The organism is Brevibacillus borstelensis, assembly GCF_003710865.1.
Taxonomy (GTDB): Bacteria; Bacillota; Bacilli; order Brevibacillales; family Brevibacillaceae; genus Brevibacillus; species Brevibacillus borstelensis.
In genome coordinates this window covers 1-44,474 of the sequence record NZ_RHHO01000064.1, presented here as the reverse complement: position 1 = coordinate 44,474, position 44,474 = coordinate 1, and the positions used below count along the sequence as shown (strand labels likewise).

General features: G+C 49.7%; 53 protein-coding genes and 22 tRNA genes. 17 read left to right on the top strand and 58 right to left on the bottom strand.

Features of this window, described 5'->3' with window-relative positions:
* Positions 1 to 297 precede the first annotated feature (297 nt).
* The 22 genes from EDM54_RS24755 to EDM54_RS24650 all read right to left on the bottom strand — a co-directional run bounded on the left by EDM54_RS24755 (position 298) and on the right by EDM54_RS24650 (position 3,581).
* Positions 298 to 382 (bottom strand) — tRNA-Leu (locus tag EDM54_RS24755).
* A gap of 9 nt (positions 383 to 391) precedes the next feature.
* Positions 392 to 466 (bottom strand) — tRNA-Arg (locus EDM54_RS24750).
* 7 nt (positions 467 to 473) lie between these two features.
* Positions 474 to 549: transfer RNA gene (locus tag EDM54_RS24745), tRNA-His, on the bottom strand.
* A gap of 24 nt (positions 550 to 573) precedes the next feature.
* A tRNA-Trp gene (locus EDM54_RS24740) sits at positions 574 to 647 on the bottom strand.
* A 1-nt stretch (position 648) separates the two neighbouring features.
* Positions 649 to 725, bottom strand: a tRNA-Met gene (locus EDM54_RS24735).
* Positions 726 to 750: 25 nt separating this feature from the next.
* Positions 751 to 839, bottom strand: a tRNA-Ser gene (locus tag EDM54_RS24730).
* Positions 840 to 848: 9 nt separating this feature from the next.
* Positions 849 to 922: transfer RNA gene (locus EDM54_RS24725), tRNA-Gly, on the bottom strand.
* 7 nt (positions 923 to 929) lie between these two features.
* A tRNA-Leu gene (locus EDM54_RS24720) sits at positions 930 to 1,012 on the bottom strand.
* 15 nt (positions 1,013 to 1,027) lie between these two features.
* Positions 1,028 to 1,104, bottom strand: a tRNA-Pro gene (locus EDM54_RS24715).
* 24 nt (positions 1,105 to 1,128) lie between these two features.
* Positions 1,129 to 1,205, bottom strand: a tRNA-Arg gene (locus EDM54_RS24710).
* A 153-nt stretch (positions 1,206 to 1,358) separates the two neighbouring features.
* Positions 1,359 to 1,434 (bottom strand) — tRNA-Gly (locus tag EDM54_RS24705).
* A 3-nt stretch (positions 1,435 to 1,437) separates the two neighbouring features.
* Positions 1,438 to 1,524 (bottom strand) — tRNA-Leu (locus EDM54_RS24700).
* Between the two features lie 17 nt (positions 1,525 to 1,541).
* Positions 1,542 to 1,617, bottom strand: a tRNA-Lys gene (locus EDM54_RS24695).
* 9 nt (positions 1,618 to 1,626) lie between these two features.
* Positions 1,627 to 1,711, bottom strand: a tRNA-Tyr gene (locus EDM54_RS24690).
* Positions 1,712 to 1,718: 7 nt separating this feature from the next.
* Positions 1,719 to 1,794 (bottom strand) — tRNA-Thr (locus EDM54_RS24685).
* Between the two features lie 19 nt (positions 1,795 to 1,813).
* Positions 1,814 to 1,889, bottom strand: a tRNA-Phe gene (locus EDM54_RS24680).
* Between the two features lie 40 nt (positions 1,890 to 1,929).
* Positions 1,930 to 2,006 (bottom strand) — tRNA-Asp (locus EDM54_RS24675).
* 5 nt (positions 2,007 to 2,011) lie between these two features.
* A tRNA-Met gene (locus EDM54_RS24670) sits at positions 2,012 to 2,088 on the bottom strand.
* Positions 2,089 to 2,113: 25 nt separating this feature from the next.
* A tRNA-Val gene (locus tag EDM54_RS24665) sits at positions 2,114 to 2,189 on the bottom strand.
* A gap of 6 nt (positions 2,190 to 2,195) precedes the next feature.
* Positions 2,196 to 2,272, bottom strand: a tRNA-Glu gene (locus EDM54_RS24660).
* A 4-nt stretch (positions 2,273 to 2,276) separates the two neighbouring features.
* Positions 2,277 to 2,369 (bottom strand) — tRNA-Ser (locus tag EDM54_RS24655).
* 252 nt (positions 2,370 to 2,621) lie between these two features.
* Positions 2,622 to 3,581 (bottom strand): helix-turn-helix transcriptional regulator, encoded by a 960-nt coding sequence (locus EDM54_RS24650; protein WP_024985344.1) that lies wholly within the window; start codon positions 3,579 to 3,581, stop codon positions 2,622 to 2,624.
* Between the two features lie 136 nt (positions 3,582 to 3,717).
* On the opposite strand from EDM54_RS24650, the gene EDM54_RS24645 reads away from it, so the two are divergent.
* The gene (locus EDM54_RS24645) at positions 3,718 to 4,203 is read left to right on the top strand and encodes a DinB family protein (RefSeq protein ID WP_003393390.1); all 486 of its coding nucleotides are present in this window, start codon (positions 3,718 to 3,720) and stop codon (positions 4,201 to 4,203) included.
* A 194-nt stretch (positions 4,204 to 4,397) separates the two neighbouring features.
* Here the strand turns inward: EDM54_RS24645 and EDM54_RS24640 are convergent, their stop codons facing one another.
* The 3 genes from EDM54_RS24640 to EDM54_RS24635 form a co-directional block, all read right to left on the bottom strand.
* Positions 4,398 to 4,643 carry an S-layer homology domain-containing protein gene (locus EDM54_RS24640; protein ID WP_122959014.1) on the bottom strand — a complete coding sequence of 82 codons (246 nt, stop codon included), beginning with the start codon at positions 4,641 to 4,643 and terminating at the stop codon, positions 4,398 to 4,400.
* A gap of 32 nt (positions 4,644 to 4,675) precedes the next feature.
* The gene (locus EDM54_RS26275) at positions 4,676 to 4,858 is read right to left on the bottom strand and encodes a hypothetical protein (RefSeq protein WP_141334249.1); all 183 of its coding nucleotides are present in this window, start codon (positions 4,856 to 4,858) and stop codon (positions 4,676 to 4,678) included.
* Positions 4,859 to 4,984: 126 nt separating this feature from the next.
* Positions 4,985 to 5,073, bottom strand: a tRNA-Ser gene (locus EDM54_RS24635).
* Between the two features lie 142 nt (positions 5,074 to 5,215).
* Here EDM54_RS24635 and EDM54_RS24630 point away from each other — a divergent pair.
* A complete protein-coding gene (locus EDM54_RS24630; protein WP_003392735.1) occupies positions 5,216 to 5,956 on the top strand; it encodes a pseudouridine synthase in 741 nt (246 codons plus the stop codon).
* On the opposite strand, the gene tadA is transcribed toward EDM54_RS24630, so the two are convergent.
* Positions 5,947 to 6,444 (bottom strand): tRNA adenosine(34) deaminase TadA, encoded by a 498-nt coding sequence (gene tadA, locus EDM54_RS24625; RefSeq protein ID WP_003392733.1) that lies wholly within the window; start codon positions 6,442 to 6,444, stop codon positions 5,947 to 5,949. The two genes, EDM54_RS24630 and tadA, sit on opposite strands and share 10 nt — an antisense overlap.
* Entirely contained in the window at positions 6,441 to 7,040 is a 600-nt protein-coding gene (locus EDM54_RS24620; RefSeq protein ID WP_024985347.1) for a nitroreductase family protein, read from the bottom strand. Before EDM54_RS24620 ends, tadA begins: the two co-directional genes overlap by 4 nt.
* Positions 7,041 to 7,177: 137 nt before the next feature.
* Here EDM54_RS24620 and EDM54_RS24615 point away from each other — a divergent pair, with 137 nt between their 5' ends.
* From EDM54_RS24615 to EDM54_RS24585, 7 genes are all read left to right on the top strand, one after another.
* Positions 7,178 to 7,678 (top strand): ribonuclease H-like YkuK family protein, encoded by a 501-nt coding sequence (locus EDM54_RS24615; protein WP_003392728.1) that lies wholly within the window; start codon positions 7,178 to 7,180, stop codon positions 7,676 to 7,678.
* 300 nt (positions 7,679 to 7,978) lie between these two features.
* Positions 7,979 to 8,842 carry a glucose PTS transporter transcription antiterminator GlcT gene (gene glcT / locus EDM54_RS24610; protein ID WP_031933561.1) on the top strand — a complete coding sequence of 288 codons (864 nt, stop codon included), beginning with the start codon at positions 7,979 to 7,981 and terminating at the stop codon, positions 8,840 to 8,842.
* 155 nt (positions 8,843 to 8,997) lie between these two features.
* Positions 8,998 to 9,507 carry a PTS sugar transporter subunit IIA gene (locus EDM54_RS24605; RefSeq protein WP_003392724.1) on the top strand — a complete coding sequence of 170 codons (510 nt, stop codon included), beginning with the start codon at positions 8,998 to 9,000 and terminating at the stop codon, positions 9,505 to 9,507.
* On the top strand, positions 9,504 to 9,767 hold the full coding sequence (locus EDM54_RS24600; protein ID WP_031933562.1) for an HPr family phosphocarrier protein: 264 nt from the start codon (positions 9,504 to 9,506) through the stop codon (positions 9,765 to 9,767). The genes EDM54_RS24605 and EDM54_RS24600 overlap by 4 nt, the downstream gene beginning before the upstream one ends.
* Positions 9,768 to 9,793: 26 nt before the next feature.
* Positions 9,794 to 11,512, top strand: coding sequence for a phosphoenolpyruvate--protein phosphotransferase (gene ptsP, locus EDM54_RS24595; RefSeq protein WP_122959013.1), 1,719 nt, complete (start codon positions 9,794 to 9,796; stop codon positions 11,510 to 11,512).
* 178 nt (positions 11,513 to 11,690) lie between these two features.
* Entirely contained in the window at positions 11,691 to 13,130 is a 1,440-nt protein-coding gene (gene nagE / locus EDM54_RS24590; protein ID WP_003392719.1) for an N-acetylglucosamine-specific PTS transporter subunit IIBC, read from the top strand.
* Positions 13,131 to 13,157: 27 nt separating this feature from the next.
* Positions 13,158 to 14,075 carry a DUF7916 family protein gene (locus EDM54_RS24585; RefSeq protein WP_003392717.1) on the top strand — a complete coding sequence of 306 codons (918 nt, stop codon included), beginning with the start codon at positions 13,158 to 13,160 and terminating at the stop codon, positions 14,073 to 14,075.
* A gap of 150 nt (positions 14,076 to 14,225) precedes the next feature.
* Here EDM54_RS24585 and EDM54_RS24580 read toward each other — a convergent pair whose 3' ends face one another.
* Together EDM54_RS24580 and EDM54_RS24575 are read right to left on the bottom strand one after the other, a co-directional pair.
* The gene (locus tag EDM54_RS24580) at positions 14,226 to 14,426 is read right to left on the bottom strand and encodes a hypothetical protein (RefSeq protein ID WP_003392715.1); all 201 of its coding nucleotides are present in this window, start codon (positions 14,424 to 14,426) and stop codon (positions 14,226 to 14,228) included.
* A 62-nt stretch (positions 14,427 to 14,488) separates the two neighbouring features.
* Positions 14,489 to 14,707 carry a helix-turn-helix domain-containing protein gene (locus EDM54_RS24575; protein ID WP_003392713.1) on the bottom strand — a complete coding sequence of 73 codons (219 nt, stop codon included), beginning with the start codon at positions 14,705 to 14,707 and terminating at the stop codon, positions 14,489 to 14,491.
* 165 nt (positions 14,708 to 14,872) lie between these two features.
* Here EDM54_RS24575 and EDM54_RS24570 point away from each other — a divergent pair, with 165 nt between their 5' ends.
* Together EDM54_RS24570 and EDM54_RS24560 are read left to right on the top strand one after the other, a co-directional pair.
* Positions 14,873 to 15,238 (top strand): helix-turn-helix domain-containing protein, encoded by a 366-nt coding sequence (locus EDM54_RS24570; protein WP_003392711.1) that lies wholly within the window; start codon positions 14,873 to 14,875, stop codon positions 15,236 to 15,238.
* A 178-nt stretch (positions 15,239 to 15,416) separates the two neighbouring features.
* Complete coding sequence (locus EDM54_RS24560) at positions 15,417 to 15,944, top strand: ImmA/IrrE family metallo-endopeptidase (protein WP_003392709.1); 528 nt, start codon at positions 15,417 to 15,419, stop codon at positions 15,942 to 15,944.
* A gap of 59 nt (positions 15,945 to 16,003) precedes the next feature.
* Here the strand turns inward: EDM54_RS24560 and EDM54_RS24555 are convergent, their stop codons facing one another.
* Positions 16,004 to 16,321, bottom strand: a complete 318-nt coding sequence (locus EDM54_RS24555; RefSeq protein ID WP_003392707.1) for a winged helix-turn-helix transcriptional regulator — start codon at positions 16,319 to 16,321, stop codon at positions 16,004 to 16,006.
* Positions 16,322 to 16,460: 139 nt separating this feature from the next.
* Between EDM54_RS24555 and EDM54_RS24550 the strand changes: the two genes are divergently transcribed.
* From EDM54_RS24550 to EDM54_RS24535, 5 genes are all read left to right on the top strand, one after another.
* The gene (locus tag EDM54_RS24550; RefSeq protein WP_024985353.1) at positions 16,461 to 16,883 is read left to right on the top strand and encodes a DoxX family protein; all 423 of its coding nucleotides are present in this window, start codon (positions 16,461 to 16,463) and stop codon (positions 16,881 to 16,883) included.
* Between the two features lie 159 nt (positions 16,884 to 17,042).
* Positions 17,043 to 17,195, top strand: a complete 153-nt coding sequence (locus EDM54_RS26695; protein ID WP_155808055.1) for a hypothetical protein — start codon at positions 17,043 to 17,045, stop codon at positions 17,193 to 17,195.
* A 95-nt stretch (positions 17,196 to 17,290) separates the two neighbouring features.
* Complete coding sequence (gene pdaA, locus EDM54_RS24545; protein WP_227278274.1) at positions 17,291 to 18,070, top strand: delta-lactam-biosynthetic de-N-acetylase; 780 nt, start codon at positions 17,291 to 17,293, stop codon at positions 18,068 to 18,070.
* Positions 18,071 to 18,250: 180 nt separating this feature from the next.
* On the top strand, positions 18,251 to 18,613 hold the full coding sequence (locus EDM54_RS24540; RefSeq protein ID WP_024985354.1) for a L,D-transpeptidase: 363 nt from the start codon (positions 18,251 to 18,253) through the stop codon (positions 18,611 to 18,613).
* A 168-nt stretch (positions 18,614 to 18,781) separates the two neighbouring features.
* Entirely contained in the window at positions 18,782 to 19,318 is a 537-nt protein-coding gene (locus EDM54_RS24535) for a hypothetical protein (protein WP_031933565.1), read from the top strand.
* Positions 19,319 to 19,455: 137 nt separating this feature from the next.
* On the opposite strand, the gene EDM54_RS24530 is transcribed toward EDM54_RS24535, so the two are convergent.
* A complete protein-coding gene (locus EDM54_RS24530) occupies positions 19,456 to 19,806 on the bottom strand; it encodes a hypothetical protein (RefSeq protein ID WP_024985356.1) in 351 nt (116 codons plus the stop codon).
* A 141-nt stretch (positions 19,807 to 19,947) separates the two neighbouring features.
* Here EDM54_RS24530 and EDM54_RS24525 point away from each other — a divergent pair, with 141 nt between their 5' ends.
* Positions 19,948 to 20,481 carry a cysteine hydrolase family protein gene (locus EDM54_RS24525; RefSeq protein WP_039071279.1) on the top strand — a complete coding sequence of 178 codons (534 nt, stop codon included), beginning with the start codon at positions 19,948 to 19,950 and terminating at the stop codon, positions 20,479 to 20,481.
* Positions 20,482 to 20,577: 96 nt separating this feature from the next.
* Here the strand turns inward: EDM54_RS24525 and EDM54_RS24520 are convergent, their stop codons facing one another.
* From EDM54_RS24520 to EDM54_RS24395, 27 genes are all read right to left on the bottom strand, one after another.
* The gene (locus EDM54_RS24520; protein ID WP_003392693.1) at positions 20,578 to 21,390 is read right to left on the bottom strand and encodes an alpha/beta fold hydrolase; all 813 of its coding nucleotides are present in this window, start codon (positions 21,388 to 21,390) and stop codon (positions 20,578 to 20,580) included.
* 375 nt (positions 21,391 to 21,765) lie between these two features.
* A complete protein-coding gene (locus EDM54_RS24515; protein WP_003392691.1) occupies positions 21,766 to 22,617 on the bottom strand; it encodes a hypothetical protein in 852 nt (283 codons plus the stop codon).
* Complete coding sequence (locus EDM54_RS24510) at positions 22,610 to 23,191, bottom strand: sigma-70 family RNA polymerase sigma factor (RefSeq protein ID WP_003392689.1); 582 nt, start codon at positions 23,189 to 23,191, stop codon at positions 22,610 to 22,612. Before EDM54_RS24510 ends, EDM54_RS24515 begins: the two co-directional genes overlap by 8 nt.
* A gap of 248 nt (positions 23,192 to 23,439) precedes the next feature.
* On the bottom strand, positions 23,440 to 24,312 hold the full coding sequence (locus tag EDM54_RS24505) for an N-acetylmuramoyl-L-alanine amidase (protein WP_024985164.1): 873 nt from the start codon (positions 24,310 to 24,312) through the stop codon (positions 23,440 to 23,442).
* Positions 24,309 to 24,683 carry a phage holin family protein gene (locus EDM54_RS24500; protein WP_003392684.1) on the bottom strand — a complete coding sequence of 125 codons (375 nt, stop codon included), beginning with the start codon at positions 24,681 to 24,683 and terminating at the stop codon, positions 24,309 to 24,311. Before EDM54_RS24500 ends, EDM54_RS24505 begins: the two co-directional genes overlap by 4 nt.
* 183 nt (positions 24,684 to 24,866) lie before the next feature.
* Positions 24,867 to 24,998, bottom strand: coding sequence for a CD1375 family protein (locus EDM54_RS27160; protein ID WP_255320353.1), 132 nt, complete (start codon positions 24,996 to 24,998; stop codon positions 24,867 to 24,869).
* 2 nt (positions 24,999 to 25,000) lie between these two features.
* Positions 25,001 to 25,183 carry a hypothetical protein gene (locus EDM54_RS24495; protein ID WP_122959012.1) on the bottom strand — a complete coding sequence of 61 codons (183 nt, stop codon included), beginning with the start codon at positions 25,181 to 25,183 and terminating at the stop codon, positions 25,001 to 25,003.
* Between the two features lie 11 nt (positions 25,184 to 25,194).
* Positions 25,195 to 29,061 carry a glycoside hydrolase family 78 protein gene (locus EDM54_RS24490; RefSeq protein WP_122959011.1) on the bottom strand — a complete coding sequence of 1,289 codons (3,867 nt, stop codon included), beginning with the start codon at positions 29,059 to 29,061 and terminating at the stop codon, positions 25,195 to 25,197.
* 22 nt (positions 29,062 to 29,083) lie between these two features.
* Complete coding sequence (locus tag EDM54_RS24485) at positions 29,084 to 29,407, bottom strand: hypothetical protein (RefSeq protein WP_122959010.1); 324 nt, start codon at positions 29,405 to 29,407, stop codon at positions 29,084 to 29,086.
* Positions 29,408 to 29,420: 13 nt separating this feature from the next.
* Positions 29,421 to 30,542, bottom strand: coding sequence for a choice-of-anchor R domain-containing protein (locus tag EDM54_RS24480; RefSeq protein ID WP_122959009.1), 1,122 nt, complete (start codon positions 30,540 to 30,542; stop codon positions 29,421 to 29,423).
* A gap of 3 nt (positions 30,543 to 30,545) precedes the next feature.
* Positions 30,546 to 32,615: a DUF4815 domain-containing protein gene (locus EDM54_RS24475; RefSeq protein ID WP_255320354.1), complete on the bottom strand. Its 2,070-nt coding sequence runs from the start codon at positions 32,613 to 32,615 to the stop codon at positions 30,546 to 30,548.
* Between the two features lie 12 nt (positions 32,616 to 32,627).
* Entirely contained in the window at positions 32,628 to 33,119 is a 492-nt protein-coding gene (locus EDM54_RS24470) for a BW3TFN family phage tail fiber component (protein ID WP_122959007.1), read from the bottom strand.
* Between the two features lie 42 nt (positions 33,120 to 33,161).
* Positions 33,162 to 33,884 carry a hypothetical protein gene (locus EDM54_RS24465; RefSeq protein WP_122959006.1) on the bottom strand — a complete coding sequence of 241 codons (723 nt, stop codon included), beginning with the start codon at positions 33,882 to 33,884 and terminating at the stop codon, positions 33,162 to 33,164.
* Complete coding sequence (locus tag EDM54_RS24460; protein WP_122959005.1) at positions 33,881 to 34,633, bottom strand: baseplate J/gp47 family protein; 753 nt, start codon at positions 34,631 to 34,633, stop codon at positions 33,881 to 33,883. The genes EDM54_RS24465 and EDM54_RS24460 overlap by 4 nt, the downstream gene beginning before the upstream one ends.
* Positions 34,626 to 35,063, bottom strand: a complete 438-nt coding sequence (locus tag EDM54_RS24455; protein ID WP_122959004.1) for a DUF2634 domain-containing protein — start codon at positions 35,061 to 35,063, stop codon at positions 34,626 to 34,628. Before EDM54_RS24455 ends, EDM54_RS24460 begins: the two co-directional genes overlap by 8 nt.
* Positions 35,060 to 35,491, bottom strand: coding sequence for a DUF2577 domain-containing protein (locus tag EDM54_RS24450; RefSeq protein ID WP_122959003.1), 432 nt, complete (start codon positions 35,489 to 35,491; stop codon positions 35,060 to 35,062). The genes EDM54_RS24455 and EDM54_RS24450 overlap by 4 nt, the downstream gene beginning before the upstream one ends.
* A complete protein-coding gene (locus EDM54_RS24445; RefSeq protein ID WP_122959002.1) occupies positions 35,488 to 36,480 on the bottom strand; it encodes an XkdQ/YqbQ family protein in 993 nt (330 codons plus the stop codon). Before EDM54_RS24445 ends, EDM54_RS24450 begins: the two co-directional genes overlap by 4 nt.
* A gap of 6 nt (positions 36,481 to 36,486) precedes the next feature.
* Complete coding sequence (locus EDM54_RS24440; protein WP_122959001.1) at positions 36,487 to 37,062, bottom strand: hypothetical protein; 576 nt, start codon at positions 37,060 to 37,062, stop codon at positions 36,487 to 36,489.
* 55 nt (positions 37,063 to 37,117) lie between these two features.
* Positions 37,118 to 37,378, bottom strand: coding sequence for a YbjQ family protein (locus tag EDM54_RS24435; RefSeq protein ID WP_122959000.1), 261 nt, complete (start codon positions 37,376 to 37,378; stop codon positions 37,118 to 37,120).
* Positions 37,379 to 37,554: 176 nt separating this feature from the next.
* Positions 37,555 to 38,046 carry a hypothetical protein gene (locus EDM54_RS24430; protein ID WP_122958999.1) on the bottom strand — a complete coding sequence of 164 codons (492 nt, stop codon included), beginning with the start codon at positions 38,044 to 38,046 and terminating at the stop codon, positions 37,555 to 37,557.
* Positions 38,047 to 38,116: 70 nt separating this feature from the next.
* Positions 38,117 to 40,459, bottom strand: a complete 2,343-nt coding sequence (locus tag EDM54_RS24425) for a phage tail tape measure protein (RefSeq protein ID WP_255320355.1) — start codon at positions 40,457 to 40,459, stop codon at positions 38,117 to 38,119.
* A gap of 200 nt (positions 40,460 to 40,659) precedes the next feature.
* A complete protein-coding gene (locus EDM54_RS24420) occupies positions 40,660 to 41,091 on the bottom strand; it encodes a phage tail assembly chaperone (protein ID WP_122958998.1) in 432 nt (143 codons plus the stop codon).
* A gap of 26 nt (positions 41,092 to 41,117) precedes the next feature.
* Positions 41,118 to 41,519 carry a phage tail tube protein gene (locus EDM54_RS24415; RefSeq protein ID WP_122958997.1) on the bottom strand — a complete coding sequence of 134 codons (402 nt, stop codon included), beginning with the start codon at positions 41,517 to 41,519 and terminating at the stop codon, positions 41,118 to 41,120.
* 11 nt (positions 41,520 to 41,530) lie between these two features.
* Positions 41,531 to 42,946: a phage tail sheath N-terminal beta-sandwich domain-containing protein gene (locus EDM54_RS24410; protein ID WP_122958996.1), complete on the bottom strand. Its 1,416-nt coding sequence runs from the start codon at positions 42,944 to 42,946 to the stop codon at positions 41,531 to 41,533.
* Entirely contained in the window at positions 42,947 to 43,150 is a 204-nt protein-coding gene (locus EDM54_RS24405; protein WP_122958995.1) for a YqzN/YkzM domain-containing protein, read from the bottom strand. It abuts the gene before it with no gap.
* Positions 43,122 to 43,607, bottom strand: a complete 486-nt coding sequence (locus EDM54_RS24400; protein WP_122959015.1) for a hypothetical protein — start codon at positions 43,605 to 43,607, stop codon at positions 43,122 to 43,124. Before EDM54_RS24400 ends, EDM54_RS24405 begins: the two co-directional genes overlap by 29 nt.
* A 567-nt stretch (positions 43,608 to 44,174) precedes the next feature.
* Positions 44,175 to 44,474 (bottom strand): transposase (locus tag EDM54_RS24395; RefSeq protein ID WP_148040238.1); only part of this gene is annotated, 300 nt, incomplete at its 5' end.

Below are 44,474 nucleotides of genomic sequence, written 5' to 3'. Positions count from 1 at the left end.
TGCTAGGCTTGTGATTCAAAAACGCTTCGCTGTTCAGTTTTCAAAGAGCATTTCACAACTTCTCTATTGTAACACATCCTCTTTTCAAAGTCAACACATTTTTTAATCTTGTGAACTTTGTGGTGTGTTACTTTCTATCGATCCCGCCGCTTCTTGTAGGCGGAATTACATATTAACACATTCAACTCAACAAATCAAGATTCTTTTTGAAATCTTCACTTGCAAGTTACACGTCGATGAGTAGAAATACAATCTAACACATCCTTATAACCTGAGTCAAATGAAGTTAATGGAAATTGGTGCGGTCGGCGAGACTCGAACTCGCACGGGTCGCCCCGCCACCCCCTCAAGATGGTGTGTCTGCCAATTCCACCACGACCGCAAATAATAATGGCGAGCCTACCAGGACTCGAACCTGGGCACCTGGTTCCGGAGACCAGTGCTCTATCCTCTGAGCTATAGGCTCAAAAACATGGGGCGATCGATGGGACTCGAACCCACGAATGCCGGAGCCACAATCCGGTGCGTTAACCCCTTCGCCACGACCGCCACAAATAAAAGTATTCAACTGTCTGGCAGGGGCAGTAGGAATCGAACCCACACCAAAGGTTTTGGAGACCTTCGTTCTACCGTTAAACTATGCCCCTATGGTAGCGGCGGAGGGGCTCGAACCCCCGACCTTTCGGGTATGAACCGAACGCTCTAGCCAGCTGAGCTACACCGCCATAAAGCTTTATTATAGAAGAATTGTGGCGGAGGGAGAGGGATTCGAACCCCCGTGGGCTTGCACCCTAACGGTTTTCAAGACCGCCCCGTTATGACCACTTCGGTATCCCTCCGCATAAAAATGGAGCGGGTGATGGGAATCGAACCCACGCGACCAGCTTGGAAGGCTGGAGTTCTACCATTGAACTACACCCGCATAAGAATGGTGCCGGTAGAGGGACTTGAACCCCCACGGTTTCCCTCACGATTTTGAGTCGCGCGCGTCTGCCAATTCCGCCATACCGGCAAATATGAAATTACATGGTCGGGAAGACAGGATTCGAACCTGCGACCCCTTGGTCCCAAGCCAAGTACTCTACCAAGCTGAGCTACTTCCCGACATCTCATTATTAAGGGTTAAAATGGCGTGCCCTGAGAGATTCGAACTCCCGACCTTTTGATTCGTAGTCAAACGCTCTATCCAGCTGAGCTAAGGGCACATATATATGGAGCGGACGACGGGGCTCGCTTCCACTGGCAATACCTCGTCGAACATTCTTCTTTGCGTAGCCAGATCTGAAGTACCCGAGCATTTCTTCGTGTTTTACCACGAGGGTAAACCCGGCATGGGTGAAAGACCTGCGTACGCATCATGGAGCGGACGACGGGGCTCGAACCCGCGACCTTCGCCTTGGCAAGGCGACGCTCTACCAATTGAGCTACGTCCGCATATGGTGCGGTCGAGAGGACTTGAACCTCCACGGTGTTGCCACCACTAGAACCTGAATCTAGCGCGTCTGCCAATTCCGCCACGACCGCATATGAATGAAAGAAACTGGTGAGCCATGAAGGACTCGAACCTTCGACCCTCTGATTAAAAGTCAGATGCTCTACCAACTGAGCTAATGGCTCAAACTAAAATGGTGGGGAGAGACGGATTCGAACCGCCGAACCCATAGGGAGCAGATTTACAGTCTGCCGCGTTTAGCCTCTTCGCTATCTCCCCAAAAAAGTGGTGCCGGCGATAGGACTTGAACCCACAACCCCCTGATTACAAGTCAGGTGCTCTACCAATTGAGCTACACCGGCATGGTGTTGTATTTCATAATGGTGGCTCGGGACGGAATCGAACCGCCGACACGAGGATTTTCAGTCCTCTGCTCTACCGACTGAGCTACCGAGCCGAATAATGTTAATCCGCAAACGCTATCCTCAAGGGATAAATGGCGGAGCTGACGGGACTCGAACCCGCGACCTCCGGTGTGACAGACCGGCGTGAACTCCAACTTCACCACAGCTCCATATTTGGTTGCGGGAGCAGGATTTGAACCTGCGACCTTCGGGTTATGAGCCCGACGAGCTGCCAGACTGCTCCATCCCGCGACGATTTTTATATATTTTATATAAATGGTGGAGGCTGACGGGATCGAACCGCCGACCCTCTGCTTGTAAGGCAGATGCTCTCCCAGCTGAGCTAAGCCTCCAAATTATGGTGACCCGTAGGGGATTCGAACCCCTGAATGACAGCGTGAAAGGCTGCTGTGTTAAACCGCTTCACCAACGGGCCATGATGGCGGATGGAGTGGGATTTGAACCCACGAGACGAGTTATCCCCGTCTACACGATTTCCAATCGTGCTCCTTCGGCCGCTCGGACATCCATCCATATAGAATCAAAATAGATTGTAAATCCGAGATAAGGTTTGCATTCGCTTTGAACTTTTAACCCCTCACGGAATTCCTATGTTAGCACACTCTTTATCAGAAATCAATAGATTTTTTAAAAGAAGTTTAAAGTTTGTAGCTCATGTGAACGTCAACTCTATTATTATACAAATTGAAAACCTACAAAGCAAGATAAAAAAGCTGGTAATCCAAGAAAACTTGACTGCCCTTTGATTTGCTTAATTTTTAACCCTATTGAATATCGGAATCGTACATCTCTATCATCTCCTGAAGCCTCTCTCTTATTAGCTGTACCATTATTACCGGTTCTTTCACTACAGCATTCCTGCCTAATCCGAGAAAGAAATCGGCAAAAAAGGAGATTTCACTCGTAGGAATCATCCCGTCAATCGTGCCGGAGCCGTCTTCAGCTATGTGCAGGTTTGGCACTTTCCACAGCTCCGCCTCACACCTCTGAACACCTTCTTTGCTCAAAACCACATACATCCGTGTCCATTCGATCTTTTTCCGGGTAAATTCCTCCCAATTCCCCAGATGCACATGCTTTAAATCTAATGGTGCCACATCTGACGAACTGTATTCCGCTGAGCGGATGCGATCTCCTCGGAACAAGCGAAAATCCTCCCGCAAAAAGCAGTACGCCGGACAATACCAGTAGCCGTTTCGTGCATATATTCCCACTGGCTGAATATGACGAATAGATCCGCCTTCCCGAGATTCGTAGTCGATGCTAATCACTTTTTGCCAAATGGCTCCGTCCAACAGAATAGACAGATGCCGGACCGGCTTTTGCCGGGTAGGAGCCACTATGTCGACGCGGTTTTTCATCTGGTCGATTCGATCTCGTACATCCCCGGGCATGTACAAATAAAATTTGTTCAAGGCGGAAGCCGCTTGTGTTTCAAAAGGAAGAGAGGAATAATGACGCAGCGCATGACTGGCAAAAAACATGGCGACTGCTTCATCCTCCTTAAATGCAATCGGTGGAAGCACCCGCTCGCTTAGCACCTGATAGCCGCCATGCGGTCCTACCTCAGAGTACAGCGGGACACCCAGTTCGCTAAGCTCCTGAAGGTCTCGCAAGATCGTCCGCGTAGATACCTCAAACTGATCGGCCAGCTCCTTGACAGTAAACTTGCGTTTGCGGTTAACCGTCATCATCAGTTCCATGAGCCGTTTGGATTTGGGCATGCTGTCCTCCTGAACAAAATAAAATGATAATGATGACAAAACCTGTCACTATTATACGTTACACTTCCTCCTATAGCGAACTTTTTCAGACATAGACATTGAGGTAAAAGTACGATTACCGATGGGAGGAAGAAAAATGAACGCAGTGAACGAGATCAAGGGACTGTTATTCGAGGAATTGGAGCTGATCGTCAGAACGACTTCAAATCTCATCCGCCGCATCGAACAAGATCAATGGGAGTACAAGCCAACTGATCAGATGCGGACATTAAGGGAGCTGGTTGAACATCTGGTAGCGATCCCCTCTGTCGATCTGCTCATTCTCAAAGAAAATCCCCAAGAAGTTATTCGCCAGCTGGAATCGGAAATATCCGCGCTTTCTGCTCCTGAAGAGCTGATTGAACAAATGACGAGCGGCTTGGATGATCTGAAGGATTACATGCAAGGGCTGTCAGACGAGGATTTTTTGCAGAAAAAGACGACGCCGTTTTACCTGGAGCACGGCTCTGTTCAAGCAAAATGGCTGATTGAAATTGCAACTCACGCACAACACCATCGCAGTCAGCTATTCACTTATCTGAAGCTGCTTGGACATGACGTCAATATGTTTGACTTGTACTAACCGGATTGACAAACCAATAACTGCCTATTGCCCTGCCATTTGCTCCAATGCTCAACATCAACAGCACGGGATCGCTCAATGGCGGGGTAATAAGAGAGGTGGAGAAAGAAAGACCCGAAATATAGATAGAAGGGAAAAAGACCGGGTGCTTGCAAATATGCACTCCGGTCTTTTCGTGTTTGTTTCTGAGTATGTTACTTTTTGGTTGCTGCTTCAATATCCTTGTATGCCCAATGAGTTGGAGGTACATCTGGCCAGCTTTTTCCACTTACGGCGCTTAATTGTGTACCGTTCACCAAGCGATTGATGATAGTAACCGTTTCTGCTCGCGTCAAGGTCTTTTCAGGATGGGATGTTCCATCTGGGTACCCCGTCATCAAACCTGCTTTGCTTACCGCAGCGATGATCTGTGTAGCCCAGTGATCTGCTGAAACATCCATGGCTGGGTCGAATTTTCCGATTGGAAAGCCTTTCAGTAGCCTGTGCGGTCGCCAGTTACTTCACCCTTGGTCGGGCTGGTTGGCTCGCTAGGCTTTACTTCCGTTTGACCGGAGTTGCTACCCGTGAAGAAGCCGAAGTGACCTTCATCCGTTTTATCACGGCCATTATCGCGGTCTTTATCACGGTCTCCGCCGCGTTTTGTAACAATTCCCAAATATTTACTGACTCTTTTCAGATCAAGCCGTTTTACTAATAAAAAAGCATAAAACAGCCATTGCGACCATTTTATGCTTTCGTCTATACAATCGATCCATCGACCGATTCAAAGTCATTATTAAGGCGGAGAGAGTGGGATTCGAACCCACGCACGCCTCACGACGCCTAACGCATTTCGAGTGCGTCCCCTTATGACCACTTGGGTATCTCTCCACTATGTCAGGAAACAAAAATAAATATAGCAGAAATTTTTTTGTTGTGCAAGAGTAAATCATTGGCACCCCTTGATTTGCTGAGGTCATTGGGCCAATATAAGAAAAGCACAGTTGATCACGAACAGAAACGGGGAATTCGCATGAAGCGAGAACGTTTAGATAAGGTACTGGCCAACATGGGCATTGGTACCCGCAAGGAAGTCAAGCAATTGGTCAAACAAAAGCTCGTTGTCGTCGACGGCACCGTTGCGACCGATCCCGGCATGCATGTCGTACCGGAGGAACAGGAGATCAGCGTAGACGGCGAACCCATCAACTACAAGCGTTGGCTCTACATCATGCTGAACAAGCCGCCAGGCGTCGTCTCCGCAACGGAAGACAATCTGCATGAGACGGTTGTCGATCTGCTTCCTTATGAATGGGCGATCAAGGTTTTCCCGGTAGGCCGTCTGGACATCGATACGGAAGGCTTGCTGCTGCTTACCAACGACGGGCAGCTCTCTCATAATCTGCTCTCGCCGAAAAAGAAGGTGGACAAGGAGTACTTTGCCCGCATCCAAGGACGTGTGACCGAGACCCATGTCCAGGAATTCGCCCGCGGTGTAGAGCTGGAGGATTTTACGACCCTTCCCGCCAAGCTGGAGGTGCTCTCCTCCGGGGAAATTTCCGAAATCCGCGTCACGATCATGGAGGGAAAATTCCATCAGGTGAAACGGATGTTTGCCGCCTTTGACCTGGAGGTTATTTACCTGCAGCGCATTCGCATGGGCCCCATCCGGCTGGATGAATCACTCAAGCCAGGCGAGTACCGCGAATTAACCGATGAGGAAATGGAATTCCTGAAAGCCTATACACAAAAAGAGGGGCCCGCTCAATCCTGAGGGAGCCCCCTTTTTTTGCGCAATCCACGGAAAAAGCTCTTGAGCATTTGGCCGCACTCCTCGGCCAGCACTCCTTCAATAACAGGCACCTGATGGTTGAACCTTTGCTCGTCGAGGAGGTTCATCAACGTCCCCGCGCAGCCCGCTTTGGGGTCCCTTGCTCCGTATACGACCTGCTCGATCCGGCTTTGGACAATCGCTCCCGCACACATCGGGCACGGCTCCAGCGTGACGTACAGCGTACATCCGATAAGCCGCCATCCTCCCAAGCGGGCACTCGCCTCCCGGATCGCGATCATCTCAGCGTGAAGTGTCGGGTCCTTTTTGGTCTCGCGCAAATTAAAGCCCCGTCCGACAATTTCTCCATCCCGGACGATGACCGCCCCGATTGGCACCTCTCCCAGTGCTGCCGCTTTCTCCGCTTCTTGCATTGCGGCTCTCATGTATTTTTCATGATCGCCTTCGTGTATGCTTTGCTCTTTATTCACTTTTCTTCAAATACTCCTTCAAATACGGTTTGCGACAGTTCCCGGCGGCCAGACGGCTTTTCCCGCTCCTGCAGCTGCTCAGGCAGCGCTTCTTTTTCCCCCTGATACCCGATGGCGATCACGGCATGAAGCTCGTAGTCATCCGGAACTCCCAGTACCTCTTTCGCTTTTTCCGGGTCAAAGCCGCCCATGGCATGGGTGATCAGGCCTAGTTTGGTTGCTTGCAGCGCCAGATAGCCCCAGGCTGCTCCCGCATCGAAAGCATGGGCGCGATTGAAAGTACCCCGTCCGCTTACAGTCTTGGACAGAATCAAAGCCAATACAGGAGCCTTTTCGCACCAGATGCGGTTCCCTTCGGCGATGAACGGATAAAACCGCTGTTTGTCTTCCGCTGTCCGGGCAACGATAAATCGCCACGGCTGCTCATTGCTCGCGGACGGCGCCCAGCGCGCTGCTTCAAACAGGCTGAACAAAACGTCATCCGGCACCTGATCTTCCTTGAAAGACCGCGGAGACCATCTGTTAAGGAAAACAGGGTCAATTTCATACGCCGCACTTCGGTTTTCGGCGACCTCAGGGAAATGAGATTTCGTCATTTTTTGTCCCTCCATACTTTATTTTTGATGATCCATAACAGTTTGGTCTTCCTCACTCACATACTCTCCGCATGATTACATACATTAACAGTGTAAGCGAACGAATGTAATCATACCTCTACCGAGGGGGGATGTGAGTGGGATTAACCTATGAAAGCCCCGTTCTGTTTGACCGATTTCACAGTCCATCGCGGGGGCTTCTGGACAAGGCTGACGTGTTTTCCAACATCGAGCAAACCGTATCCACAAATAACGGAACCTACGAATTGATTGTCGGAGCGGACTCCCAGTTGCGCAGCCGGGGGACGTTTTTTGCGATTGTCATTACGCTGATTCAACAAGGGCGCGGCGGCATGTTTTTTTACCACAAATTTCAGGAGCGACGGTATACGTCACTGCAGCAGCGCATTTTTCAGGAAGCGATGTACGCGGTAAACCTCGCCTCCGAGCTGCGCCAATACTTGCGTGAGCACGAAATCGACTTACCGATTCGCCTCCATTTTGACATTGGAAAAAACGGCCCTACCCGAAAGTTTATCCAACAACTGCTAAGCCTAGCGGAAACCAATCACTTCCGGGCCGAAATCAAGCCGTACTCGTTTTGCGCCTCAACGATTGCCGACAAGTTTACCAAGTAGGATGAGCTACTCAATCTCCATGCGGTTCGCTCTGATGCGTTCCGCTTTTTTTACGGAAAGAATGAGGCCCTCCCTGTTTGACATATTCGTTTATCCGCCCATTCATTCCTGCCGCGGCTCCTTTCCCGGAGCGCATTTGCAAATGAATTGACATTCGTTTTTTCGTGCATTATGATAATGATTAATTGAAGCGTTTTCAAAAGGCGTGTTACTGGTCATGCAGGCATGAGCCGAGAAGATCTTTTTTACACAAAAAGGTTTTTTCGGCTCTTTTTTGTCTTATAAGGTAGGTGGTGGATGTTGACCCGTGAACAGGAAAAACCTCATACAATCACGCGCGTTTTGAATCATAACGTCGTGCTTGCCGAAGAGCCTGTATCCAGACAGGAAATTGTCTTGTTCGGCAAAGGGATCGGCTTTGGCGCCAAACCCGGGAACACCATTCTTCCCCATGACGCACGTGTGGAAAAACGCTTCCGGTTGGAAAATGAGAGTCACCAGCAGCAATACCAAACGGTGCTGAGCCAGGTAGACCCGGCTGTCGTCGGCATTGCCGAAGAAATCATCGCGCTGATCGCCAAGGAAATTACTCCGAAGTTGAATGAGCATATCCATGTCGCCTTGCCCGACCACATCCAGTTTGCCATCTACCGCCTGCGCAACGGCATGGAAATCGTCAACCCGTTTTTATTTGAAATCCAAACGCTTTACAGCAAAGAGTTTGCGCTGGCCAAAAGGGCTGCCGACATGATCAAATCCTCCTTCTCGCTGGATATTCCCGAGAGTGAGATCGGCTTTTTGGCCTTGCACATTCACTCTGCGATCAGTTATATGCCGGTTAATAAAGCCGTCCAGTTTACCAATCTGATTACGGAGCTCGTCGGCATTATCGAAGAGCGTACGGGAAAAACGATTGAGCGAAGTACAGTGGATTACGTCCGCTTGATCACACATCTGCGTTATGCTTGTGAACGCATCCGCCAGCAAAAATCCATTCAAAACCCCCTGCTGGATCGGGTCAAAGCCACCATTCCCGATTCCTACGAGCTGGCGGAAGAGCTGGCCCGGCACATTGCTTCCCGGTTGGATTCCCCCGTGCCGGATGACGAAGTGGGGTACATGGCCATGCATGTATTCCGGCTGACCAATCAGCCGACCGAATAAGCCTTCGTCTTTAAGAAAAGCAAAATAGCATGAAAAACCAGCGTGTTACTAGTTCGACTAGGCATGAGCGGTGATATCGTACGGCATAGTAAGGATGCCGTATGTTTCCCGACTCATGCCTTTTTTCGTACTCTCAGACGCAAAAGGAGGAGCTTATGTTACGCGGTTTGTTCTCTCGTAAAAAACAGCAGCAGGAAGTGACGCTACTGGCCCCCTTGACTGGCGAGGTCGTTGCTTTGACCGAAGTGCCCGATCCCGTTTTTGCCCAGAAGGTGGTGGGTGACGGTGCAGCCATTATTCCGACTGAAGGCGTGTTGGTATCGCCTTTGGCAGGAAGTGTCACTCACTTGTTCCCGACTCATCATGCCATCGCGCTGACAAGCGAAAGCGGCTTGGAAATTTTGCTTCATATCGGCATCGATACCGTCAAGCTGAAAGGAGAGGGATTTACTCCCCATGTCAAAGCCGGAGATCAGGTAAAACCGGGCGACAAGCTGATCAGCTTTGACCTGGATGTCCTCCAGAAAGCGGGCTGCCCGATCGTTACTCCGGTCGTGATTACCAACGGCGATCTGGTCGCCGAGAAAAAAGTCGTGTCAACCGGTAGCGTGCGGGCAGGCCAGGAGCCTCTCATGCAGGTGATCGTCAAAGGAGGAGCATCATGATTCGTTTTGACGTACATGTCACAGCCGCGGGTGGCCTGCACGCTCGTCCTGCAGCCCTCTTGGTCAACAAAGCAGGACAGTTTCAATCCAAAGTCACGGTGATCAAAGATCAAAAGAAGGCGGACGGGAAAAGCATTCTCGGCATCATGACGTTGGGTGCTTCCCTGGGAGACTGGCTGACATTTGAAATCGAAGGTGCGGACGAAGAGCAAGCCGCTGCCGCGCTCAAGGAACTGTTCGACAAGCAATTCGAAAGCTAATTGATGAGCCAGGACGGTGAACCAGTATGTTTAAAGGAATCCCGGTCTCGGCCGGCATCGCGATAGCTCCAATCGCCAAACTGACGGCCCAGTCTACGGTCGCGACAAACGATGAAAAAATTGATTCAAACCGTAAAACGGAAGAATTGCAATGCCTAGAGCAAAGTATCGAGCTGGCCAAAGAACAGCTTTCCCAGCTGAAGGAAAAAGCGTTGGATCAGCTGGGGCCTGAGAAGGCGGAGATCCTGTCAGCCCATATCGCCTTCTTGGATGATCCGTCATTTACAGGCGAAATGAAAGCTCGCATCGAGAACCAACTCTGTTCGGCCCAGGCCGCAGTCCAGCAGGTCGCCGGGGAGTTTGTCGCTTTGTTTGAGGGCATGGACAACGACTATATGAAAGAACGGGCGGATGACATTCGCGACGTCAGCCGCCGCCTGCTGAAAAACTTGTCGGGCGGTGACAGCCATTCCATCGGTTATCCTGAAGAACCGTTCATCCTGGTTGCCGAGGATGTCACCCCTTCGGAAACGCTTCAGCTCCCGCTCAGCCTTGTCAAAGGCATCGCCACTGCAAAAGGCGGCCCCACTTCTCACGCCGCGATCCTGGCCCGCTCGCTTGGCATTCCTGCCGTAATGGGCGGCGGAGAGGCATTTTTGACTGCTGCGGAAACAGGCAAGCTGATGATTCTCGACGGCGCTACAGGGGAGTTGTTTCTCGATCCCGATGAGGGACAGCTCGCCTCTTTCCGGGAAAGGGCGGAACAGGAAGCGGCCGACCGGGAAACGCTGGAGGCATTGAAGGATTTGCCGGCTGTCACACTGGACGGTCATCGCGTGCATGTCGTGGCCAACATGGCGGTTCCCGAGGAAACAGAGGCACTGGTCGCGTCCGGTCTCGATGGTGTCGGACTGTTCCGCTCCGAGTTCCTGTTTATGGACCGGTCCAATCTGCCGGATGAAGAAGAGCAATTTACCGCTTATCAGCGCGTGGTCTCCGCGTTTCAAGGAAAGCCTGTCATCATTCGGACGCTGGATGTAGGGGGAGACAAACATCTGCCTGCACTGGCTCTGCCCCGGGAGGACAATCCTTTTCTCGGTTTCCGGGCTATCCGCATCTCGCTTGCTCGGCCGGAGCTGTTCCGCACGCAGCTAAGAGCTTTGCTTCGGGCGAGCGCATACGGCCGTCTCCTGATCATGTTTCCGATGATTTCTCATCTGGAACAACTACGCGAAGCCAAGCGGCTCCTGGAAGAGGTCAAAGCAGAACTGCGGACGAGCGGAATCCCGTTTGACGAGGAGATCGCCATCGGGATGATGATGGAAATTCCCGGCGCTTGCCTTCAGGCTGACGCCTTTGCCAAAGAGGTGCAGTTTTTCAGTATTGGAACCAATGATCTTGTCCAATACACACTGGCTGTAGACCGCATGAATGAGAACATCGCTCATCTGTACAGCTACTACCATCCGGCGGTTCTGAGACTGATCTCCCATGTCATCAACGCCTCCCACCGGGCAGGGATCTGGACCGGGCTTTGCGGGGAAATGGCCAGTGATCCGCTGGCAACCGAGCTGTTGTTGGGAATGGGGCTGAATGAGTTCAGCGGAGCAGCAGCCGTCATGCCGAAGGTGAAGGCACGCATCCGCAGTACCACGATGGATCAGGCTAAACAGGTAGCGCGGCACGTACTCTCGCTTTCCAGCGCAGAGGAAGTTTACTCCTATCTACGCGACAAAACAGAATAACCTGTTTTGTCCCTGCCTCTTGTAAGCGCTTGCAGTCATATGCATGTTCCTGTAGCTGTCTTTTTCGTCTCGTCAGGCAGTCCGATTCTCCGGTACGCCCTGCTTTTGTCCATCCATTATCACTTTCTCACCGGAGAACGGCTTTCTGATATACAACATTCAACAAGGAGGTATTATTATGCTAGCTTTTCTGCAACGGATTGGGAAAGCGCTCATGCTCCCAGTCGCGGCATTGCCGGCGGCCGCACTTCTGGTTTCCTTCGGGCTTCTCGACTACGAGAAGAACATTCCGCTCGGTGCGACGGTGGGAGGCTTCCTCAATCAATACGTAGCTCCGTTTCTCCATGCGGGAGGTTTGGCCATCCTCGACAACCTGGCCCTGATATTCGCTGTGGGTGTCGCCATCGGTCTGGCAGGCGATGCGGTCGCGGCATTGGCGGCGGTCATGGCCTATCAGGTGCTGGTCGGCATTTTGGCTAAAGTGCCGGCTGCGATGCCTTTCATCGACGATAACGTCGTGCTGAAAATGGGCGTTCTCGGCGGTATTTTGGCCGGTGCGATTGCGGCATTCTTCTACAACAGGTATCACGACATCAAGATGCCGGATTGGCTCGGGTTTTTCAGCGGCAAACGCTTTGTGCCAATCATCACCTCGCTCAGCATGGTCGTGATCGGCCTCGTTCTCGGGATGATCTGGGCTCCGATCCAGAACGTTCTCGATATGTTTGGAAACTGGGTGGTCAGTCTGGGTGCGATCGGGTCCGGAATCTTCATGTTCTTCAACCGCCTGCTTATCCCGTTTGGCCTGCATCACGTACTCAACGCGATTGCCTGGTTCCAGATCGGCTCGTTTACCGATGCGGCCGGCAACGTGGCTCACGGGGACTTGCACCGCTATTTTGCCGGTGACAAAACAGCCGGGATGTTTATGGCCGGTTTCTTCCCGATCATGATGTTTGCTCTTCCCGGCGCAGCATTTGCCATTATTCATACGGCTAAAAAAGAGAAGCGCAAAATGATCGCCTCGGTTTTCATGAGTGCGGCGCTCGCTTCTTTTCTCACAGGAATCACGGAACCGCTTGAATTTGCTTTCATGTTCGCGGCACCATTGCTGTACCTGGTGCATGCTGTTTTGACCGGACTCTCCGGTTTCATCGTGACGTCTCTGGGCATCAAGCACGGATTCGGCTTCTCGGCCGGTCTCATTGACTATCTGGTCAATTTCCACTTCTCTACAAACGCGTGGCTGATCATCCCGATCGGTCTTGCCTTTGCGGTCGTCTACTACTTCCTGTTCCGCTTCATCATCGTCAAATTCAACCTGAAAACGCCGGGACGGGAAGATGATGAGGAAGAGACTGAGAAAAAGGCGGGGAATACGTCCATGCATGATAAAGCCCAGGCCGTTCTCTCTCTGATCGGCGGCAAGGAAAACGTAGTCAGCGTCGACGCGTGCATAACACGTCTGCGTCTGGTGCTGAAGGATGACAAGATCGTCAATGAAAAGGGATTGAAGGATCTGGGGGCTGCCGGTGTCATGAAGCTGGGACAGGGCAGCGTGCAAGTGGTTTTTGGCACTCAGTCCGAGGTGCTGAAGGACGAAATCAAGAAACTGTAAAACAGATGAAGGGCTGGAAGAATGCCAATGAAACGTTTGTTGGATTGCACGGCGTCCGACTTTGCGCGGATGTCGGGACAGGATTTGAAGCAGTCGATCAAAGCCTCTGAAGGCCGTGTCCTGGTAGCCGAGGTCATTTCCGCCTTCACTCCGCTGTATCCGAGCGTGAGCAATGCTGAGCTGGCAGCTTCTTTTGGGGCCGACATGATCCTGCTCAATTTCTTTGACGTCTTTTCTCCTCATGTCGAGGGATTGACAAGCGCAAAGCCTGAAGAAATAGTCCAGGACCTCAAGCGGCTGATCGGAAGGCCTGTGGGGCTGAATCTGGAGCCGGTCGACCCAGACGCCAGACAAGCGGAGCAGCTCCACTCCCTGCCTCCTGGCAGACTTGCTTCTGCCAAAACGTTTGCCGCTGCCAAAGATCTCGGTTTTGACTTCATCTGCTTGACCGGAAACCCCAAGACAGGGGTTACCAACCGGGAAATCCGGGAGGCAATTCAAACAGCCCGGACAGTGATGGGAGCAGAGATGCTGATTATCGCGGGAAAAATGCATGGAGCCGGCGTGGAAGGGGAAGCTGGCGGTGATTTGGTCGCAAAGCAGACGATCATCGATTTTATCGAAGCAGGAGCGGACATTATCCTGCTGCCTTCCCCCGGCACAATTCCCGGCATCACTCTCGACTCGGCAAAGGCCATGGTCGATACAGTTCATGCCCACGGAGCTTTGGCTCTGCTCGCGACAGGAACCAGCCAGGAAGGCTCCGATGAGGCCACGATCCGGCAGATCGCGCTTGCCAGCAAGATGGCAGGTGCCGACCTATACCATATCGGGGATGCCGGGTACAACGGAATCGCCATCCCGGAAAATATCATGCACTACTCGATTACCGTGCGCGGCAAGCGCCACACTTACGTCCGTATGGCTTCTTCTGTATTGCGGTAACTCGGCTTTCGGCTAAACGATATGGGCCCAGCGTATGAAAGCTTGCTAAAAACAGATGCAAGACGACAGGCAGCGATTGATCACGCCGAAGCATGCCGAAGCGGTTCTTTCACGGGGAGAACCGCTTTTTTCTGTAAACTGACATCCATTCTATGTTCGGATACACTCTCTTTTCCGCTCGATGTTTGGACAATCTGCAGGTCCTCCTGTTATCTGCTTTTCAAACCGCTCCAGACGGCTTAGAAATTCTCCGCAGGCAGATTCACTCCTCGGTGCCATCATGGCCAGCTCATACGCAATTGTTCGTTTCCATATATCCAGCTGCTTCCGATTCGCTTCGTGAACGTCCACCTCTCCCACCCCTCGCTACATCGTTAACGAAATCTCTTTCCTGCAATCGCCACTCCATTTTGCTATAACAGCAAAGTCAGACAGATAAATAAATCTCGCAGCTGGCATTTCAACATACGTGTCAGCACGGGAAGGTGATTGGCTTTAAAATCGTACTCCCCCTTTTCGTACTTGAGGTACGTAGACGCATTCTTGAACCCTAAAGCGGCAGCCATTTCCTTTAGGGTAATGCCGATTTCCATCCTTCTTCGTGCAATGAAATTCAGGTTTATCCTCTCCAACGGTAAACCCCCTTTTTTTGCCAAATAAGCAAAATGTTATTATCCATATCTTACCTTTTCATTTTCAGCAAAGTCAAGCATATCCTTGTCATTTCAACAAACCGCTATTTTCCATTATGGAAAATTGGTAGAATAGTATTGCTATGATGGAAAGGTTGTGACACTATGTCAATCGTCGGTCAACGGATCAGATACCTTCGGGAAAAACATAAATGGTCCCAAATCCAATTGGCCGAAAAATTGGGCATTCACAATACCGTTCTTTCCCGCATCGAATCGGGCGAGAAAAAAAGCGTGGATAATCACCTGATATCCAAGGCTGCTGACGTATTTTCGGTTACGACTGATTTTCTGCTCGGAAAAACGGAAAACCCTACTCGCAATGGGACATCGCAAACAACCGGGTCAGATGAGCACATCTCCTTTTTTGACCTGGAGGGGCTATCCGAAACGGAAATTGATGAAGTGAAGAAGCATATCGAGTACCTCAGGTGGAAGGCGCTGCACGGTAACAAAGGAACAAACAAGTAGCAGCGGTCATCCACAATTGTCCTGCTCTGCTCGAATATAAAGCTGGAAAAAGCCGCAAGCATTTTTCGTTGTGATGGCCGCCTTATTTCTGTGCCAGGCAACATTGCACCCTGCGGCATTTTTTACACCATAAAAAGGAACATACGTTCTCTGTTGTTTCGGAAAGGGGAATCACCACATGCTCTCTCATTACCGGCAAACGGATTTGGAACGCTGGTTGACCCAAATATATGCGGATGTTGGCATCAGTCATTGTGGCGACCTGCAAGAAAGGCCGCTGGCCGAGATGCTTGGCATCGAATTGTACTACCGTCCCTGCCCCTCGATGCGTTATGAATCCGGCAATTACCGCAGCATTACGGTCAATTCAACCCTGCCAAGGCCTGTTCAGCGCGAACATTTTTTTCATGAGCTGGGCCATATTTTACGGGGGCATACCGGGAAGCAGCACCAGATGAATCCCGCTTTTCGTCAGTTGCAGGAGGCGCAAGCCGAGCAATTTGTTCTCTATGCGGCCATGCCTTTCTTTCTCCTGGCGCCCCTGCTTCTCGCCTACCGTGAATGGGTACCGTCCTCGGTCTTGTCGATGGAATTTGGCGTGACAAGGGAACTGGCTGACAAGCGTATTGCCCAGATTAAACGGCGAATTATTTCTGAGGGAATACGAAGGGGAGGAAAAACGAGGAAAAGGAAAAGTGCTCAATGAGAAACCGCGATGTATGCAAACAAATAAAAAGTGCCGGAGAAAATAATCCGACACTTTTTTTATGTTAATTCGATCCAGGCCTGCGACCATTTCTCGATCCCCAGTATGACCGGTTCCAAAGCAAGCCCTTTTTCCGTTAGCGAATATTCCACCCGTACCGGGGCAGAATCTGTATACACGTGACGATGTACCAAGCCTTCTTTCTCCAAATCCTTCAGCCGCTCAGACAAAAGCCTTCCGCTGATCGGAAGCGCCTCTTCGATGGCACAGAATCGCTGCGGTCCGGAAAGCAACTGATACAAGATCAAACCAGTCCACCGCTTGCCCAAGAGCTGCATTCCTTTTTCAAACTTCGGACAGAGAGAGGACTGCTTCATAGTAATCACCTCGATTCAATTCCAGTATAACGCTCTTTTGAAAATCCTTCAAAGTGTTGACGTGTTATAATTATTAATTTATACTTACTAACAAAATGTAACCTAATTACTATATTCAATAACCGTAGGAGGTCACTTTATGGAAAGACAATTTGATCAACGTACCGAGTGGGGGCTTTTGCTCTTGCGCGTGGTTGCAGGTATAGCGTTTGTCATGCACGGAATGTCAAAATTCCAAATGGGACTCGATCAGGTTGCCGGTTGGTTTGGCAGCATGGGTATTCCCGGCTTTTTCGCTTATGTCGTCGCGTTTCTTGAGCTCTTGGGCGGAATTGGCTTGATTTTGGGCATTGGCACCCGAATTTTGGCAGCTCTGTTGGCAGTCGTGATGGCCGTCGCTACGATCAAGGTGAAAATTGCAATGGGCTTCCTCGGTGGGGAAAGTGGTCCTGGATATGAGTTGGATCTGCTTCTATTCTTTATCCTGCTGCTTTTCGTTCTCTCCGGACCGTCCTTCTATTCCCTCGACCGCCTTTTGTTTCAACGCCGTTCAAGCAAATAAAGACCGCAGCATATTGCAAAAACCGAATGGTGCCGGGACAATCCGGTGCATTCGGTTTTTTTGCGCTCAGTCACCAACTTTTGACCGGAACTTCTCTGCAGGCGGCATGTTCTTGGGCCCGGGTACACATGATAGTAACGATGAGGAGGTGAGTCTTTGATGTCAAACCAAAACAAGCGCAGCAACATTATCTACCACCCTGAAACCGAGGTGCCCGCAGGTTCGATTGACAAGCGGAAAGTGGTCAGATCCCAACCAGACGAGCAGTATCCGATTCCCCGCGCACATCCGGTTCCTTGGCAAGAGGATTGAGGAGCTTTACATACCGTTTTAAGGATGCGATCAAATCCCTACCCGATGTTCAGGCAATCCCATCAACAATAGGAGGACTTTTCGCTGTGAAACGCATAACCTTTCTCACCGTTTTTGTCCTGATTTTGTCCCTGTTCACTGTCCATGCCGCAGCCAACCAGGATGTCCCCTACCACTTTGGATTCAAGAAGAGCAAGGGTGGACAGCTTCCCTCGATTGACCAGGAGGGCTTTAAAGGCATCGTCGATAAGCACGAAGCCATTTTTCTCGGGGATACCTCCAAAAAAGAGCTGTTTCTTACGTTTGACAATGGCTATGAAAACGGGTTCACCCCTCGTATTCTGGATATCTTGAAAGAAAAAAAGGTACCCGCCACTTTTTTTGTTACCGGGCATTATGTAAAGGATCAGCCGGAGCTGTTAAAACGGATGACCGCTGAGGGGCATATCATCGGGAACCACTCCTGGAGCCATCCGGATATGACACAGATATCCAATGAGCGGATCAAGGAAGAATTGGATAAGGTAAAACAAGCTGTAGCCGAAGTTACCGGGCAAAAAGAGATGGCCTTCTTGCGTCCGCCGCGAGGAATTTTCAGTGATCGTACACTGGCGGTCAGCAAGAAACTGGGGTATACGAATGTTTTTTGGTCGATAGCCTACAAGGACTGGGATACGAAAGCGCAAAAGGGCTGGAAGTACGCCTATGACAGTGTCCTCGCCCAGCTTCATCCCGGAGCGGTTATTTTGTTGCACTCGGTTTCAAGAGATAACGCCGAGGCGCTTGGCAAGATTATTGACGCCGCACGAGCGCAAGGGTACGAATTCAAAAGTCTGGACCTCCTGCGCCCGACTCTCCCGCATCCTGCTCCGTGATCTCCCATCTTTCCCGGTTTTACCGGATTCATCACAGCCAAAACAGGAACCTGCCGCTACGCTTTGCACGGCAGGTTTTTTGTGTGGATCGCCACATGCAGTGGGGGACCCGCTTTTTCCCAACCGCATACGATGCAATAGAAGCACAATCCCGGTTCTTTAAAAAGGGAGGTGATTTTCATCCCGGCATACCGCATACGCATCTCGATCAATAAACTCCGCCTCTATCTCTTTGACGGCAATCGCCTCATCCGTTCTTATCCCGTCGGTCTGGGTAAAATTGCGACCTCTACCCCGCGCGGCAACTTCACGATCATCAACAAGGTTCCCTACCCCAATTCTTACCGCGGAGGTCCATTGTCCGTTTTCGGCACCTATTGGATGGGGCTGAGCAAGCCTCATTACGGCATTCACGGCACCAATAATCCATCATCGATCGGCCATTACGTCTCACGCGGCTGTATACGCATGCATAACCGAGATGTAGAGAGCTTGGCCAAGCTGGTTCCCATTGGTACGCCAGTGCAGATTCGTCAGGAATAGGCTGAGGTAGATCAACAAAAGCAAACTAGTTCAACATCGAATCGATGGCTGGGGGCCATACTCCAAGCCAAGAATAATTGTAGAAAAAAGTGCTTTATCCAATAAATTTGCTTGGAAGACAAAGGGGATGGTATTATATGTAAAATATATTTGAAAGGAGTTGATGATTTGCGGAATTTGTTCCTATTTTTCATATTTACCTGCTTATTCGTGACGGCTGGATGTGTTAAAAACGACAACTTATTACCCGATGACTCAATAAAAGAGCAAACGTTAAAAATTGGAGTCATTGGACAGTCTCCCGCCGTTACTGAAACAAATATTGTTTTCACAGAAACAACATTTGAAAAGCTGAGTAACGCCACTGATACGGATTTCGATGCTCTATTTATCATGCCGGAGAAACTTGAAGAAGCATCACATGGGCAATATGCCAAACTCTACAAAAGTGTAAAATACCCCGTATTCTTTATCGGATCTACAAAGTCATATTACCCATTCACAGAGGAAACTTTAACTTATTCCAACGCTCCCTCAACACATTCAGGTATGTATGCAACTGGGATGATTTATGAGGATGGACAGATTAAAATATTTGAGTATGGTTTAAAAAATGGAGAGAAGACAGAGGAGAATCTTAAAGCTTTGTACACTCTTATTTTTAAGACCATTATAAATGAATTTGTCTTAAGAAAAACGAACTAGCTTATAAATGTTTAATAACTACGCCGAAAAAGGGGCTATCCCTCGTCATTCTTTTGACTTTGGAATGCCCCTTTGTGTCATGTAATTTCCGGTGACAGAAAGATACTTGTATCCACTATAGAAGTATCGGTAATGTTTTAAAGCATTTGCGACACACTGCCATCTCTGCATTTGTTTACAATAGCAATAAATCTGGGTCGATAAGTATCCGAGACTTTTAACCTTTGGGACACTTCACCGTATCCACATGCAGCGCTTAAAGCGTCTAAAGACTGCAGTTTTTGAGGATGTTCTTTTTTCACTTCTTCCAACGGCCTTCCACTATATTTGGCAATACGTTGTGTTGCTTCTTCGTAAGTTAGGTCCTCAACAACAACTTTCTCTTCTTCCGTTGAAGCATGGGTACCTTCGGTTTGAGCGGAGGCAAAACCACCAAGGCTAAGAACGACGAACAGCATACTCAATACAGCAAAAAACGACTTTTTCATTTCTTCCTCCCTATGGGCTAACCATATTCGTTAACAAAAAGAAATGGTTTCCCAAGTATTGCAAAAAATATTATCAAATTCCTTTCCGAATAGTTGTATGATGGAAAAGAAATCCTACCATTCCGGAAGGGGCAATTTCGAATGAGCACACAAACGGCACTGATTATTGTCGATGTTCAATCCTCGATCGTGGAATACTGCTATCAGGGAAATAAAGTGGTGGAACGGATTCAAACGCTTCTCGAAAAAGCACGGCATGCGAACATTCCCGTCCTTTTTGTCCAGCATAACGAGCCCGAAGGCAGCCCGCTCGCCACTGGCACCCCCGGATGGCAGATACATCCCACCCTTTGCCCGCATCCGGATGAACCGATCATTCAAAAAACTGCATGCGATTCGTTCTTCGAAACTTCCTTGCAAGACGAATTAAAGGCTCGCAGCATCGATCATTTGGTGATCGTCGGCTTTCAGACCGAGTACTGTATTGATACGACATGCAGAACGGCAGTCTCGCACGGCTACGAAGTCACCCTTGCCGGTGATTGTCACTCTACGACCGATGACGCCGTCCTGAAGGCGGCGGATATCATTGCCCATCACAATGCGAATTTGAATGGATTGGGTACTCCGAAAAACATTATTACCGTAAAAGAGTCTCGTGAGATTTTTGAATAAAGAAAATCCCCCGAGGAGTCTGCCTCCAAGGGGGATTTTGATTATAGGAATTAGAGCATTACTAATGCTACTTCTGACAAAGAAAATGACCAATTATTATTTTGCCAAAAAACTTACAAGCTCCCGATTAAACTTCTCTAACTCGTCATAAAACAACCCATGCCCGCTGTACAAAAATGGGACCAGCTCCGAGCCCTGGATACCGGCATGCATAAATTCGGCAAAGGGGTACGGACATACTTTGTCCTGAACGCCATGGAAAATAGCGGTTGGAACGGAAACAGCGGACAAATCCCGGCGCAGGTCCTCATCTCGCAGAGAGACGGCGCACATTGCCGTTGCGTGACCAGATGCCTCCATACCCAGTCCGTGCATCCAGTCTTTGATACCCTCCGTCACGTAGCTCGCAAAAAACATGTCCCCAAAGTCATTCAGCATTTTCGGCCGATCTGTATAGGTTGCCTGGATGAGACTGTTGACCTGCTCCTTTGTCATTCCGTACGGGTAATCCGGACGTCTGGTAAACAGAGGGGCTGCCGCCGCAAAAAGAGCCAGCTTGGAAACCTTATCTGCTCCGTATCGGGCCATGTATCTGATCGCGATGGCTCCTCCCATGGAAAATCCGGCGAGAGTGATATTCTCCAGCTCCAGGGTGTCTATGACCACCCGAATATCATCTGCCAATCGATCGTAGGAATACCCTCTCCAGGGACGGTCCGACTTTCCAAATCCGCGCAGGTCGACTCCAATGCATCTGTACCCCATTTGGGGAAGCTGGTTGAACTGATATTCATACATTTTGTGATTAACCGGCCAGCCGTGGATAAACAGCACTGGTTTTCCATTGCCCGGGTCGAGATCCTCCACGTAAAGATTTACATTTTGTTCAACCGCAACGTAATAGCCCATCAAAATTACTCCCCTTCTGGATGATTGCCTATGCATACCTTATGTGGGGAAGAGCAGGATAGATACTTGTCTTGCAACAAAGCATGTAGTCCGACCACCGCCGTGCAGCGCCGCAATGTGTTCGCGAAAGGCGCGCGTCCGGCCGCTGCCTCGATATAGCGGCAGGCTAGCCATCATCGCAAACGAACCGCCAGTGCCTTTTTCATTAACACGCTAGGCCAACATTTGCGTCTTGCGGGAAAAGACCTCAATTTGTTGCTTTATAACGATCAAAAAATGAACACCCGGTTCTCCAAAAACGTAGAGAACCGGGTTCGTCCATAACATAAAAGCTTGAACACTGTTTGGGGAGACGAAGCCGACATCAGACTCCGATTAATTCTTAGACGCTGGGGCAGGGGCAGGGCCGGCTTTTTCTGTTTGCGTCATACTGTCCCCTTTTGATTTTGCCATATCGATTTCTTCTTGCGTAGGCGGCGCTCCAACCGCAAAGCCCTTGATTATTTTTCCGAGCGTTGCAGTGTCAAAATCATCACGAGTGTACAATTCTACCGTGAATCCCTCATGCTCCCAAATCACGATACCGTTCGCGAAATAGACCTTGGCCCCTTCAATAACCTCAGTCTTGACCGGGTCAGTAGTGCCGATGCCATTTTCACCGCCCTGAGAGATCAAGAAATCAGCCGTTTTCTCGCCGTGACTGTATTGTACTTCCACCATGGTTTTTCCGTGAATGACAGTGTTGACGTATTCATAATCTGCGATCCAGGAGGGCGCGGGGAAATTCATGCCTGTTGCCAAGCGAGCTTCCTGCAGAGTCAGCTTTGGAGATGCCGGCCATTCTGTCACTGCGGAATCCGCTCCCCTATCCTGCCCGGCCGATACACTCTTTTCAGAAACCGGCAGTTCCTTGTATTGGACAATTTCCATATTCCCAACTTGAAAACGTGCCAGGATTGACTGGATCATGCCTTGCGCGTAGGAGGTCGTCGAAAGCGCACCGCCAATGAGAACTATAACAGCAGCAGCCGCAGCGGCCGTTTTCCATTTTCTATTCATCAGAGCTTTCCCACCCTTTTTCGTATTTTGGAGTTGAATGGTTCCCGTCTCGATTTTGTTTACCAGACGCTTGTAAATGCGCTCCTTGGCCAAGCTGTTATTGATCTCCGCCTTTTCAAGCAATTCAACGACGTTTCCATATGTCTTCGGATCATGTTTTTCACTCATCCTTGAACCTACCTGCCTCCAAGATTTTGTGTAGCTTTTTTAAACTCCTGTAGACCACGACACCGATATTGGACTCGCTTACACCCATTAGCTCGGCTATTTCTGAATTTTTCAGACCGGCAGCGAATTTCATTGCGATAATATTGCGTTCTTTATCGCGCAGCTTTGCCAGTGCTTTAAACAGTGCCTGATGATCATCGTCCCGGATTGCCAGCTCTTCGGGAGACGGCTTGGGCATGATCAGCTCTGTTATGGAATCCAGCGAAAAGTGGAATCTTTTTTTCCGGGCGCGATAGTAATCTGTCACAGTGTTTCTGACAATCGCGAACAGCCATACATCAAATTTTGCTTTTTCCTCCGAGAAACTGTGGTATTTGGAGATGACCGTTTCAAAAACTTGACTGCAAATATCTTCTGCCTCGTACTGATTGTGAATCCGGTAGCAGATATACTTGTACACGCGATCGAAGTATATTTCGTAAATTTGAGAAAACTGCTCTGTAGATAAAACACCCTCACGGAGCCTGTCTTTTTGATCGTGGCAGATTTCCATATGTACTCTGGCACTTTCCAACTCCTTTCCTCCTTTCTGCCTTTCTCCCTTCCCATTTGTCCATCTTGTATAGGGAAGTTTTACGTATGTTAATACGTCGCCTCGCCAAAAGCATTAACAAATCGTTTTGAAATTGTTGTTTTTGAAAGGCGGGTGGTTTAGAAGGAGCCAGTTTAGAACGTACGCGGCTTTACGACAAGCCGAGCAAGCAGCTGCCACGGCAAAAAGCCCTCCCCGGATGGTTCCGCAGGAGGGCTCTTCTCATTTTTTCATCGACATATGCAGCTTTTCGACAGTTTTACAGTTTTTGTGGCTCCGTCCCATTCCACCTTCAAGCCAAGTGCCGAGGCGAGCTCTCGAGCGGGAGCATATGCCGTCCCGGACTCAATCGTTCCGTTCAAAGCAAGCCCATTTACGCTGACCTGCTTCGCCGCTGGATTCCATGCAGGTACCACTCCAACCGCTTCCGCAACCGCTCGAACAGGCAGGAGGGAAACTCCGTTTTGGAGATACCCCTGAGCCGAAAGCCGAACTCCGTTTATTTCAATCGTTACCTTCTGAGGCAGCGTACCTGCAGCGATTGCCCTTTTCAACCCATAAACTTCAGCAAGCCCGGTTACTATCGCTCTTGCACACGCACGCCGGTACGTATCGCTCTTCAACAGCTCAGCTTCTTCCCTATTGGTCATAAACCCGCACTCGGCGAGGATCGCGGTCATGTTTGTTTCCCGCAGCACATGGAAATTCTCTGCTTTGACCCCGCGGTTCTTCCGGCCGGTAGCGAGGACAAGCGCACGCTGAACGGCTTCGGCCAGCTTTACGGCTGCGGGAGGCCGCGATGTGTAGACAAACGTCTCGATGCCGTTTGCGTCGTTCCAATCATTCCCGAAGGCATTTGCGTGAATGGAGACGAATGCATCTGCCCTCCAGGCGTTGGCCTTGTCTGTGCGTTCCTGTAACGGCACGTCCCGGCTGCCGTCGTCAGCGTGGGTAAACAGCGTCTCTACCCCATCGTATTGTTTCAATTCATCACGGACATAACGGGCGACCACGCTGTTGAAGTGGAACTCCCGCATGCTGTCGTCCGGCGTTCGCTTTCCCGGTGTTTCCGGGCCGTGTCCTGCATCTATCGCTATCTTCACGACATATCACCATCCCCATACTTTTCCTTCTCCTGTCTCCGCTTGATGGCTCTGGCCAGCTTGTGTTCGATCTCATCCGAAACGGCATTCATCGCCCACTCCGGTACCCACTTTTCCCAACCAGCTCGAACCACATTGGCCGTCATGCTTTTCCAAATGTGCAAGCCGAATGCCGCAATCAGAAAACCAAAGCCAATCCCCGGTGTTCCGATTACCGTATCGATCAGGTGACCTACTGCCGGCATGAAGAGCAGGAATGCTGTCCGAAAAGCTCCGTTGATTCCGTATTCGGATGCGTAAGAACCATCAATTTTGGAGGCCCTGTATCCCGCTATCCAGTCCATGGCGATCAGAAAGACGTACCATGTCATGATTAACATCCTCACGGGATTTTCTCCGTATAAAAAATGAAAAGCCGAGATACAAGCGGCGCCAGCTGCACCAGATATGATTGAGTCTTTCATGCTTATCATCCCTCCCTTAGGAAAAAAAGTCGGGGAGCCGCAGCTCCCCATAAAAAAACGCCTTCACTCGTAGTTGAGGAATGGCGTCCGCTATTGTTGTTCAACTTGTGCGGCTAAAAGCTCGGCAACCGGAGCTTGATATTCTTCCGGAAGCGTCTCAATCTCGCGGCGTCCGGCTTTGATCAAATAGGCGAATACTTTTACCATGTAAGTCGCAACCATCGTTACATCCCTTCCTTCGTCGTCTTGAGTTCTTCCCGTAATGCTGCCAGTTCCTTTTGCTGCAAAAGTGTCTGCTCGTATAAAGCGGCAATCGCTTCATAAGCATCAGTCAAATCAGGATTCGTCTCGACCTGCTGCCGAAACCGAAGCTCGGCAAGATCCGTTTGCTTAATGTGCTTTCCCATCGGCTTCCTCCCTATTCGTAGCTTACACCAAATCCGTCAATTTCAACGGGACTGAATGAGCCGTTCGCTTCGATGGTAACCTTGATGTTCAGCCCCCACTGTATAGCCGTCTTGGCCTTGTTGACAAAGTCATAATACGAGCCTTTGAGGAAATAGGACGTGATATCTTCCCATTGCGGGAGAGCATCCATTCCATTGTTGGTCGCTTCGACCTTGAGTTTCGCCGGTGTCTCTGTCGTCACTGCCTCAAAGTAGTCAAGTGAAATAACGGTTCCGGACGATTCTTTATTTTTCTCCATAAGGGCCTGAATTTTGATGTTGTGCGTGCCATACGGAAGGTCCAGTTTTTCGTATAACGTTCCGTATTCCGGATCGATGCTGGCTGTGTACAAATCAACATCTCTTACTGGAATGCCGTTGATATAAACTCTGGCAATCCCGCAATTGCCATGCTTCGCCCCAACCCACCTGATGCCATTTCCGGTAAATGTAAACTCAACCGTCCCCGCAGCTGTGACACCGGTGTGACGTCCGCCAATGTCGTAGCCAGGAAGAGGCGAATCCTCCCAAACTCCCGTGTAGCTCAGCCGAACGTCATTCTGTTGTATGCGTTCTACGATCGAAGAGGTCAAAGGAACGGTACGCACAGCGTTGAGCACCAAACGCTTGACAACATCACTGGTTACAATTGGCTTCTTTAACTCGAATTGAAGCCTGTCCCCAATCCGGACAGTACTGGGGGTGTTAATCGTAGCCTCTCCACTGCGATACGGAAATTTCAAGGCCAGATTTTCCCCTGTCCATCCCGGATCTTTCCCGATTTGCTTGTATTCCTCCTCGGGAACCTCATAAACGCGTATTCCATCAAAGAATGCGTACTGCCCACCGATGCCTTCAACCATCAATTCCAGATCAACCGTGGTGTCGTAAGCAGGTTTTGCTTTAAACCACTCGAACTTGTAATGGACCTGGTCCGTAACACCAGCCGACTCCCCGACGCCATACATTTTCAGGCATGCCTTTTTGGCATTGCCGTTTTTCACGTAGCCTCCGACAAAATAACAGCTTCCGCCGCGAAGCGACACTCGTTTGTAAATGGACCCGGATGACTTTCCTGCAGCTATGGAAACCTTCATGCTGTTGATGCCGACGACTTTGCCGTTTGCATCCAGAAGATGCGATGCATCCTTGACGCCCCAATCAGTCGTATTCGGCATGCTGCCTGAAGTCCCTAATTCATTTTTGAGCTTGCGTTGGTTCGACCAGTCCCCCATCGTACCTGTGGTAGCATCGATCCCCGCTACTCGCCAGTAGTACTTTTTGCCTTCGACAAGATCGTGTTGCGGCGTAAAGCGAACGGTGGTATAAGTTGCTGGTGAAACAATATCGACAGTAATTTGATCAACCCAAAACTCAGTATTGGCCGTATTGGCTCCGCTCGTATATGCCCGTACATACAGGACGTCGCAATCCTGTGGAACTGTCACTTCATCCATATACGTTTCATACTTGGTCGTAGCCCCACTGAGAACGATCCCGTTGGTGTTCATCACAATCGTCGAATCCTTCTTTACGCCGAGAAGATCAATGTGGATTTGGGCACCAGAGTGTAAACGAATGGCGAAAACCGTTGCCTGCAATTTCAGTCTATCTCCCGGTTTCCATCCCTTCAATTCCTGCAAAACGCCAAGAGGAGCAGTACCACTATTGTTAATGACCCGCAGTGCATTATTTCCGGTCTTTGGTGTTGCGGCCATGTCGACGTAGTCATTGACTCCCTTCGTTCCCTGCAAGCGCCAAAATGCACTCGGAACATTTCCGCGATCCCCCGCGAATGAAGAGTCCACTACCAGTTGTTTTCGATAGCGGACACCCTCCGCTGGGAAAGCTGTCCATGACTCACCGTCGTACACCTCCCAGCCAGTCCGATCAACCGATGTGTCGAATAACAGCGTTCCTACCGTAAAAGCTGCATCCTCAGCGATTTGCAGTTGATAGTGCTGCTTGTCTCCTTCGCGGTCATTGTTGATCGCCATTTCAAAAACAGGGCGTTTTCCCTCTCGTACATTTTCCGTCGGTCCTGTAATCATGGGCGGTTTCGGAGGTATGTTTGTGATCAGGAAGTTTTCTGCTGACATGTCACTCCACATGACGGTGGAGTCGCTGCCGTTCATATACCATCCGTACACTTTGCCCGGCTCAAGGATGCCTTCGGGAACATCATAGCGGTTTGCTGTCCCCATAATTTCCCCTGAGTCATGAACGACCCCATTGGTTGCAACATCGCGAATATAGATGCGGAAAGAGCGCTGCCCGTGCCCCTCAGGATCACTGTACGTCCATTCGAGCCGCGGCGTTTCGTTTGTTCCGTATGGGAAGGTCCTTGTACCAATAGGAGACTTTGGCGTAAATACCGGTTTTTTCGTCGTCCGGAAATATTGATAGTTGGTGAAAGGACCGACGGCACCATAACGGTCCCATGTCCTCACACGCCATGCATACAGTTTGTCTGGAGACAGTTTGCCCGTCGGTACGATTACGCTTTGGGCTCCGCCTGCGACCTTTCCGCTGTTCCACACCGCGATGCCCGTATTGGTCCCATCCATCAGGTTTATCTCGTACGCCGATTGGGAATCGCCTGTCCCGTCAGGATCGCTGAATACCCAGCTAAGCGTTGGCGTGAGGGTTGATTGGACGGAAGGCGAAGCAGATGTGCCGGCTGGAGTCATGCCCGTTGAGCCGTTTGGCGATCGATTTAGTTTGAAAAAGTAATAGTTTGACCAGTCGCTCGATGCCCCGTAACGGTCATAGGTCCGTACACGGTATTTGTATAAAATGTTGTACGAGAGATTATCGGCTGATAAAACGTTGTAATACTGATAACCTGATGATTGGTACTTTGAAACAACGACCGCGTTGGTCGAAGAATTCACAATTTCAATATCAAAGGCAGACTGATAATCTCCTGTATTGCCATCACTGAACGTCCATGCCAGTTTTGGCAACAGCGTATTTGACACGACGGCAGGGGAGGAAGCGGATGTTGAGGCACTCGTTCCGTTTACGGTAAAGCCGGACGATGGTCTGTTTGGGTTAACATTTAGGCTGATCGTAAACAGCTTTTTTGTGCTTGGCGATGTTGACATCGTGTCTTTTGTAGCGGTAGCAACCCCTCCCGCCGAGGTCGATTCTGCCAAAGAAGGTACAGCAAATGCGGTTAAAGGAGTTGTGGTAACGGAACAATTGGTATAAATATCAAACGCCTTTGCGTCAAGGTTGATATCATAGACTTTTTCATGCCAAAAGGTACTGCCAGAATACGCTTGCGAATAGAGATAAATGACGATTCTCCGGGTGTTTGCCCGCACGGCAAGCTTACTGTACGAATCGCCGCTATGGGGCTCTGTAAAAATAATCGCCCGAGGTACATAATCGTAGTATCCGTTTGTGCGTTTAGGCACCGAAATGCCGGTACCGCCGTCACTGACGGCGGTTCCAATATTTCTTGTGCTTCTTGAGGAGTAGCCCCCGTTTACTACCACAGCTCTCGAACCGTCACCTTGCAAATCAATTACTTGGCCATTCGCCCAGCCGGTATACGTAGATTTCCAGACAGTTTCAGAAGTAATGTTGTGGACATTCTCCAAGAAGTTAATGGAATCGTAATCCCAATGAAAGTCCTTATACTTTACATTTCCAAGCTGAAATTCGACGGGGGAAATAAAATATTTGCATGCACTATCATTCAAACTTGCATTGTCATACAACAGAGGAACTGTAGTTGCTGCGTCAAAGTATTGCCTAAGGGTTCCATTCGCATAATTATGCGAACTCTCTGTATACTCCGCTTGCAAGAAGCCTACTGCTAAAGTCGGCATATCCCTTACTCTCCTTTCCTGACTATTTCAGCACCACTCTTTTTGCCGTTGAATCAAACACCCCGCTCCACAGCCTGATATCGCTGATTTCACGAAAGGTTTCGATGTATATATTCGCATTCACATTGTTCAGAGTGGCTCCCTTGAGGGTCTCCAGCTCGATGGCCAGGTCGACGATATTGCGTTCATCGTGCACAGCTCGTGTATTCAAGCTGAAAATATTTGCTTGGACATTGGCAAATTCCGAATCGATTAAGTCAAAGTTTCTGTTGATTTTGCCAGCCCCCGACATCAGGCTATCGGGAGCGGCTGGGTCAAGAGAAATTCGTCCATTGGTTACCGGCATGTACACATCCTCCTTATGATGTATGAACCATCAGATTTCGCGCTTTGGGCGTCACGACCGGCACGGTCGAGCCTTGTTTGATCCGTACGCGAAGCTTGGTGGAAGAGGCAACCGTTTTTTCAAACTTCAATTGCGTAAAATCGGCGTCAATCGGTGTCTGTGCAACTGCGCTGCCCATACTCGTCCATGTTTTGCCGGCATCCAGGGAATATTCGACTGTCTGACTCGTACCGCTTGGCGTACTCAGTTCGACATAAACGGTAATTCTCGTAAACGGTGCACTCGTAGTAATCTCCCGGCTTACATACATTCCTTCCGGCTTGTATCCAAGAGCGATAGCGCCGACATTCTGTTGAACGACTGGAGAAGAGCCCTTTGATTTCAATAGAGCCCGGACGTGAATCATGTCAGTCGGTTGCCCAAGCTTGGTGACATCGATCTCGTCCAGCGCGTACCACGACATCTCATCAGTTGAGTATTGCCATTGCAGTTCAGCCTTTTGCGGAACGAGCTGGCTGCTGGCAAGCACGAGCTGAGTAGCCTGGGATACTTCCATCGGACGGAACCGCAAAATGCCGTCACTGGTAAACTTCGCGCCATACAGCCGAAATTTCAAATCCATATCCTGGTGGGCTGTCCACGCCGAACCATTGGACGAGGAAAACAGCAATCCAACATCATATGGCTGACGTGCTACTGGTTTCTGTGTTATGAGGTCTTTTGCTCCCATTCGGGCGACAAAAGCTCTGTACTGCGAGGAAGGGGTCAGCAGGACGATGGCATATTCCGTGTTAGCTTGCAGCAGGACGGGGTCGGGGAAGGTTACCTTCGTTGCCGTGGTGCCGTTGTTGGAGATGTTCACCTGATCGGGATTCAACGCGACGGATGTCAGAACAGTCATGGACGGATAACCGTTTACGACTGTTCGCAGCTGCACCGTCAGATCGGCTGCCGGATCCTTTGTTGCCAAAAACAGGTCCACAGCAGTGATATATCGCTCCTCCGTCAGGATAAACGTCTGCGCCAGCGGGTCCGTCAAACGCCAGGATGGTATCTGCCAAAATGTCTGTTCAATGACCTGTTTGCGGCCTATTCCGACATAGGATGCCTTTGCTTCGTTTTGCTTGGTAAACATGTTCTACACCTCGTTCCATAGATAGACTTCACGTGTTCCCGTACGGACATTAGGAGGAATCATGAACTTGCATGTGAACCGGCCATTCTTGTCCGCCCGGATAGTATTTGGCAACGTCCCTGCCAATGTTCCGTTCAACGGAACCAAGTGGACCGGGATTCCGTCAAATGTCCCTTTGATATTGTCGCTGAACGGCTCAAAGCCCTCGCCAGATACCGTAATCTCTCGCTGCCTGATGTATGGCACGTTCTCGTCCAAAATCATTTTTGTTTCCGTTCGTGTCGTTCCGGTAGTCCGCCAGTCGGCCCACCATCCCCACACCTTCTTGGTTACGATAGATTCTTCGACCCATGTATCGTGAGAGGGGGTCAGACGGATCGTCGCCAAATTTCCAAACACCTGGTAAGGGTTCACGTTCATGGCCTCGGTCGCATACGTCTGATCGATCAGCACTTCCTCCTTGTAAGGCAGTGTCACCAGCCTTTCATGGAATCGAACCGTAGATGCCTGCTGCTCGACTTGCAGTTCAACAAACGTCTGCTCAAGCGGCAACTGCACCACCTTCTCCCTCGGATTCAACATGGCATCAAAAAGGGGGTGCGTCACATCCGCCCGTTCAAAGTTTGTAAAGTTATCAGTGAAAATTCCTTTTTTCAGGAGAGTGGGGTCGGAAATCTGGGCTTGTCTGTCCAAGTCGGCGATGGCTTGGTTGTACTCCGCCCGCTCCAGACGATCCAATAACGATCGGAGCTCCAACATGGTTAACCGTTTCGGCTTCCGGTTGGTCACTACGACCGCATTGGAGTTGGGAGGCAGATATATTTCTCCCAGCTCCAGGACATCAGGGGGCGACGATGGCGGATAAGGAGAGATGTCTGACTGACCGTGAATTACCTTCACTTCGCCCTCAAATGTTAGATAGTAAACGTCCTTGCGAGCCAAGTAAAACTCATACGTCGTCTGGAATGTCGTCCCTACGACCGGTTTGTCTCCGCTTAGCCATTTGATGCCGTCGTTCTCCAATTCCACATCGGTTCCTTCGACCATTACTTTCGTATACCGATACGTAACCGTGTAGGAGGTGCCTCCGGCTGGTTCGGCGCCAGCCAGGGACCAGTCCACTGTATCTCCGGAGAGTTGAAAGTCAACGCTCTTCTTGTACTCGGTGCTTCCCGCCCTCACGGAAACGATGTCGACGACAGGCGTTTTCGGCAACATATCGGAAGTGCCCGCCACGTTGCCGCGTGTGATCGTATCGGTTCGCTCAACTGTCGCAGTCACCTGGCGAATAGCCTTCACCGGCTTGGTATTAAGCGGATAATAGCTTGTTCCAGCGAGGTACGTCTTCGTTTCATTGACCACCATTCTCGTATCCAACGCCTTCGGTATGGATACTCGAATCGGAACGAGCTTGTCAATCTGATAGCCGAGAACATATGCCCGTCCGGCATCGACCACCAGCGTCACATTTTCAGCATCCTTCGGCTCGATATAACCATCCATGCCGGATACCAAAAAGGAACCGTTCGTATCATAGGTACGGCGTGCAAAGACCGGTGTAAAGCCTTCTAACTCCGGCGGAAGTTTCGCTGTCACCAACTCCCCGTCCACCAGTCGAAACATCGGCGTCGCCGCTTCATCGTTTAGTGTCCACGCCGGTTCAATGATAGTTCGCTGTCCACCGGGCATTCCGTAATTGGAAAACCCAACCGCTGGATCGTACAGGGTTGGGTCATCTTCGTAAGTGAGGCTTCGTGTTTCGACTCGAAGGCCGATGCTCTCCTCTCCCGCCCCGCTGATGGTCAGCGTTGTTTCCGGCAGATCATGGATGATGCCGTCCAAATACACGCGGGCGGGAGAGATGCGCAAAAGTGTTTTGTCTGCACTGATATAAAGTTGACCGCCGTCGATAATATGGCCGGCACCAAAAATCACATCGCCAATCTGCTTGTCCCTGAACAGCGACATAGCCTGCAGTTCATTCAGTTCGGCGGTTTGAATCCGTCTGCCACCGACAAAATCGATAGACTTCCATCGTTTCGAAGGATCAAAGCGATTATAAACCTGTTTCATGATAAACCTCCTTTACAGCTCCAGAATGTACTCGATGCTTTCCCGGTTTGTCGCTTCTCGCTCAACAGGCGATTGATTGGTAACCGTTAACAAAAAGCCCAAGTCAACGATTTCATCCATGGTTGCAACCTGTTTGTTTACCGGCAATCCTTGAGCGAGGACTGTCCCTGCATACACCCCTGTTTGACGGTATGTGCAAAGCGGAAACTCGTCGTATCGAAGCCACGCCTGAATATAAACCCACCGGCAATCGGTGGCCCGCGCTTCCTCCTCGTCGATGATTCGCCATTTCTGCCCGACCTGTTCGATTGTCCCGTTTGTGTCGTCGGGCAAGACGAATCTCACCTGGTCGGCTCGTTTGAGAGCCACAATTTCGGAGATCGTTTGACCGTACTGCACATCTGGAACAATCTCGGGCGAATGGCTGTCCCAAGGCGAAGTTCTTCCTACCGCTATAAAGACTTGACCGTTTCTGACCAGGTTAAAGGCCTGGAACGTTTTCATCCCTTTTACATCGCTTGTTTTCGTAGCTATGGGAAACACCCCCTAAGTCGTTATCGATACATTGCTTTTTTGTATCCGTAATGTTTGAGTCAAATAGGTCGCCTGTTCAAGAAACGTGATATTTGGCGACCACCAGCTTTTCCGGTCGCACCCGGCAGTATGGAGGGCGTACTGTTCGACGTGATGACTCGACTGCTTTTCATTGCCGCTCAAGTCATCGTCGGTCCTGTCTGGCATCGTAACGGCGGTGTACAGGTTCATGCCTGCCCGAGAAGTTCCACGTTGATACTCTACGTGATGGGACAATGAAACGGAAAACAGGTAACGAAATCCGGCCAGACCCATCAGTGCGACAAGACCACGGGCAATAGCCAGTGTTTCCGGTGTCGTATAGATAACAGACGACAACGGAGAAAACTCCCAACCGTCTGCAAGCACTCCCGATTCCGACAGTTCTACCCCCGCCTCCGGCATCAGCCTATACGATTCCTGCAAGCCGAAGCCTTGCGTCTTGAGTGTCTCGACGCTCATCGTTCCGTTTGACCGCAGCTTGGCAAGCAACTCTTCATCGTCTTTGGCGTCTAATTCTTTTCTCCATAACTCACGTGACGCATCTGATTGCAGATGGACAAAAAACGCCTTCCACAGTTCGCCGTCAACGTCCGGAAGCTCTTTTCCCGCTGCATCCATGATTGCCCGGATATGACGACTCTTTCGGTAGTATCCGGGCAAATAGACCATTAATTTGTCACCTGGTGTGCTCATTCGATCGTCACCACCGGATCTATTTGAGCATCAGGGAAAAGAATCACGTTTTCGGTCGGCGTGACCATGGATGCGTCCGCTGCTCCTGCGTTGATAACTGCCGACAAAATTCTGGCTGCGTAAAGTGTTCCGCCTACGCCGATTGTTCGGGTATAATCCAAAATCGCTTGTTTCGCTTTCTCGGCTTCAATCCCAATCGCCTGAACAATGATCGGTACCGTTTGCATGCGAACGCGGCGTACAACTGCATCCACTCCGCTTGGCTTGCGCCGATTGATCTCTTCCTGCACTCGCTCCACCAGATCGGGGATTGTGCCGCCCACGACGACGTCCACTGTGCCAATACCTCTTGCCATGTCTATTGCCTTGGCGTAAGTCGTACCCGTCACTTTGAGGGCCCACCGAACATAATCAGCTTCCGCTCCGCCACGCTCCGGGTTTCTCTTCTGCTGAAGGATCCGCTCACGCAAAGATTCGTCCGATTCTCCCGGCGCCCGCTTTAGACCATGATCTTCCGCAATCTGGTCCAGATACTCTCCTTTGGCAGTTACGGCAAAGGCTTGTTCCAATATCTCCCGGAACTTTTCCTGTTGAATGAACAATTCAAGGGCAATGGGGGCCAGTGCATCGTAAATGATCGATCCTTCGCTTTTATCCAGATCATCCGGGGCTGCTTGCAGCAAGCGATACAAGATTTCTTCAAAAGATTCCGACTCGATTCCCTTTACTGCTTTTACTGTTTCAGACATCGATCACCATCTCCACCGTTCCGTCTTCCACAATCAATAAAAAAAAGATTTGTAACGTATTGCCGCTCCACCGGAATGAAAACTTCTCGCACCGCTCTACCCCAAACAGATACTCAACTGCCTCCCGGACCAACCGTTTGGCTTCCGCCTGCTTCCATTCCCTTGTGCCATCGCCGCGGATTAGCGTTTTTAGCTCATTGCCGTAGTCCGATGAGTAGATCGGGAAGGTGTAGCGGTCAGTCATGAGCGCTTTTTTTACGTTTTGTATCAACGCGGCCTCCCCCTCAATAATGGAAGGCTTCCCTCCTGGACGGAGCACAAAATCTCCTGCATCAAAGTCAAACGCATATGTTCGCAATACAGGGACAATCGGCTTTTTTCCTTCTGTTCCCGGGTTTTCTACCCGGGTCATTTCCGGGAATATACTCATAACCCCACCACCCGGTCCATAATGTAGTAAGCTGAATTGACGGAAAGAACGAGGACCTTATCATCCGGCTTCAGAACGTCCTCAAACTGCATCTCTACATAGCTGTGCTTGTACGATGTGAAAGGGGCAGCCAGATCGTCCGTATCCAAAAAGTCCTCCCGTTTCGCATCTCCCAGGTCTCGCTTGGCCATCTCTTGATGGCTGATGGTCACAATGCGTTTGTGGCGTGTCAAATGTTCCGCCACCGTGAGGAATTCCTTCCCGAGTGGAACAGACATGCCGTCAATCAAGATTTTCAAATCGGGTGGAGGTGTTAATACCGTAGCCAGTTCGATCCTGATCTCTTTCGGAGCTGTTTTGAATGTTTTGCTTCCTTGGTCTTGACCAAGATTCGATAAGGCATACGCCAGCTTTTGGAATCCATTCACCTGCCGCTCACCTCCATCTGCAAATCCAATTTCATTTCATGATAGCCAGGCCGGATCGTATGGCTGTCGCCAAAAACAGTGAAGATCCCGGAAAGCTTGGTCAGCTCCTCGTATATCTCGATCCGCGTACCCGCGATAACATCATCGATCCCGAGCGCTGTCACGGAAGCCTGCTCCTTCACGCGGCTCAGATTCTCCAGCTCTTGTTTGGCTATCGAGATTTTGTTGTCGCGATCTTCGTCTTGTAATTCGATTACTTTTACGAGGTGACCATACCGCTTGGCTTTGGCGGAGTTTACTTCATCGTGAAGAACAGAAACGTATTCACTGTCACTTCCGATGACTCTCACGACCGTTCTCATTTCTGCTATCGATCGTTTCCGTTCTGCGCTTAGCAGGTTGCTGCCTTGCTGCAATGTCCATTGCTTGGTTTGGCCGCGCTGTGTACCCACAAATGCTTTTCCCTGATCAATCCAGCACCAGTAGCGGATTCCCGATGAACGGTACACCTGATTCAAAATGTCCGTTACCGCATCCCATACGCTTTTTCCGCGAATCGTTTGCTTTTCGACCGGAGGCATCTTGCCGATCCCTCCCACCGGTATCCCGCGCTGCTCAAAAATACGAAGGAGAAGCTGATCGGCTGGTTCTCCTGTGGTCACGACAACGACATCGTTGTTTAACAAGTAGAAACCGAAGTCATAGGCAACCGGATTCAGATCGCCCTTGGACGTGATCCCCAAATCAACAACCATACCCGTAAACAGAGTGCGTGGCGAACCTGATACGTACGATATCAATTCCATTAGGTCGCCTTCTTCGATAGCTGCGTCTGGCCAAAACCGGTCTCGTCCGTTATTTGTTTTGACCGCGAGCGTTCTTTTTGCCTCCTGACGGCTTCCAGACCAAGTTGCTTCCGTAAAAGGGAGTCGAACCGCCTGTTGGCCAGGCTTTTGAAATCGGATTTCATAATGGTACCTGGGCAGCATCCGGATCTACTCCTTTCCCTTTGACTTCGATCTTGAGAGATATTTTTCAACGAGAGTTTGCTTCTCATCACTCGTTTTTTTTGTAGAGGAAACTTTGGCTTTTTTCGTATCCGGGCGTTTGCCTTTCCCTGTCGTTTGGAAAGGGATATTCACGGAGCGGCTCTCCAGCGTAACGAACCGATACTCTTTCAGCGTTAAGCTGAATTCAATATCAAAGCCATTCCACTCGTAACTGAAATCTCGGATGGTGACAGGGACATTGATGTCGCTCCCGGTCACCGTAAAACGAATCGGGTATCCGGTGTTCTTCCAGCGCTTGATGGTCGACACGAACTCTTCTGGCGAGGGGAAGCCGTCGTAGTCACAAAATCCCGGATCGTATTGATCAGGCCAGATTGTCGAGAATGAATACTCCTCCAATTTTGGCTCACCAATGATCGTGGCTTCTCCAATAGCTACAAGGTCGATATCTGTAAAACCGTGTCCGGTCTTTACCGATATAGTCGCCGGAATGACGGGCAGCCGAAGCTTTTCCGTGTTGTTGTTCCAAGCGAGCCAAAACTCAAGATGCTTGGTTTTCATCTCACCTACCTCCAATGAAAAAGACGCCCCTCGCATGAAGAGCGTCTTTTGGTATTTACTTGTATTTTACTGCGGTGCCGTAGCCAGTGTGCAAAGCCCCACTGAGACTGTACCTAAAACAAATTACAGCATCTGCGCCTTGCTCTTTAGCCTTTTCCCCGACTAAATCAATGATAAAATTAAAGTCATTCGTAACTTTGGGGGATGTTACCATAACGGTCCCTAATGGTTCATAGTCCCTGTTTAATCGATCAGAGGTTATCACTAAGATACGTGACTCATTATTTGTTTCTTTCTTTCCGCCAAATATACCCATACACAATACCCTCCTTAGTGGAAAATATTCTATACAGGAAAAATTTTACCTGCCATCCATTCTCCTAGCATTCTTCGTTCAACACTAGCCGAGATTAATTTCCATACCGTGTAACTTCCTCAGTACGGATTGAGAGGCAAACAGCTATTTTTCCATTTAATGGGTAAGCCCCTCAATTACTTTTTCTCAAAAAAGTAATCTTCAATACTTTTAGTCCCAGCCGCTGCAGTCCCAAGTTCGGTATTTCCAAACCTCGCCGTAGCAATTAGGGTACCGAATCCTTTCCCATTCGGGTTCTTATCCGGCTCGTGAATAAACAGCCAAACTGCTTCGTCCGTTTGATATTTATTCCGGATGTCCAGAACAATCTTTCTTAGATCTGATTCTTCCGACGCACTCGTTGTTATACGCAAGTGCCTCTGCGATTTATCGCTTTGTTCGTCTGCGATCGAATATGGAGGGACGTCCTCCACTTCATAGGCTTGAGGCTTTACCGTCTCTTTACTGTTTACATCTATGTTCGCCCCTACGATTGCCAAAACCAATGAAACCACTGCGTACATCAACATCCGCTTGGCACTCCCCGTTTTTCTCACCATGTTTATGACCGCCATAGTTATCAAAACAAGAAAAGCCAAAATACAAAAAATCGCCAGCGCCTTCCACATAGAAGAGGCCCCCTTAGTTTTAAAAATGGTTATATTCGTTATAATAACCATTTTTCTGAAGGAGGTCTATTTACTCAAGAGCAACGGTGCCGGTTCCTGATAAAACATGATGTAATCTCTCAGCTATGGTTTCGGCCATTTGTTCAGCCAACTGATACAGATCCTCTTTATCGTTCATGTTTTTGGCCTGCAACGACACTTGAATGGTTGGTCGGAAATCAACATACGTTGGACTTGGGCCAGATTGACTCCCTTTGCCTTGCGAAATTTCGCTGTTAGCCAAAGAAGGTGTGTAGCTGGGCACTTGACTAAAGCTGCTTTCCATCGCATTTACCAAAGAATCATCTGCTGCATGTATTCCTATCGCCATCGTCTCGGGAATCGCCATACCGCTTTCAGTCAAACGCGAGAACGGCCCCAGTTCTGCATCTGAGTGAGGGAGAAATTGATCTGCCCATTGAAATGCACTTTGGAGAGCCTCTGCAATCTTGTTTTTGACCGACAAAATTCCGCTTACGATCGTGGTAATTATTTTTTGCCCGCTCTCAAACAAACCGCTGATCCATCCGCCAAACCACCCGTCTATCGTCGTGAAAGCATTGAAGAAGGTGGTCTTAATCGTTTCCCAGGCACCGGACCAATCCCCTGTCAAGAACTGTATAAACCCTGTGAAAATTCCCTTCCAAAATTCAATTAACATGGTGAAGTATGCAGATAAGCCTTCCCAAATGGCTAAACCTACGCTTTTGATCAATTCCCATGCTGCTACTAGATAAGTGCTAACCATTTCCCAGTTATCGTATAACCACCATCCTGCCGCTATCAGCGCGATAACAGCCGCGATAACCAAGAGAATAGGCCACAATGCAGTCAACGAAGCTAACCCAAAGCCGCTCATAACCCCTGTCATTGCTGTAAAACCCTGTGTCAGTGGTATCCAAATCGTCGCCAAGAACATCAACGGACCAGCAAGCAATGCCAAGGCAGCAACAAGCATCAGAAAAGACACCGCCACTTTTGTAATGAACGGGTGCTCTTTTGTAAAAGCCCCGATACCATTGGCCAGCTCTGTTATTACTCCAACAATGGGCTTTACAATATCCAGCACGGTAGCACCGATTGGTTGGAAAGCAAGCTTCATCTCATTTGCCATGGCTCGCCATTCGTCCTTTACCTTGTCTGTGATTTCTGCCGTTTTGCCCGCAAAATCCTCCAGTGGACCTGCATTCAGCATTGCAAGAGTAGCATCGCGTCCCAGATCCGCATACGATCCTTTAAAAATGGCTGACATGACGTTGTCTTGTGCAGCTTGATCCTCCAGCGACATAATCCCTTTTGTAATAGCCGCGATGGCTGATTCAGCTTCTTTCCCTCCGGATTTGATTTGATCCAGCATAGAAAACAGCTTCTCTTCTCCAAATATTGGTTTAAGAGCCTTCAAAGCGCCTTCGTCCAGTGCCTTGTTCAAATTTTTCCCAAACCCTTGTTTAAACTCTTCGCCCAGACTACTGAAGTTAGATGCCCCTGCTTCTGTACCCGCTACAAACATGCCCATCATTTTTTCCGCGCTCATCCCCGCCTCTTTGAAAAACGGGGAATACTTCGCAATGGTATCCAGCATATCGCCAGCTTTATCCCCGACTCTGTTGTAGGCCGCAGTGATCAAATCAAGGCCTTTGACCGGGTCTGTGCCCCACTGCTCTTGCATCATTTCCAATGCTTTTGTAACATTGTCCTGATCAAGCTTGCCGTAGGAGATCTTCTCCAAAGCCAGCGCTCCCCCGGCTACCTTTTCGATTTCCTGATCGGTCCCTTCCAACAGCTGCCGGAATCGCCCAAAAGACTCGGTTGCCTCTCGCGGAAATTCAACCAGCCCGGAGGTATACAACCCGTAAACAGACTTGGACATAGCTTTCATTTCCGCATCTGTTGCGCTTACTTTGGCCTGTAGAATGTCTACGGCTTGCTCCATGTCATAGGCTGATGTTGCAGCAGCAGATAAACCAGCAGTTATTATCTGCCCAGCAGTTGAGAGAATACCTCCTAATTCTTTCATTTTAGTGACAGCTTTCTCCATGGACTCTAGGGATTTCGCTGCGTTTGCTCCAGCCTTCCCCGAGTTTTGCAAAGCCCGATCCAAATGGTCGATCTTCTTGCTGTCAACAGAATCAACTGCTTGTTCGAACTGGATTATTTTATTGGCTGCTTTTGCCGCCTCAAGATGAACCTGGGTAAAGGCAACGGACACATTCACAATGGAAATGTGGGTAAAACGACTGATGGTCCTCCCGAAACCAGAAGCTGCATCATCCACTATTTCCAATAAATCAAGGATGCTGTTCAAGCTCTTCATGAAAGAGGAGAGCTGCTTAGGCGTATTTGCCTGTATTTCGAGACTTGTACTGTTTCCCACCGGCTACCTCCTCCTCCCTTTCATACGTCGTCCTTTCGTTCGCTCCATTTTCTCGGCTTGCTCCGCTTTCCTCTCAATCTCCATCGCCGTCGAAACTAAGATGAACTGTCTCTCCCGCTCTGTGAGCTGCATAATCTCGTGCGGGAAAATATTTTTTTCTTGCCAAATATACGAATAGAGAGCCAGCTCAGGGCTCTCTTTTATGAGTTTTTTACCTCTTCCTCTGCCTCCTCGTCGTCGGCAAAATCGCTGATTCGGGCAATGGCCTCGTACAGCGAATCAATCTCACTTGGTCGGAAGATGCAAGGAATGACGTCAACAGCTGCAATTTTGCCGAATTTGGCGAGTACCTGCGGAGAGTCAATGCGGAAGTCGGTACGCTCTGTATCGATGCCGGCAATAATAATCTCCGCCTTCTGACGCAGGTCGTCAAACTCGACTTTGCGCTCCGCTTTGCCCTTTTTGCCCAACACGGATACCTTCAGTGCCGCCTTTCTTGCCTTGAAATATACCTCGCCAGATACGGAGCGGATGGGAAGCGCAACCTCTCTGCGCTTCCACAACCATACATCCTTTACGTGCTCCTGGGTGTCCATACTCAAAAATTCTTCCATCGTCAAAAATTCACTCACGGTTGTTTCCTCCTCTTCCCCTATTTTTAAATAAACTCGTAGTCGTCGACTGTGCCTTCCAGAGTCGTGTCTTCATCCAGCTCGCCATGCCCCCATTTTGCCAAAACGAGGGAGTCGGGAGAAAAGCCAGTAACAGCGACACGATACTTCCCAGCGACCGGATCATTTAGTTCGCCGATAAAATTGACCTTCTTTTCCGGATTAGCGGCGATTTCCTTAATAATTTCCTGGACGTCTGCCGTCCGTTCAAAAGTAGCAGTCATGCTGACCGAAGAAGACAATACGCGGTGACTTTTGCGGAGTCGACCCGCACGCTTGCTTTCTCCTTTTTCAAATTCCTCGGTAAGCTCAAATCCGATGCATTCCGGAAGCTCTTTGCCGTTTTGGTTGTAAAAATGCCCATGGGTACCCGAAAAAGTTGCTGCCATGCCACTTCACCTCAATTCGATTTGTTGTAAATATAGATTTTTTCGAGCGCATCTTGGTGGCGGAAGCCGGCGATAAAATGTCCAGCGTTGCGAGCCGGCGTATAAATGGCGTTATCCCCGTGGTAATCCGGGTCCTCGATGTACTCGTAGTCATCAGCGATTACCTCAAGCATTGCCAGAGGCTTGAACACTTCCCGTTTCATCATCTGACAAAAAGCCGCACGCCGTGCAGGACTGTTGCTATTGGGCTGCTGACGAATCCATTCCTTTCCTGCCTTCTCTTCCGCGTGCAAAATGGTATGGAATGTATCAGCTACTCGGATTTTTCCGTAGTCTTTTGACTGGTTGGGCCCCGGAATCGTCAGCGTGTTTACAGGCTCCTGAATGATCACCCGGTTGTTGTCCGTGTTCAGCATGAGAGCGCCAGCTTGTACCATTTCAATCAAGTCTGTAGCTTCATCCCACTCCACAGTCAGAGACTCAAATGGTGTGATGTACAGAGCCATCGTATAATTGAGCGGCATGGATGCCATGAGTGAGGCAATATAGATAGCAAGCTTGGCACTGTGATAGGTTTTTCCTCTCCAGTGAACCCCGCTCCCCACATTGACAACGGCCATATGGTTGGCATCCGTAGATGCTTTCATGGTCGCCTTCTTGTCTTTATCCCTGTTGCTGTCGCCGCCAAAAACAAACTTGACGTAGTTTCCGATCTCACATTGCTGCTTCGTCCAGTCCTCTGCAGCAGCGTTCAAAGCCGGGTCGGCGATTCCCAATGTAAACACACCGAATTTGCCTTTCTGTGTAGCCAAAGCGTTTTGATAGGCGGTATACTTTGTGGCCTCCACGCTTGTTCCGCTGTTTCCGCCAGACAGGATGACCCCCGCCGTTGGATCAGGCAGCCCATCGGCCAGCTTTTTGAGTACAACAAATTCACTGCCTTGGAAAGCTTCGACCAGCTCGTCGACGGTCCCGCCTGTCTGATTGTCTACCAACTCCGCACCTCGATAAACGAGTACATCGATTTTCGTATGGTCGATGAGATTAGGCTGTACGACAACTTTCAGGCTGTTGCCCAACTCGCCTTTGTGCTTTGCTTCCACCTTCAAAACTTCGGTGGCAGCGCCCTTCAATGTTGCGCTTGCGGCAGCAGCGCTCTCACCAGCCACCCGATAGAGCAAAACTTCTGTCGGATGCGGATCGGACGCCCAAATCAACTCAAATTCTTCCGTCGCACCAAAAATTTTCTGAGCAGAGGCTTTTGTACGGACGGTTACAAACTCCCCGATCGGCCCCCAATGAGCCACGATAGGAAGAGCCAGCTTCCCGCGAATCCCCATTGTTGTCTGCTCTTTGATAAACGACTTTAAAAAAGAGTACACGCCGGACAGCGCTTTTTCTTCTCCCGGTTGATATAGTCCCGCCATTTAAACCGCCTTCCTTTCCTTAAACTTCTGAATCCATTGCTCTGCCTCGGCGACCGTCATCTCCGCCGGTGCATCAAAAAAGGCGGCAATTGCTTCGGTTCGGTTTACCCCAAACTTTTGCTCAGCCACCTTCATGATTTGGTCTTTCGCATACGTTACCGATGCTTGGTCCATGTCAATTTCCTTTGATTTTGCGCGAGCCATACATCTTGTCTCCTTTTCTTAATGTCTCATCGTACCGTCGATGAATCACTTCCAATGGATCGTATTCCATCGGGGTATACGGGATATATGCCGTATACACAAGCTCGATTGATCGGTCAAAGCCATTTGGTTTGTACATCGTCAATCGACATTCCCGCAGAAACCCTACCTGCTGCTTGTCTGCACTGTAGAGCGGGAGGATCCAGCCCCGGTCTGCAAGACTCTGTCTAATCAGCAGAGACACATCCGTAAGCTGTTTATCATCCATTGCCATCAGGACAACATTCATTGTCGCCTTTTCCCGATAGACATCTGCCCTACGTGGTTCCGCGGTGCGCGAGGGCTCCTCGACGATCCACAATGGGCGTTGAAACTCATCTGGAGCCCTGAATGTTTCGGTTGGAATGCCCGTTGCGAGATTCAGCCAGCTGCATACCGAGAATACATCATCGCCCATGTTTCCCACTCGGAACAAACCTCCTTGCTAATTGGTTGAACTTCACTGTTACCAACTCATCCATGGTTGACTGCTCTACGTTGCTTCCCGTATTAACCACCTTTGAAAGCACCACCACCCCATTGAATCGTTATAAGCCAGAAAGCCGGACATCCATGGTAAGAAAACAGAAAAGCCACTCGGATTGATTCCGGGTGGCTTTCCATATTTGCTTACAGTACAAGATTATCATGGGTTTGGGAAAAAGGTTTCTCAGTTCTGTTTCAAAAGTAGATCAAGATTATATCGTCGGTGGGTCGGCTAAAACCGTAGGGAAGCTGCTTTTTATCAAGGAGGAGCAGATGTTTCGCCGAATATCCGACAGGTGGGGCAGTAAAAATTACTGTAAACAGCGGGTCTGTCAAGATTTTTGTGTAAACTCAATCAACCGATATATGAACAGGTTTCATCCCCCTAATTGGGACATCTTTTTCGGAGCCAATAGAGTCAAGGGCGTGAGGCGAAGCGAACCCTTGACGCGTTGGTGGAGAGAAAGATAATCCCTTCGGGGATGAAGCCTTTCATTTGCTAACGGATGTACGGCTGTACCCGATCTTCAAAGAAAACGGATAGCTGTAAGAGAATCTGGCCCCAGTTCTGGACTCGTCCCGTCCATTTTCGCAGAACATCCATGGTTACGAGATATAACATCTTCAAAAGGGCATCGTCTGTGGGAAACATGGCTTTTCCCTTTGTCACCTTTCGAAGCTGTCGATGATAACTCTCGATGACGTTAGTTGTATAGATCAGCTTTCGAATCTCGGGAGGATATTTAAAGAAAGTGGCGATCTCGTCCCAGTTATTCCGCCAGGAACGAACCATCAAGGG

Coding starts and splice junctions, on each gene's coding strand:
- EDM54_RS24650 (WP_024985344.1), bottom strand. CDS start 3,581: ATGCCCAAATCCAAACGGCTCATGGAACTGATGATGACGGTTAACCGC.
- EDM54_RS24645 (WP_003393390.1), top strand. CDS start 3,718: ATGAACGCAGTGAACGAGATCAAGGGACTGTTATTCGAGGAATTGGAG.
- EDM54_RS24640 (WP_122959014.1), bottom strand. CDS start 4,643: ATGGATGTTTCAGCAGATCACTGGGCTACACAGATCATCGCTGCGGTA.
- EDM54_RS24630 (WP_003392735.1), top strand. CDS start 5,216: ATGAAGCGAGAACGTTTAGATAAGGTACTGGCCAACATGGGCATTGGT.
- EDM54_RS24620 (WP_024985347.1), bottom strand. CDS start 7,040: ATGACGAAATCTCATTTCCCTGAGGTCGCCGAAAACCGAAGTGCGGCG.
- EDM54_RS24605 (WP_003392724.1), top strand. CDS start 8,998: ATGTTACGCGGTTTGTTCTCTCGTAAAAAACAGCAGCAGGAAGTGACG.
- EDM54_RS24600 (WP_031933562.1), top strand. CDS start 9,504: ATGATTCGTTTTGACGTACATGTCACAGCCGCGGGTGGCCTGCACGCT.
- ptsP (WP_122959013.1), top strand. CDS start 9,794: ATGTTTAAAGGAATCCCGGTCTCGGCCGGCATCGCGATAGCTCCAATC.
- nagE (WP_003392719.1), top strand. CDS start 11,691: ATGCTAGCTTTTCTGCAACGGATTGGGAAAGCGCTCATGCTCCCAGTC.
- EDM54_RS24585 (WP_003392717.1), top strand. CDS start 13,158: ATGAAACGTTTGTTGGATTGCACGGCGTCCGACTTTGCGCGGATGTCG.
- EDM54_RS24570 (WP_003392711.1), top strand. CDS start 14,873: ATGTCAATCGTCGGTCAACGGATCAGATACCTTCGGGAAAAACATAAA.
- EDM54_RS24560 (WP_003392709.1), top strand. CDS start 15,417: ATGCTCTCTCATTACCGGCAAACGGATTTGGAACGCTGGTTGACCCAA.
- EDM54_RS24555 (WP_003392707.1), bottom strand. CDS start 16,321: ATGAAGCAGTCCTCTCTCTGTCCGAAGTTTGAAAAAGGAATGCAGCTC.
- EDM54_RS24550 (WP_024985353.1), top strand. CDS start 16,461: ATGGAAAGACAATTTGATCAACGTACCGAGTGGGGGCTTTTGCTCTTG.
- EDM54_RS26695 (WP_155808055.1), top strand. CDS start 17,043: ATGTCAAACCAAAACAAGCGCAGCAACATTATCTACCACCCTGAAACC.
- EDM54_RS24530 (WP_024985356.1), bottom strand. CDS start 19,806: ATGAAAAAGTCGTTTTTTGCTGTATTGAGTATGCTGTTCGTCGTTCTT.
- EDM54_RS24525 (WP_039071279.1), top strand. CDS start 19,948: ATGAGCACACAAACGGCACTGATTATTGTCGATGTTCAATCCTCGATC.
- EDM54_RS24520 (WP_003392693.1), bottom strand. CDS start 21,390: ATGGGCTATTACGTTGCGGTTGAACAAAATGTAAATCTTTACGTGGAG.
- EDM54_RS24515 (WP_003392691.1), bottom strand. CDS start 22,617: ATGAGTGAAAAACATGATCCGAAGACATATGGAAACGTCGTTGAATTG.
- EDM54_RS24500 (WP_003392684.1), bottom strand. CDS start 24,683: ATGACATGGTACGTCTTTCTGATCGCCATGGACTGGATAGCGGGATAC.
- EDM54_RS27160 (WP_255320353.1), bottom strand. CDS start 24,998: ATGGTTGCGACTTACATGGTAAAAGTATTCGCCTATTTGATCAAAGCC.
- EDM54_RS24495 (WP_122959012.1), bottom strand. CDS start 25,183: ATGGGAAAGCACATTAAGCAAACGGATCTTGCCGAGCTTCGGTTTCGG.
- EDM54_RS24490 (WP_122959011.1), bottom strand. CDS start 29,061: ATGCCGACTTTAGCAGTAGGCTTCTTGCAAGCGGAGTATACAGAGAGT.
- EDM54_RS24485 (WP_122959010.1), bottom strand. CDS start 29,407: ATGCCGGTAACCAATGGACGAATTTCTCTTGACCCAGCCGCTCCCGAT.
- EDM54_RS24480 (WP_122959009.1), bottom strand. CDS start 30,542: ATGTTTACCAAGCAAAACGAAGCAAAGGCATCCTATGTCGGAATAGGC.
- EDM54_RS24475 (WP_255320354.1), bottom strand. CDS start 32,615: ATGAAACAGGTTTATAATCGCTTTGATCCTTCGAAACGATGGAAGTCT.
- EDM54_RS24470 (WP_122959007.1), bottom strand. CDS start 33,119: ATGAAAACGTTCCAGGCCTTTAACCTGGTCAGAAACGGTCAAGTCTTT.
- EDM54_RS24465 (WP_122959006.1), bottom strand. CDS start 33,884: ATGAGCACACCAGGTGACAAATTAATGGTCTATTTGCCCGGATACTAC.
- EDM54_RS24460 (WP_122959005.1), bottom strand. CDS start 34,633: ATGTCTGAAACAGTAAAAGCAGTAAAGGGAATCGAGTCGGAATCTTTT.
- EDM54_RS24455 (WP_122959004.1), bottom strand. CDS start 35,063: ATGAGTATATTCCCGGAAATGACCCGGGTAGAAAACCCGGGAACAGAA.
- EDM54_RS24445 (WP_122959002.1), bottom strand. CDS start 36,480: ATGCTGCCCAGGTACCATTATGAAATCCGATTTCAAAAGCCTGGCCAA.
- EDM54_RS24440 (WP_122959001.1), bottom strand. CDS start 37,062: ATGAAAACCAAGCATCTTGAGTTTTGGCTCGCTTGGAACAACAACACG.
- EDM54_RS24435 (WP_122959000.1), bottom strand. CDS start 37,378: ATGGGTATATTTGGCGGAAAGAAAGAAACAAATAATGAGTCACGTATC.
- EDM54_RS24430 (WP_122958999.1), bottom strand. CDS start 38,046: ATGTGGAAGGCGCTGGCGATTTTTTGTATTTTGGCTTTTCTTGTTTTG.
- EDM54_RS24415 (WP_122958997.1), bottom strand. CDS start 41,519: ATGGCAGCAACTTTTTCGGGTACCCATGGGCATTTTTACAACCAAAAC.
- EDM54_RS24410 (WP_122958996.1), bottom strand. CDS start 42,946: ATGGCGGGACTATATCAACCGGGAGAAGAAAAAGCGCTGTCCGGCGTG.
- EDM54_RS24405 (WP_122958995.1), bottom strand. CDS start 43,150: ATGGCTCGCGCAAAATCAAAGGAAATTGACATGGACCAAGCATCGGTA.
- EDM54_RS24400 (WP_122959015.1), bottom strand. CDS start 43,607: ATGGGCGATGATGTATTCTCGGTATGCAGCTGGCTGAATCTCGCAACG.